Source organism: Nitrospirota bacterium (assembly GCA_040752355.1).
Lineage (GTDB): Bacteria > Nitrospirota > Thermodesulfovibrionia > Thermodesulfovibrionales > Dissulfurispiraceae > JBFMCP01.
The window spans coordinates 1-57,671 of the sequence record JBFMHE010000019.1; the positions used below are offsets into that span (position 1 = coordinate 1).

52 protein-coding genes, 1 tRNA gene and 1 rRNA gene (1 of these 54 running past the window's edge) are annotated in these 57,671 nt (G+C 58.4%); 27 read left to right on the forward strand and 27 right to left on the reverse strand.

Translation table 11 applies throughout. The features are described 5' to 3' along the window. Positions 1 to 91 (forward strand): 23S ribosomal RNA (locus AB1805_13075); the annotation flags it as partial. Positions 92 to 227: 136 nt separating this feature from the next. After that, on the forward strand, positions 228 to 1,649 hold the full coding sequence (locus AB1805_13080; protein MEW5746358.1) for a sigma-70 family RNA polymerase sigma factor: 1,422 nt from the start codon (positions 228 to 230) through the stop codon (positions 1,647 to 1,649). Between the two features lie 68 nt (positions 1,650 to 1,717). Here the strand turns inward: AB1805_13080 and AB1805_13085 are convergent, their stop codons facing one another. After that, positions 1,718 to 2,722 (reverse strand): LysM peptidoglycan-binding domain-containing protein, encoded by a 1,005-nt coding sequence (locus tag AB1805_13085; protein ID MEW5746359.1) that lies wholly within the window; start codon positions 2,720 to 2,722, stop codon positions 1,718 to 1,720. A 44-nt stretch (positions 2,723 to 2,766) separates the two neighbouring features. Continuing rightward, positions 2,767 to 4,152, reverse strand: a complete 1,386-nt coding sequence (gene bioA / locus AB1805_13090; GenBank protein MEW5746360.1) for an adenosylmethionine--8-amino-7-oxononanoate transaminase — start codon at positions 4,150 to 4,152, stop codon at positions 2,767 to 2,769. Positions 4,153 to 4,288: 136 nt separating this feature from the next. On the opposite strand from bioA, the gene AB1805_13095 reads away from it, so the two are divergent. Beyond that, on the forward strand, positions 4,289 to 4,969 hold the full coding sequence (locus AB1805_13095; GenBank protein ID MEW5746361.1) for a DUF554 domain-containing protein: 681 nt from the start codon (positions 4,289 to 4,291) through the stop codon (positions 4,967 to 4,969). Between the two features lie 13 nt (positions 4,970 to 4,982). Next, positions 4,983 to 5,666 (forward strand): hypothetical protein, encoded by a 684-nt coding sequence (locus AB1805_13100; GenBank protein ID MEW5746362.1) that lies wholly within the window; start codon positions 4,983 to 4,985, stop codon positions 5,664 to 5,666. 379 nt (positions 5,667 to 6,045) lie between these two features. Here the strand turns inward: AB1805_13100 and AB1805_13105 are convergent, their stop codons facing one another. Genes AB1805_13105 through AB1805_13115 form a run of 3 tightly spaced genes read right to left on the reverse strand, consistent with a single transcriptional unit; the run spans position 6,046 to position 9,447 of the window. Continuing rightward, the gene (locus AB1805_13105) at positions 6,046 to 7,353 is read right to left on the reverse strand and encodes a radical SAM protein (protein MEW5746363.1); all 1,308 of its coding nucleotides are present in this window, start codon (positions 7,351 to 7,353) and stop codon (positions 6,046 to 6,048) included. Beyond that, positions 7,353 to 8,927, reverse strand: a complete 1,575-nt coding sequence (locus tag AB1805_13110; protein ID MEW5746364.1) for a radical SAM protein — start codon at positions 8,925 to 8,927, stop codon at positions 7,353 to 7,355. The genes AB1805_13105 and AB1805_13110 overlap by 1 nt, the downstream gene beginning before the upstream one ends. A gap of 28 nt (positions 8,928 to 8,955) precedes the next feature. Further along, the gene (locus AB1805_13115; GenBank protein MEW5746365.1) at positions 8,956 to 9,447 is read right to left on the reverse strand and encodes a hypothetical protein; all 492 of its coding nucleotides are present in this window, start codon (positions 9,445 to 9,447) and stop codon (positions 8,956 to 8,958) included. Between the two features lie 459 nt (positions 9,448 to 9,906). Between AB1805_13115 and AB1805_13120 the strand changes: the two genes are divergently transcribed. The 4 genes from AB1805_13120 (at position 9,907) to AB1805_13135 (ending at position 11,199) form a co-directional block, all read left to right on the forward strand. Then, the gene (locus tag AB1805_13120; protein MEW5746366.1) at positions 9,907 to 10,308 is read left to right on the forward strand and encodes a hypothetical protein; all 402 of its coding nucleotides are present in this window, start codon (positions 9,907 to 9,909) and stop codon (positions 10,306 to 10,308) included. Positions 10,309 to 10,374: 66 nt separating this feature from the next. Then, positions 10,375 to 10,515 carry a hypothetical protein gene (locus AB1805_13125; GenBank protein MEW5746367.1) on the forward strand — a complete coding sequence of 47 codons (141 nt, stop codon included), beginning with the start codon at positions 10,375 to 10,377 and terminating at the stop codon, positions 10,513 to 10,515. Between the two features lie 89 nt (positions 10,516 to 10,604). Further along, entirely contained in the window at positions 10,605 to 10,799 is a 195-nt protein-coding gene (locus tag AB1805_13130) for a type II toxin-antitoxin system VapB family antitoxin (protein MEW5746368.1), read from the forward strand. After that, a complete protein-coding gene (locus AB1805_13135) occupies positions 10,789 to 11,199 on the forward strand; it encodes a type II toxin-antitoxin system VapC family toxin (protein MEW5746369.1) in 411 nt (136 codons plus the stop codon). The genes AB1805_13130 and AB1805_13135 overlap by 11 nt, the downstream gene beginning before the upstream one ends. 19 nt (positions 11,200 to 11,218) lie before the next feature. On the opposite strand, the gene AB1805_13140 is transcribed toward AB1805_13135, so the two are convergent. The 7 genes from AB1805_13140 to AB1805_13170 form a co-directional block, all read right to left on the reverse strand. Further along, entirely contained in the window at positions 11,219 to 12,958 is a 1,740-nt protein-coding gene (locus AB1805_13140; protein MEW5746370.1) for a hypothetical protein, read from the reverse strand. 45 nt (positions 12,959 to 13,003) lie between these two features. Beyond that, positions 13,004 to 14,794 (reverse strand): phosphoenolpyruvate carboxykinase (GTP), encoded by a 1,791-nt coding sequence (locus AB1805_13145; protein ID MEW5746371.1) that lies wholly within the window; start codon positions 14,792 to 14,794, stop codon positions 13,004 to 13,006. Then, positions 14,788 to 15,537, reverse strand: a complete 750-nt coding sequence (locus AB1805_13150; protein ID MEW5746372.1) for a HesA/MoeB/ThiF family protein — start codon at positions 15,535 to 15,537, stop codon at positions 14,788 to 14,790. The genes AB1805_13145 and AB1805_13150 overlap by 7 nt, the downstream gene beginning before the upstream one ends. A 12-nt stretch (positions 15,538 to 15,549) precedes the next feature. Beyond that, positions 15,550 to 16,539 carry a tryptophan--tRNA ligase gene (gene trpS, locus AB1805_13155; GenBank protein MEW5746373.1) on the reverse strand — a complete coding sequence of 330 codons (990 nt, stop codon included), beginning with the start codon at positions 16,537 to 16,539 and terminating at the stop codon, positions 15,550 to 15,552. 45 nt (positions 16,540 to 16,584) lie between these two features. Further along, on the reverse strand, positions 16,585 to 17,253 hold the full coding sequence (locus tag AB1805_13160) for a site-2 protease family protein (GenBank protein ID MEW5746374.1): 669 nt from the start codon (positions 17,251 to 17,253) through the stop codon (positions 16,585 to 16,587). Between the two features lie 212 nt (positions 17,254 to 17,465). Continuing rightward, positions 17,466 to 19,574 carry a cation-translocating P-type ATPase gene (locus AB1805_13165; GenBank protein ID MEW5746375.1) on the reverse strand — a complete coding sequence of 703 codons (2,109 nt, stop codon included), beginning with the start codon at positions 19,572 to 19,574 and terminating at the stop codon, positions 17,466 to 17,468. Between the two features lie 7 nt (positions 19,575 to 19,581). After that, positions 19,582 to 19,980: a metalloregulator ArsR/SmtB family transcription factor gene (locus AB1805_13170; GenBank protein ID MEW5746376.1), complete on the reverse strand. Its 399-nt coding sequence runs from the start codon at positions 19,978 to 19,980 to the stop codon at positions 19,582 to 19,584. Between the two features lie 141 nt (positions 19,981 to 20,121). Here AB1805_13170 and AB1805_13175 point away from each other — a divergent pair, with 141 nt between their 5' ends. The 4 genes from AB1805_13175 (at position 20,122) to AB1805_13190 (ending at position 23,374) form a co-directional block, all read left to right on the forward strand. Further along, on the forward strand, positions 20,122 to 20,703 hold the full coding sequence (locus AB1805_13175) for a flavin prenyltransferase UbiX (GenBank protein ID MEW5746377.1): 582 nt from the start codon (positions 20,122 to 20,124) through the stop codon (positions 20,701 to 20,703). Positions 20,704 to 20,757: 54 nt separating this feature from the next. After that, the gene (locus AB1805_13180) at positions 20,758 to 21,030 is read left to right on the forward strand and encodes a hypothetical protein (GenBank protein ID MEW5746378.1); all 273 of its coding nucleotides are present in this window, start codon (positions 20,758 to 20,760) and stop codon (positions 21,028 to 21,030) included. Between the two features lie 140 nt (positions 21,031 to 21,170). Next, the gene (gene hemH, locus AB1805_13185; protein ID MEW5746379.1) at positions 21,171 to 22,142 is read left to right on the forward strand and encodes a ferrochelatase; all 972 of its coding nucleotides are present in this window, start codon (positions 21,171 to 21,173) and stop codon (positions 22,140 to 22,142) included. Between the two features lie 29 nt (positions 22,143 to 22,171). Continuing rightward, complete coding sequence (locus AB1805_13190; GenBank protein MEW5746380.1) at positions 22,172 to 23,374, forward strand: FAD-dependent oxidoreductase; 1,203 nt, start codon at positions 22,172 to 22,174, stop codon at positions 23,372 to 23,374. Positions 23,375 to 23,495: 121 nt separating this feature from the next. On the opposite strand, the gene AB1805_13195 is transcribed toward AB1805_13190, so the two are convergent. Continuing rightward, a complete protein-coding gene (locus tag AB1805_13195; protein ID MEW5746381.1) occupies positions 23,496 to 24,014 on the reverse strand; it encodes a hypothetical protein in 519 nt (172 codons plus the stop codon). A gap of 147 nt (positions 24,015 to 24,161) precedes the next feature. Between AB1805_13195 and AB1805_13200 the strand changes: the two genes are divergently transcribed. Then, complete coding sequence (locus tag AB1805_13200; GenBank protein MEW5746382.1) at positions 24,162 to 25,010, forward strand: class I SAM-dependent methyltransferase; 849 nt, start codon at positions 24,162 to 24,164, stop codon at positions 25,008 to 25,010. A gap of 2 nt (positions 25,011 to 25,012) precedes the next feature. Here AB1805_13200 and AB1805_13205 read toward each other — a convergent pair whose 3' ends face one another. Next, positions 25,013 to 25,831: an inositol monophosphatase family protein gene (locus tag AB1805_13205; GenBank protein MEW5746383.1), complete on the reverse strand. Its 819-nt coding sequence runs from the start codon at positions 25,829 to 25,831 to the stop codon at positions 25,013 to 25,015. Between the two features lie 115 nt (positions 25,832 to 25,946). On the opposite strand from AB1805_13205, the gene AB1805_13210 reads away from it, so the two are divergent. Beyond that, positions 25,947 to 26,195 (forward strand): hypothetical protein, encoded by a 249-nt coding sequence (locus AB1805_13210; protein ID MEW5746384.1) that lies wholly within the window; start codon positions 25,947 to 25,949, stop codon positions 26,193 to 26,195. Between the two features lies 1 nt (position 26,196). On the opposite strand, the gene AB1805_13215 is transcribed toward AB1805_13210, so the two are convergent. Then, positions 26,197 to 27,438: a class I SAM-dependent RNA methyltransferase gene (locus tag AB1805_13215; protein ID MEW5746385.1), complete on the reverse strand. Its 1,242-nt coding sequence runs from the start codon at positions 27,436 to 27,438 to the stop codon at positions 26,197 to 26,199. A gap of 226 nt (positions 27,439 to 27,664) precedes the next feature. Between AB1805_13215 and dnaJ the strand changes: the two genes are divergently transcribed. From dnaJ to AB1805_13250, 7 genes are all read left to right on the forward strand, one after another. Beyond that, on the forward strand, positions 27,665 to 28,768 hold the full coding sequence (dnaJ, locus tag AB1805_13220; GenBank protein MEW5746386.1) for a molecular chaperone DnaJ: 1,104 nt from the start codon (positions 27,665 to 27,667) through the stop codon (positions 28,766 to 28,768). Further along, a complete protein-coding gene (locus AB1805_13225; protein ID MEW5746387.1) occupies positions 28,761 to 29,114 on the forward strand; it encodes a MerR family transcriptional regulator in 354 nt (117 codons plus the stop codon). Before dnaJ ends, AB1805_13225 begins: the two co-directional genes overlap by 8 nt. A 61-nt stretch (positions 29,115 to 29,175) precedes the next feature. Next, on the forward strand, positions 29,176 to 31,821 hold the full coding sequence (gene clpB, locus AB1805_13230; GenBank protein ID MEW5746388.1) for an ATP-dependent chaperone ClpB: 2,646 nt from the start codon (positions 29,176 to 29,178) through the stop codon (positions 31,819 to 31,821). Positions 31,822 to 31,901: 80 nt separating this feature from the next. After that, positions 31,902 to 32,360 carry an Hsp20/alpha crystallin family protein gene (locus AB1805_13235; protein MEW5746389.1) on the forward strand — a complete coding sequence of 153 codons (459 nt, stop codon included), beginning with the start codon at positions 31,902 to 31,904 and terminating at the stop codon, positions 32,358 to 32,360. A 201-nt stretch (positions 32,361 to 32,561) separates the two neighbouring features. Then, positions 32,562 to 32,637, forward strand: a tRNA-Asn gene (locus AB1805_13240). A gap of 27 nt (positions 32,638 to 32,664) precedes the next feature. Beyond that, positions 32,665 to 32,799 (forward strand): GIY-YIG nuclease family protein, encoded by a 135-nt coding sequence (locus AB1805_13245; GenBank protein MEW5746390.1) that lies wholly within the window; start codon positions 32,665 to 32,667, stop codon positions 32,797 to 32,799. A 170-nt stretch (positions 32,800 to 32,969) separates the two neighbouring features. Beyond that, entirely contained in the window at positions 32,970 to 37,556 is a 4,587-nt protein-coding gene (locus AB1805_13250; GenBank protein MEW5746391.1) for a PKD domain-containing protein, read from the forward strand. 190 nt (positions 37,557 to 37,746) lie between these two features. Here the strand turns inward: AB1805_13250 and AB1805_13255 are convergent, their stop codons facing one another. Continuing rightward, positions 37,747 to 38,772 (reverse strand): zinc-binding dehydrogenase, encoded by a 1,026-nt coding sequence (locus AB1805_13255; protein MEW5746392.1) that lies wholly within the window; start codon positions 38,770 to 38,772, stop codon positions 37,747 to 37,749. Between the two features lie 149 nt (positions 38,773 to 38,921). Next, a complete protein-coding gene (locus tag AB1805_13260; protein ID MEW5746393.1) occupies positions 38,922 to 39,389 on the reverse strand; it encodes a DUF2383 domain-containing protein in 468 nt (155 codons plus the stop codon). Between the two features lie 284 nt (positions 39,390 to 39,673). On the opposite strand from AB1805_13260, the gene AB1805_13265 reads away from it, so the two are divergent. The 5 genes from AB1805_13265 to AB1805_13285 all read left to right on the forward strand — a co-directional run bounded on the left by AB1805_13265 (position 39,674) and on the right by AB1805_13285 (position 47,756). Further along, positions 39,674 to 40,522, forward strand: a complete 849-nt coding sequence (locus AB1805_13265; protein ID MEW5746394.1) for a TIGR02587 family membrane protein — start codon at positions 39,674 to 39,676, stop codon at positions 40,520 to 40,522. 27 nt (positions 40,523 to 40,549) lie between these two features. After that, positions 40,550 to 40,954 (forward strand): hypothetical protein, encoded by a 405-nt coding sequence (locus AB1805_13270; GenBank protein MEW5746395.1) that lies wholly within the window; start codon positions 40,550 to 40,552, stop codon positions 40,952 to 40,954. Between the two features lie 21 nt (positions 40,955 to 40,975). Then, positions 40,976 to 42,649 (forward strand): alpha-amylase family glycosyl hydrolase, encoded by a 1,674-nt coding sequence (locus AB1805_13275; protein MEW5746396.1) that lies wholly within the window; start codon positions 40,976 to 40,978, stop codon positions 42,647 to 42,649. Between the two features lie 151 nt (positions 42,650 to 42,800). Then, a complete protein-coding gene (locus AB1805_13280) occupies positions 42,801 to 45,272 on the forward strand; it encodes a DUF3536 domain-containing protein (protein ID MEW5746397.1) in 2,472 nt (823 codons plus the stop codon). 33 nt (positions 45,273 to 45,305) lie between these two features. Then, positions 45,306 to 47,756, forward strand: a complete 2,451-nt coding sequence (locus AB1805_13285) for a DUF3536 domain-containing protein (protein MEW5746398.1) — start codon at positions 45,306 to 45,308, stop codon at positions 47,754 to 47,756. Positions 47,757 to 47,766: 10 nt separating this feature from the next. Here AB1805_13285 and AB1805_13290 read toward each other — a convergent pair whose 3' ends face one another. From AB1805_13290 to AB1805_13335, 10 genes are all read right to left on the reverse strand, one after another. Beyond that, the gene (locus AB1805_13290) at positions 47,767 to 49,917 is read right to left on the reverse strand and encodes an amylo-alpha-1,6-glucosidase (protein MEW5746399.1); all 2,151 of its coding nucleotides are present in this window, start codon (positions 49,915 to 49,917) and stop codon (positions 47,767 to 47,769) included. Positions 49,918 to 49,921: 4 nt separating this feature from the next. After that, positions 49,922 to 50,986, reverse strand: a complete 1,065-nt coding sequence (locus AB1805_13295) for a glycosyltransferase family 4 protein (GenBank protein MEW5746400.1) — start codon at positions 50,984 to 50,986, stop codon at positions 49,922 to 49,924. 488 nt (positions 50,987 to 51,474) lie between these two features. Next, entirely contained in the window at positions 51,475 to 52,020 is a 546-nt protein-coding gene (locus AB1805_13300; GenBank protein ID MEW5746401.1) for a nucleotidyl transferase AbiEii/AbiGii toxin family protein, read from the reverse strand. Then, the gene (locus tag AB1805_13305) at positions 52,020 to 52,853 is read right to left on the reverse strand and encodes a type IV toxin-antitoxin system AbiEi family antitoxin domain-containing protein (protein MEW5746402.1); all 834 of its coding nucleotides are present in this window, start codon (positions 52,851 to 52,853) and stop codon (positions 52,020 to 52,022) included. Before AB1805_13305 ends, AB1805_13300 begins: the two co-directional genes overlap by 1 nt. A gap of 157 nt (positions 52,854 to 53,010) precedes the next feature. Continuing rightward, positions 53,011 to 53,160: a DUF559 domain-containing protein gene (locus AB1805_13310; protein ID MEW5746403.1), complete on the reverse strand. Its 150-nt coding sequence runs from the start codon at positions 53,158 to 53,160 to the stop codon at positions 53,011 to 53,013. A 143-nt stretch (positions 53,161 to 53,303) separates the two neighbouring features. Continuing rightward, on the reverse strand, positions 53,304 to 54,029 hold the full coding sequence (locus AB1805_13315; GenBank protein MEW5746404.1) for a cupin domain-containing protein: 726 nt from the start codon (positions 54,027 to 54,029) through the stop codon (positions 53,304 to 53,306). A gap of 83 nt (positions 54,030 to 54,112) precedes the next feature. Beyond that, positions 54,113 to 54,508, reverse strand: a complete 396-nt coding sequence (locus AB1805_13320) for a RidA family protein (protein ID MEW5746405.1) — start codon at positions 54,506 to 54,508, stop codon at positions 54,113 to 54,115. Between the two features lie 194 nt (positions 54,509 to 54,702). Then, on the reverse strand, positions 54,703 to 55,062 hold the full coding sequence (locus tag AB1805_13325; protein MEW5746406.1) for a hypothetical protein: 360 nt from the start codon (positions 55,060 to 55,062) through the stop codon (positions 54,703 to 54,705). Positions 55,063 to 55,159: 97 nt separating this feature from the next. Beyond that, positions 55,160 to 56,062, reverse strand: coding sequence for a non-homologous end-joining DNA ligase (gene ligD, locus AB1805_13330; GenBank protein MEW5746407.1), 903 nt, complete (start codon positions 56,060 to 56,062; stop codon positions 55,160 to 55,162). A gap of 26 nt (positions 56,063 to 56,088) precedes the next feature. Beyond that, positions 56,089 to 56,661, reverse strand: a complete 573-nt coding sequence (locus AB1805_13335) for a uracil-DNA glycosylase (protein ID MEW5746408.1) — start codon at positions 56,659 to 56,661, stop codon at positions 56,089 to 56,091. A gap of 346 nt (positions 56,662 to 57,007) precedes the next feature. Between AB1805_13335 and AB1805_13340 the strand changes: the two genes are divergently transcribed. Continuing rightward, positions 57,008 to 57,671: the start of a glycoside hydrolase family 15 protein gene (locus AB1805_13340; GenBank protein ID MEW5746409.1), read on the forward strand. It continues 1,172 nt past the right edge of the window; the window shows 664 of its 1,836 coding nt (coding positions 1-664); its start codon is at positions 57,008 to 57,010; its stop codon lies beyond the right edge, outside the window.

The following is a 57,671-nucleotide window of genomic DNA, read 5'->3' on the forward strand; positions in this document are numbered from 1 at the left end:
CCGTGGTAGACCACCACGTCGATAGGCTGGAGGTGTAAGTCCGGTAACGGATTCAGCTTACCAGTACTAATAGACCGTGTGCCTTGACCACTACTGTCTCCCCTCACCCACCCCCCACATTGTCAATCTCTTATTTACCAGAAAAAAATGGTGTATGATTAAAGAAAGGGAAAAGCATGCCCTTTCTTTAATTTTTTTGTGTTTAAACATAAAGGGGTTCAAAAATAATGAAAGAAAGAGATATCTTTGAAGAGATCATCAACTTAGGAAAGCGGCGTGGCGTGCTTACCTATGATGAGATTAACGAAGCGCTCCCCTCCGAATTCTTCTCTCCCGATGAACTGGAAGACCTGATGGACGTCCTCAATGATATGGGCGTCAAGGTCGTCGACTATGAAGAGTCCATTCTCGGTGAAGAGGAAGTCGAAGAAGAAGTCGAAGAGTATGAGAGAGCCGAAGACCTTGTTCAGGCATACTTCAATTCCATGGGCGATATCTCCATCCTTACCAAGGATGAGGAGACGGACCTCGCAAAGAAGCTCGAACAGGGGAGAGAGATTATTCGCGGCACCATCACGGCTCTTCCCATCTTCGAGAATATAAAAAATACCATCGATATCGAGGATGAGGAAGGCATCTCGACCGAAGAGGAAAAGGCGGACGAAGCGCTCATAAAAGCCCTGGCACGGCTCGAAGAGCTCATGGACCACGTCGAAAAAGCGGATAGCAAGGTGAAGAAGTACGGCTATCTCAAGGGACTGAAGGCGTCGATCAATGAGAAGAAGAAGAAAGGGCAGAACACGAAGAAGCTCGAGGTCCTGCTGAAAGAGGTACAGGCCGACTACAAGCGCATCGAATCTGAGGTCGGGATCAAGGTCGATGCCTTAAAGGAACTCTGGAACCGGATATCGAAGGCGCGGTATCTTGTTATCGAAGCCAAGAACGAGCTCATCACGAGAAACCTGAGGCTCGTTGTCAATATTGCGAAGAATTACGTCGGCAGGGGCCTGCCGCTCCTGGACCTCATCCAGGAGGGCAATATCGGCCTCATGAAGGCTGTCGACAAGTTCAAGTACGAGAAGGGCTTTAAGTTCAGTACGTACGCCACGTGGTGGATACGGCAGGCGATCACGAGAGCGCTCATCGACCAGACCAAGACGATACGGGTGCCGGTCCACATGATGGAGTTCTACAACCGGGTGACGAAGGCGTCGAGAGAGCTCACCCAGCAGTTGGGAAGAGAACCCTCCAATGAGGAGATAGCGAAGAAACTCGTGGTCCCCGTCCGGAAGGTCGAGGAGGTCTTCAGGGCGATTCAGGACCCCATTGCGCTCCAGACGCCTATCGGCGACGAGGATACGGAGCTGGAAGATTTTATCGGCGACAAGACGAGTCCTTCGCCCTATTCTGATGCGGAGAGGATCGAGACCTCCGAACAGATACAGCGGGTGCTGCGGACCCTGACCCCGAAAGAAGAGACCGTAATCCGGATGAGGTTCGGCATCGGCGTCGACCGTGATCATACGCTCGAAGAAGTGGGCAGATATCTTTCCATAACCCGCGAGCGGGTCCGGCAGATCGAGGCAAAGGCGCTCAGGAAACTGAAGCATCCGAGCAGATTGCGGGCGCTCAAGATCCTGACCAGCTAAGGCACACCGTCCATAAAATAAAAAAGGGCTGCAGCTATGCAGCCCTTTTTTATTTTATCTTCCGTCTCTCAATTTTTAAAGATATCGCCCGCTCTGATTTCCCGTTCGGCGCTCCTTACTACTGCCGTCGAAGCCTTGGCGCTCACGTTAATCACCTGGAGGCGTCCGATGGTGATGTTCGGCTCGTCACTCGTGACTACCGTAAAGAGGTCTCCTGCGCGGAGGTCCTTGTTGCGGCCGCCCTCAAGAAAGACGATACCGCTCCTGCCCGTAACATTTCCGTCCAGTACTTTAACGATCTTCCCGCTCAGCAGAGGGTTCCTCTCCGTGGTCGGCTCCTCGGGCAGATCGATACCAAAAAAGTCGGCGAGACTGTCTTCACGAACGATCTCTTCGTACGACTCCACGATGCGCGCCATTTGATATCCGTTGTCCTCACCGGCAGTCTCGATGACTCCCTTGATCTTCGTAAAGTATCCCAGCACTGTCTTTGTGCTCTCATCCACGATCCTTTCTGGCGTACTGACAATATAAAGCTTCGTTCCCACCGCCACCGAACCCTTTGTCTCAATGAAAATGGTGTCGCCTCTCCCTGCTAGCGTTCTGCCGGGCATGAACCCGATAATACGGCCGGTCGCGGGGAGCAGGTCGCCTACCATGCCGGCACTCAGAAACACCTCCCGTGAAACCAGGTATCCCTTCGGCCGAACCGGTATCTTCTTCAGCGCCATCCTCTCGGGGGTAATGGTCCGTCTCTCGCTCTTGTCCTCAGCGACTTGGACGCTGCTGATCTGCTCCTCCTTCGGAGGCGGGGGCTCCTGCTTTGCGATCTCGGCGGGGATCGTCAATTGCTGTCCCGGGAAGATCCAGTGCGGGTCCTTTATATGCGGGTTTGCCTTCCAGAGCTTCGGCCACTGAAAGGGGTCCTTCAGTTTGGCGGTGGCGATATCCCAGAGCGTATCGCCTTCCTGTACTTTATAAATGCCGTCCGCCACGCCGTCTGCCCATAATACGGCAGGCAGAAGGCAGAGAATTCCTGCGATGAACAGTTTTCCCGTTTTCAGCAGTTGCATTTTGACCATACCTCCTTTGTGCCGTAGAGCCCGGCAGAGACCACTTACTGTTGTTCTGTTGCCGCTGCGATCGACGCCCTCATCTGATCGAGCAGATGAACGATATTCTCGACGCTTATGCTGAGCGGCGGCATGACTACCACCGTATTTCCCAGCGGCCGTATGAGAATACCCCTCTCCCGGGCCTTATAGGCGACCCTCCATCCCATCTTTTCGTCCCAGGGATAAGAATCTTTAGTCGCCTTGTCCCTGACGAGCTCGATTCCTGCCATGAGACCCCGGTGCCGGGCCTCGCCGACATGCGGTAGCGCGGCGATCTCGGCAAGTTTGTCTTTGAAAATATCTGCTTTTTCCTTTACCGCATCCAGCGTCTTCTCGCGCTCGAAGATGTCGAGGCACGCCGACGCAGCAGCACACGCCAGAGGATTGCCCGTATAGGAATGGCCGTGGAAAAAGGTCTTCAACTCCCTGAACTCCCCCAGGAACGTATTGTATACTTCATCAGTGGTCAAGGTCGCCGCCAGGGGCAGATAGCCGTTGGTGATCCCTTTCGAGAGGCACACAATGTCGGGGACAACGGCCTCATGCTCGCATGCGAACATAGCTCCCGTCCTGCCGAATCCCGTCGCCACCTCGTCGGCGATGAGGAGCACATTATAGCGGCTGCATAAGTCGCGCACGCCTTTGAGATATCCTTCGGGCCACATGATCATGCCGCCTGCCGCCTGTACGATCGGCTCGACGATAACCGCGGCAATTTCGGCGGCGTGCTCCTGCAGCAGTGTCTCCATAGCCTTGAGGCACTCCCTGCCGCACGATCGGCAGTCCTCATCGAGCTCACAGCGGTAGCAGTACGGCGAAGGCGCTTTATAGGTTTTGAAAAGGAGCGGACCGAAGGTGCTGTGGAAGATATCAACGCCGCCGACGCTGACCGCGCCGATGGTGTCGCCGTGGTAGGCATTCTTGAGAGAGAGAAAGGTATGCCTTCCGGTTACGCCCTTATGGAGCCAGTACTGAAAGGCCATCTTGAGCGCGACCTCGACGGCGGTCGAGCCGTTATCGGAATAGAATACTCTGGTCAGCCGGGGCTCGAGCCCTCTGAACGACCGGTCGGTAAGGCCGATGAGCTTTTCGGCGAGAAGAATAGAAGGGATGTTGCTCAATCCGAGGAGCGTGGAGTGGGAGACCCTGCCGAGCTGCTCCTTGATCGCTTCGTCTATCTCCTTTTTGCGATGGCCGTGAATGTTCACCCAGAGGGAAGACACTCCGTCGAGATACCACCGCCCCCTGGCGTCTTTCAGAAAGCAATCACGCCCTTCGGTGATGATGATCGGCTCCTCTTCCTGCCACTCCTTCATCTGGGTAAAGGGATGCCAGATATACCGCTTATCGGTGTCGGCGAGGTGTTCTATTTCATCGAGGTAGCTCATTGATGCTCTTCTACGGCCGCATGGAATTACTGATTCAGGTGCGTTTAGTATACCATAGCCTCTCTGCTCGCTTGACAGGGCAAAAGAGCTGCTGATAGGATGTCGGCATATACCGTTCATCACATCATCTATCCGCATGCCCATAGGAACCATAGTTAATGCTATCGCCGTCCTCATCGGGAGCGCCATAGGCCTGGTGCTCCACGACCGGCTTCCTGCACAGGTCAAGGCGATTGTTTTCCAGGGCCTCGGGCTCTCGACCATCGTTATCGGCGTGAAGATGGCGCTCAATTTCGAGAGCCTCATTCCCCTCGTCTTCAGCGTTCTGATCGGCGGCATCTCGGGCGAATGCATACGCCTGGAGGAGCGGCTCGAGGCAGCCGGCGCCTTCTGCAAGTCCAGGGTGCGGTCGAACAATCCCCGCTTCTCGGAGGGAATGATCACCGCCTTTATCATATTCTGTGTCGGCTCCATGACGATTGTCGGCACCATCGATGAAGGGCTTAGAGGAAATCCCTCGCTCCTCTACACGAAGTCCATACTGGACGGATTCGCTTCCATCGCCCTCGCCTCGACCTACGGCATCGGCGTCCTCTTCTCGGTAGTCCCCCTCGTCATCTTCCAGGGAGGACTGACGCTGCTCGCATCCCAGGCGCAGCACCTTTTTACTCCTTCTGTCATCAACCAGCTCACTGCTGTCGGCGGGGTGCTGCTGGTCGGGCTCGCCTTCAACCTGCTCGAGATAAGAAAGATCAACGTGACGAATATGCTTCCCGCACTGCCGGCAGTCGTCATACTCACGCTGCTCTTCCCTTAAGGATATCCCTTCCGTGCGCAGCGGAGCAGTGACCATCATCACAGGAACCGTCCTTCTTATGCTTTCCGGCTGTGCAACGGTAAGACCCGTCGATTGGACGACTGCAGACGAGTGCTTCGAGCAGATACAGGGCGGGCTCCAGGACAAAGTGCGGACCGATGCACGAGTACGCTTGAGAGAGGACCGGTGGAACGCCGACGCCTACGCATGCCTCGCCATGGCGCAGTATGCCGCCGGCAATCCGGAGTTCGCCCTGAAGAGCCTGAGGGAAGCGGAGGAGACCATTCCCGAAGAGGCGATCGACGGGATTCATGACAAGCTATGGATTCATCAGCCGGAGCTGCTGGCGGAGAAAGAGTATAAAGCGTTCTCCGCCCTTGCCGGCGGTGACTGCATCCTTCGCAATGTTACCGCTCTCGAAGGAGACGGCAGCCTCGTACTGGGGTATTTCTTCAATCCTGAAACAAACAAGCGCATACGGCATATCAGGGCGATGCAGTGCGGTTCATCAGCGGAACACTGTGCCGAGATCGACAAGGTCTGCCCGGCCTGCACCATCGAAGAGAAAGAAGCGATCATAACCATCAGAGGATACCGCATTACCTCGGTCGAGAGGCTCATGAGCGACAGGCCGATTGAACGAAACCTCCGCTACATAGAGAAGATCCTCGAGCTCGAGCGGGCTAAAATGCAATAGCCCCTTTGTGACCGCCGTCACATTTTCGCATACCTCAAGTTATTGATTGCATGGCAATTTTTCACAGATGAGGTGATTATCCCACACCTTTTCCCTGCTCTCGAAGGGCGGTCTCGTTGTAAATCATCGTCTTACCTTTCTGGTATCTCTCTTGCACTGTTTTCATTACAGGTTAAGCCCACAAACAGCAATGCCGAGGAGGTAGCAATGATAGACATCATGCCTTCCATCATCGTAACGCTCTTTACGGACTTCCATGCCGGAATGGTTCTCGGCCTCGCCTGGGCGACTACAGCGCTCATCGCTTACCGGATAAGCAGAACGGCGGTAGAGAATACCGCTCGCGGAAGAGCTCGTGGAGACCGCGATCCCCGGCAGCCTAGTTTTTCCATCTCCCCGATTCAGGCTCATAGCTGCAGAGCCAGTGGCGGCTGCTCAGAGAGCCCTTCCACTCAACGGTTCGCGCAAGACAGGCCCGGCATCCGAGCCTGAACTCACAGGCTGTGCATGAGGTGATACTGCTTCGTGCAGTCGCTGCGAAGCGGTCGAAGAAGCCCCCGCCGAGAACTGCAGCGAGATCCTTTTCGTTCAGGCTCGCGACAGCGGTCTTCCATCCCGGACAGGGCTTGACCGAGCCGTCGGCGGCGATGAACAGTGCGTTATGGAAGCAGTAATGCCGCTGGCTGTTGATCATGAACTGCCTGAGATCGACGGCCATGGCAGCGGGGTCCTGCGGAGCGACGACCTTTCCGATGCGCTCCGGGGAATGCTGACCGGGAAGACCGTAGACGAGAAAACTGATCCCTTCAGCCCCCTCCGACATGATGAAATCCGCTGCAGCAAGCGCCCGCTCTTCGCGACCGACCCCGGCAGGGATTTTCGCAGTGAAGGGGATGCCCCGCGAGACAAGACGGCTGATCGCGTTGAGCAGGGAGCCGTAGCTGGACGGGCGCCCTGCTGCACGATCGAAAGCCCGCGCATCCGGGGCTGCAAAAGGCAGGGTCAGGCGTACATCAAAGGAACACAGCCGTTCTATCGTTTCTGAATCGACGAGGCCGGTGGTGTGCAGCTCTGTCTTCATACCGAGGCGGGCGGCAAGCTCGAGGAGCTGCCAGAGCCTTTCGGCCTCTCTGAACGGTTCTCCGCCGGCGATGACCAGGCGGTCGAAGCCGAGCGACCGGAGCAGCTCGACGCCACGGACGACCCGCTCCATAGGGACCGGAGGGCTTTCCGTATCGCCCTCCGGCGACACGAAGCAGCCGCAAGCCTCGGCAGTAAGCGCACCTTTGGAGGAGCACCAGGCGCAGTCATAGAGGCACTCCCGGGCAAGCTCTACCGTGACAGTCCCTCCCTGGAAGTTGAACCCCTCTTTCTTGACCTGCAGATCGAGGGCCCATGGCCGGTAGCCCTCGGCAGCAAAGGGATGCGGCGCGTACTCTCCGACGCGCAGGCGGACCAATGCATCGAGGTATTGCCTGAGCTCATCGCAGGGGAGGCTGCTCCGCTCTGCCGCCTCTTCGATCGGACGCCCTTTAGCCACGAGCGCCAGGGCCCCGGCTACCTCCCGCCCGTTGAACCAGTAAAGCTTCCTGTCGAAGAGGTCGTGGATGACGGAACCGCACGCGCCGCGGACAAACTGCGCATGCGGCAGAAGCACGAAGTGGGTATCGTTGCCGGGAAAGACCATTACCCGGCATCCAGAAAGCGGTAGCGATCGACCAGGGGGTCGCCGAAGGAGAGCGCATCAGGCGTCTCTTCGAGAAGGGAATAGAGCGTAACCAGCTTGTCCAGGGCTACGGCGCGGGCAAAGCGGCACTGCTCCTCGGGAAAGTGAAACCCGCCGTCACGGCCTGCGTGGGCAAAGCAGAGGTGGCACATGCCGCGAGCCCAGCAGCGATCGCACGAGGGCAGGGATGCATGATAGCGCTGCATCACCTCGTTGCAGCGCTCCATATCGAGCCCTTCATGCACAGAGCCTATCGGGAACTCCTCGGATATCCGCTCGCAGATATGGAAGACCCCGTCGGTAGCCACCGTCAGTCTCCTGCCCGGCTGGCAGGTGCCGGTGAAATGGTCGTGACACCCTCCGCCGAATTTCATGATCCGGCCGTAGGCGCCGATGAGCGACTCCTCGACGTAGTGGTAGAGAAAGGAGCCCTGGAGCACGGGAACCTTATTGCGTTTACGCGAGAAGTACTCGTCGAGAACACGGTCGTGCTGCTGCCGATAGCGGCCCGGGTCAAAAGGATAGCGCTGGTGAAAATCGCCCGTCGCAAGGTCTCTCAAGACATTGACGAAGGCGATCTGCGGGGCCTTCTGGGCGGGGTCATCGAAGAAGCGGCAGATCGCTTCCAGGTCGGAGTTGCCGTTGATCGTCACCAATGCCCGCACCTGCTCGTTGAAGTATGCTTTGTCCATGGAGCGGAGCAGCTCCAGGTTGCGCCGGACTGCGTCAAAGGTCCCTTTTCCTGATGGAAAACGGCGATAGCGGTCATGCTCTGCCGCAGGCCCGTCGAGACTGCAGTTGAGGCCGATGCGATTGCTCACGAGGAAACGGGCCGCCTTCTTCGTCAGCGCGGTAAGATTGCTCGTCAGAGAGAAGTGCAGTCTGAAGCGGCCGCTGCTCCGCGAGCGAGCGTACCCGATGACCTCCTCGAGCATATCGCTGCAGAGCAGGGGCTCTCCTCCGTAAAAACTTATGTCGAGCTTGCGGTCCGGGATCGAACGGAAGTAGTCGGTATCATTAAGCGATAAAAAGATATCGACCGCCTTCAGGGCCGTCTCCCGCGACATGAACGATTTGCCGAGCGGCTCAAAGCCCCGGTAGAGGCCTGAGTAGATGCAGTAGTCGCAGCGCAGGTTGCAGTCTTTCGTGAGCACCAGGATGAGATTGCTCAACGTGCTCGGGGCAGGCGTCCACACACGAGATTGTACGGAGGAGCGGGCGAGATCATCCGTTATTCCGGCCGCGCGGCCCGGGCAGCAGCGGTGCGCTGCGCCGAAGGCGCGGGCAGTGCGCCGCCACGTGAGCATGTACGCGGACAGCGCCGAGACGCCGTTCTCTCCAGCGGCAGCAGCCCTCAGCGCATCATCCCCTGCCTCATAGAGCGCAGCGCACTGCTCCCCTGATACCGGCCGGCAGAGGGGATGGGCAGTGAGCGTAGCCGCATCGAAAAGGTACTGCGCGCCAGAACGGGTGGTAAAGATCAGGAACTGAGGATGCTCGAATACCGATGCATCTCCCGCAGCCGAAGAGCTCATCCCGTATGCCGGTCAGTCGCTGATACGGCTAAAACGCTTTTGCCGCATGCCCGGCCACAGCGCCGGTCGCTCCCAGCGCAGCGGTCATGGTCGCAGCGCAGGCGCTGCAGAGAGCGCATGCGGTACAGGCAGTGCACAGGTCGCACTCTGCCGTAGGTCCGAATTTATCGACGAGCTCGGACGGAAGCGCCGGCGTAAGGCCGGAGTCTTTTAGAATCTTGATATATATCCTGTAATAGTCGGCGGGCTGGGGCTCCTTTTTCGTCATCAGCGCCATGACCTCTTTCTTTACCTTCTCCTCATTTTTCCGGATTTCCTGGTAGATGGCGCGATCTATGCTGTTGGTGAACGCTCCTGTCTTCGAGAGCTTGACCAGCTTTCCGAGTGCTTCCTGCGCTGATTTTTTTGCCGCCTTAGCCTGTTCGGGCGTACTCTGCTTGCTCCTGAAGTCTTTTCCGAATTCCTCGACGACCTTAATGTTCTTTGCAGCAGCAGCCGGCAGCTTCTTGATCACTGGCATAAGCTCCCCCTTCTTCAGTAGTTGGTTATAAAAGGTTTACCATAGAAAGGGAATCAAGTCAAGCCCTTATCTTCTTTATAGAGGGATCGCTGTCATGAGCGGCTCGGGCGACGAGCTGCTCTACAATGAGATATGCCGATAGACATAAAACTGTCATTGCAAGGAGGCCGCCTGAGGCGGACGACGAAGCAATCTCCCAGTTCTCCGGAACGGGTCCCCCTTTATTTGACAAACTGCCGGAGAGGTATTAAGATAGTACATCTTTGATTTTGCTGTCATTTGAGGGGGGGACGATGGCAGTTATTCAAAAATCGAAAAGGATTTATCCCGAAGTCCACGCACGCTCCGCTTCCAGAGCTCATAGCTGCACGCTCATGTCCGTATCGCCAAGCGCTGCACAGGAGTGCGCGAGGACACCCTGCTTCTCAAGGGCGCCTCTGTCAACGAGAGGAGAGAGAGATGCCGATCAGATATAAGATCTTTGAGGATAGAAAGCTTGTGTACGCTGCTGGAGAGGGAAAAGTCACCATTGATGATTTATTGCGGCACATTGAAACGCTCGCCCGGGACTCAACGTATGTTCCTCCGATGAAAAAGCTGGTGGATTACAGCAATGCGGAAATTCTCGGCCTCACGATCGAAGAATTACAGAAGTTTACCGAGCTGAAAGCGCGACTTAAAGATGCATTCAAGGGCGAGATGTGCGCCATAGTGGTGAAGCACGACCTGGACTTCGGCATGGCGAGGATGCATGGCGTAAAGCTTGAACCCTCGAAAATTGAGACGAATGTCTTCAGAGACATCAAAAGCGCCCTGAAGTGGCTCGATGTAGGGTTATCGGAAGAGGAGATGAAATTTTGATGGCGAAGAGATACAACCAGCGGCACTGCTGAGCTTGCCGAAGACCTGGAGCTGAAGAAAGAGATCGTGCAGAAGCGGGAGTTTCTGAAGCCGTTTGTTGAGAAGGCGGGATACGAGTCTTTGGCTGTGTACCGGATGAAAAAGGGCGTGGCCACCGTCTGGACCTTCGCGACCAATCTCGCACCGAAAGAGTTTATAGAATTATAGTCACTGGTTCCAGACAGTCTCCTCGTACTTGACTTTATGTATATATAAAATATAGCATCTGTATATACAGATACAGGGAGAGGTGATACATGAAATCATCGGTTAAGATGACCTCGATACGGCTCGATACCAAGCTGGCTGATGAGGCAGTGAGAGCGCTTGGCGCCAAAAGCAGGAGCGAGGCAGTGCATACTGCGCTGCGTGAAATTGTTGCCCTCAATAAGTTTAAGGAATTGATGTCAAAGCACGGCGGGAAGTTACTTTTCGAGGCGCATGGGAAGTAAGATATACCTCTTTGACACTTCGATTTTTATAGATCACCTGAGGACAAACAAATACAGTTCTCATTTCCAGAACCTGCATGGCATCATCAGAAGTTCATCAGTTGTTCTTTCTGAATTAGCCAGGGGAGCGACAAAAGAAGCCGAACGGGATTTCGTACGTACCCTCGCAAAGAATCACCTTATCCTCACCCCAACTGAAAAAAATTGGTTGGAATCCGGAGAACTGTTATCAAAGATGTACAAGGATAACGGTTTTACGCCAGAAAAGCTCAGGGATTTGCATTTTGATGTTCTGATCGCCCTTACTGCACGAAATCACGGAGCAACGATTGTTACCTCAAATAGAGCTGACTTTGAATTAATAAAGGCATACAAGAGTTTTGATCTCGAAGTCTGGTGAAATCTTCCACACAAGGTACTTAGCGAGACGGAGGAGCGGCCCCATTCCCCTCTGCAATTTTCCAGATAATCTCGAAGTTGCAGATAATCACCAGCAGCTCTCCGTCTTTATCCCTGATGGTCCGGCCGCTGGCATCGATGGCGAGGAGCAGGTCATTAGGCTTCAGCAGCGATCCGTCGTAGCCGGCATTCCCGAGGTTCGCTTTCACCTTGTCCAGCAGCATGCGGCACTGGGCCTCGGTGATAAGCTCCCGATAGACCGCCTTCGTGAGGTCGACCGGCACGAGGAGCGGTCCCGCCTCATCGGCGACCCAGTGGTCGGGGCCGTTGTAGTAGCCGCGTATCGTAATGTAGTTGTGGTTCTCCTGGAGAATGGGATTGCCTTCGGGATCGAGAATATCCCTGTGCGACTCGTACCTCCTCAGGTCGGCAGATGCCTCGACCTTGTCGGTACCGGTCATGTAGATAGCCCGTATATAAACGCAGGGGATGCCGAGCCGGTTCAGGGTGTGCGCAATCGCGAATTCTTCGAAGGGGCTGTTGATGCCGAGCTCGCGGATCCTCGCAGGATGCTCCTCTTCGCTTTCCCCCGGCAGCTCGCCGACCCGCGAGGTCTCCCAGACGAGGTGGATGTTGTCCTTGGTAATGGTGTAGAAGACCTCTTTTGTTTCGGACAGCCTGATGGAGGGGGTTTTTCTCCACCGCTCGGGCAGGAAGTAGTCGAAGAGGCGCGCATTCTTCCCCACCACCCAGAGATGGCCGCCGGTGCTCTCTGCATGGCCGTAGATATAGGGCACGCTGAAGATTTCCGTAGCCGATAAATGGGGCGGCAGAGGAGTCGGGGTGAAGCGGTCGCGCTGGTCATCGAGATAGGAATGCCGCCTGCAGTTCTTCACCTCCTCCTCATGATCGGAGGTGCGCAGCAGCAGCTCGTAGTCGATCACCGAGTAGCTGCCGGCGTATATCAATTGATACAGGTATTCTATCTGGCCTTTTGAGGGGTCCAAGGCCTGCGTTTGTCCCAGCTCGATAATGCGCTGTGTGTCCTCTCCGCTGATGATGATATGCTCCGGCTTCATGTCCGCCACCAGGTAACCCTTCTTATCCAGGTCTGCCATGACGTAGTGGTTGATCCTGGTCAGGTGGTGAGCGCGCTCTTCATCATTGATATCGATATGGGCGAAGGCCTCCTTGATGTTATGGCCCTCGATCCATTCGTAGATCATTTTGTACTGCTTGAGGATATCCAGGTCGATGCCGGGATGCTTGGCCCGGATGCGGTTGATCCTCGCCTTTGACCGCCCGCTCTGCCAGGGCTGCATCGTCTCGGGCGGGACATAGATCGCGAGGGGGCGCTGGGTGCGTATCTTCAGCTCCTTCGGCCCGTACCGGCTCTCCCGCAGCTCCATGACGAGAGAGAACTCTTCCCAGGGGCTGTTGAACTCGGCATCGCAGAACTCCTGCAGCGTATGGGTGTTGAGCGGCACGTCCTCGCCGACGCGGCAATTCTTGACTACCAGGTCGAGGCTCGTGCCGCGGACCTCTCTGGTCGGCAGGCGGTAGACGGAACCGGTGCCTTCGAGCCGTACCTTGTGCCTGTTGAACCACCCTGCCTCATACCAGTTATGCGTATCCAGATGCTCCTGGTATCTCTCGGCGAACCGCGTCAGATAGAGGTCGCCTCCCTCGCCGGTCTTCACGTGGGCATAGACGACCCCCAGGACATTGACGAGTGTTTTCTTAGCGGGTTTAGGGTGCATAATAATTCATAGTAACTATTGAGTAGATTGAGCAGGCAGAAAGGATCAGCCCAGCCGCCGGGCAAATTCCTGGAGCTGTTTCTTCAAGCGCTCCGGCAGGCGGTCGCCGAAAAGAGCGAAATGTTTCTCGATATCCGGTATCTCGGCCTTCCAGGCAGCGGTGTCGATGCTCATGAGCTCCCGCATGTTTTCAGCAGACAGGGAGAGGCCGCTGAGATCGAGCTCGCCCTCCTTCGGCATCAAGCCGATGGGCGTCTCCACGGCTCCGACCTTGCCCTCGACACGCTCGCACATCCACTTCAGCACGCGGCTGTTGTCGCTGAAGCCGGGCCAGAGGAACTTGCCGTCCTCGCTCTTCCTGAACCAGTTGACATAGAAAACTCTCGGGGCCTTGTCGCCGAGACGGTCGCCCATGGCGAGCCAGTGCTCGAAATAGTCGCCCATGTTGTACCCGCAGAACGGCTTCATCGCAAAGGGATCGCGCCTGATATTGCCCACAGCCCCGATGTTGGCTGCCGTCGTCTCGGAAGCGGCCGTAGCGCCGAGGAAGACGCCGTGGTCCCAGTTGTACGCCTCATGGACAAGGGGCGCTACGCTCGCGCGGCGGCCGCCGAAGATGAAGATATCGATAGGAACGCCCTCGGGCTTCTCCCAGTCCTTGCACATCGCCGGGCATTGCGCAGCAGGGGCGGTAAAGCGCGCATTCGGGTGGGCGGCGTCACGGGTGCTCGCAGGGGTCCAGTCATTGCCTTTCCAGTCTATGGCATGCGCCGGCTCATCGCCGTCCATGCCCTCCCACCAGACATCGCCGCCATCGGTCAGCGCGCAGTTGGTGAAGATCACATTCTCCTTCAGGGTATCCATCGCCATGGGATTGGTGCCGTACGACGTTCCCGGCGCAACACCGAAGAAGCCGTTCTCGGGGTTGATGGCATACAGCCTTCCGTCAGCGCCCACCCTCATCCAGGCGATGTCGTCGCCGATGCATTCGCACTTCCAGCCGGGGATCGAGGGCCGCATCATGGCGAGATTCGTCTTGCCGCAGGCTGAGGGAAAAGCAGCCGCTATATGGAACTGCTTCCCTTCGGGATTCGTCAGGCGGAGGATCAGCATATGCTCCGCCATCCATCCCTCGCGCCGGGCCATGGCAGAGGCGATGCGGAGGGCGAGGCACTTCTTGCCGAGCAGGGCGTTGCCGCCGTAGCCCGAGCCGTAGGACCAGATCAGGTTCTCTTCAGGGAAGTGGCTGATATACTTCCGCTCGATCGGGGCGCAGGGCCACGCGGTATCTTTCTGTCCCGGAGCGAGAGGAGCGCCGACAGAGTGGAGGCAGGGGATGAAGTCGCCGTCGGCGCCGAGCAGGTCGAGAACGCGCGAGCTGACGCGGGTCATGATATGCATATTGACGACGACATAGGGACTGTCGCTTATCTCGATGCCGATCTTCGCCATGGGGGAGCCGACGGGCCCCATCGAGAAGGGGATGACATACATCGTGCGGCCTTTCATGCAGCCCTCGTAGAGACCGAGCATGATCTTCTTCAGCTCGCCGGGATCGATCCAGTTGTTCGTAGGGCCCGCCTCTGCCCTGGAGGAGGTGCTTATATACGTGCGGTCCTCGACGCGGGCCACATCGCTCGGGTCCGACCTGAAAAGAAAGCTGTTGGGGCGCTTCTTGAGCGGGATGGCGATGCCGCTCCCGAGCAGCGTTCGGATCATCCGGTCATATTCCTCTTTGGAGCCGTTGCAGATATAGATATCGTCGGGCCGGCAGAGCTCCGCCACCTCCTCGATCCATCGGCTGAGCTTCTCGTTCCTCAGAGTAACATTCACGATTCTCTCCTCACCCGCAGCGTGCTGCAGACCGGGCAGGCGGGGTCCTTGTACGCCCTGTATTTTCTGAACTCTACGTTCTTGCCGTCCCACACGAGGATCTTGCCCTTGAGGTTCTCGCCGACGCCGGTGAAGTATTTGATGACCTCGAGGGCTTGAAGCGAGCCGATGACGCCCGGCGTTGCGCCGACGACCGGGAAGACCTCGGAGGGCGGCGGTTCGGGGAACATGCATTTGAGGCACTGCGTCTCGGGCGGGGTAAGAAAGCTGAGCCGCCCCTCCATGCCCCAGATGCTGCCGTAGACGAGGGGGATATTCTTTCTGATAGCGCACTCGTTCAGAAGATAGCGCGTCGGGAAGTTGTCCATGCAGTCGACGACCAGGTCGGCGTTGCCGACGAGGGCATCGACGTTCTCGGCTACGATCTTATCGGTAAAGGCGATGACATTGACATGGGGGTTCAGCTCCTTGAGGGTCTGCTCTGCCGAGATCGCCTTGTTCGTACCGATCCTGCCGTGGTTGTGGAGGATCTGGCGGTTGAGGTTCGACCAGTCGGGGGAATCGAAGTCGCAGATCCGTATGTTCCCGATCCCGGCTACGGCGAGGTAGATCGAGACCGGCGAGCCGAGCCCGCCTGCCCCGGCGATAAAAATGGTGGAGCGCTTCAGCTTCTGCTGGATCTCCTCGCCCCACGTGTCCATCATCATCTGGCGTGTATACCTCTTCAGCTCCTCCTGCGACAGCATCTCCGTACCTCCTTACAGCAGTCCCATCGTCCGTCTGACGACCTGCATCGTGCTTTCCGCCTCGCGCCGCGCCTTTTCAGCGCCTTTCTTCGCGATATCGAAGAGCATATCGGGCTTGTCGATGAGCTCGTTCCGCCGCTTCCAGATCGGCTCGAGATAGGCGAAGACATTCTTTATGAGTATCTTCTTGCAGTCGATACACCCGATCTCCGCGGTCCTGCAGCCGCGATCGACAAATTCCTGCTCTTCCTTCGACGAGAATATCTTATGCAGGTCATGCACCGGCGACAGCTCGGGGTTTCCCTTATCCGTCCTCCGCTTCCGCGCAGGGTCGGTCATCATGGTCCGTATCTTCTGCTCAACCACCTCCGGCGTATCGCTCAGGTAGATTGCATTGTCATAGCTCTTCGACATCTTCCTCCCGTCCAGGCCCACGACCTTCGGGAACCGGGTGAGCAGCGCCTCGGGCTCGGGAAAGACCTCTTTCTCGTAGAGATGATTGAACCTCCGGGCGATCTCCCGCGAAATCTCGAGGTGCGGGACCTGATCGATGCCGACCGGCACATGCCTGGCGCGGTAGATGATGATATCGGCGGTCTGGAGCACCGGATAGCCGAGAAAGCCGTAGGTCGAGAGGTCCCGGTCCTGCAGCTGCTCCTGCTTCTCCTTGTAGGTCGGTACCCGCTCGAGCCAGCCCAGGGGCGTGATCATCGAGAGGAGGAGATGCAGCTCCGCATGCTGGGGCACCATCGACTGGATGAAGATGGTCGATTTGTCGGGATCGAGCCCCGCGGCGAGGAAGTTGATGAGGAGGTCCTTCGTACTCTCCTGGATAGAGGCCGGGTTCGTATAGCCCGTAGTCAGGGCGTGCCAGTCTGCCACGAAGTAGAAGCAGTCGTACTTGTCCTGAAGCTCGACCCAGTTCTTGAGGGCGCCGACCAGGTTGCCGAGATGCACCTTGCCGCTCGCCTGCATGCCGCTGAGCACACGCTCTCTATTCATAGGACCTCCTGTATATAAAGAACATAACTGCCGGAGACCACCCGCTCACACCAGGCCGATGATGCTGTAGAACAGGCTCGCCAGGGGCAAAACTATATACCGGGCGATCCCGGTGGCTACCAGTACGAGCACGATGATCATTCCGAACGGCTCGACCCTGCCCAGGGCCTCTGACTGCCGATGGGGCAAGAGCCCCATCAGCACCCTTCCGCCGTCGAGGGGCGGAATCGGTATCAGGTTGAAGGAGGCGAGGACGATGTTGATTCCCACGCTCGCCGTAAGCATCATCACGATCGGCTTGATAATGCTCCCTGCAACCGTTTCCGAAGCGAAGGCGGCTGCCGGTGCTGCCACATACTTGAGGAGCAGAACGCTTATCAGGGCGATCAGGATATTCGTTACCGGGCCGCCCGCCGCAGAAAGGGCCATATCCCGCTTCGGGTTCTTGAAATTATAGGGATTTATGGGGACAGGCTTGGCGTAGCCGAATACGAACTGGCCGTTGGTGAAGATGAAGAGCAGCAGCGGCATGAGGACCGTTCCGAAGGGGTCGATATGGGCGACAGGGTTCAGGGTGAGCCTGCCCAGCATCTTCGCCGTAGGGTCTCCGAGCTTGTTCGCTATGAAGCCGTGTGAGATCTCGTGCAGAATGATGGCGAGCATGATCGGCACGGCCGAAATAATGATCTGTCTGATGATGTAAGCGGGTTCCACGTCGCTCTGCTCCATTCTATGGCGAGCACGGCACTTCATGCTCACTCGCTAACACAAGGATTTACCATGCGGGGTACGCATATGTATAGACTGTTCCGCTATATACTACATAGTAATAGTAGTAGTCATGTATTATGTCAAAATAGCGGACAAAAAGCAAAACGCGCGGGTCATCGCGGCACAGGGAGGTAATCGGCGCCCGAGAGGGGATATTACCTCAGGAGCCTCGATGAGTTTACGAAGACGAGGACATCGGGCATGACATGCGCCACCGCAGCCATGGCCGGCGAGAGGATACCCATGGACGCAAGGCTGATGCCGACGACATTAAAGAGGATGCCGAGGGTGAGGTTCTGCTTGATCACTCTGTAGGTGTTCCTGCCGATCCTGACGGTCTCGGGGATCTGCTGCCACTCGTCGCGCATCAAGGCCACTGCTGACGCCTCGATGGCAGCGCCCGAGCCCACAGCGCCCATGGCGATGCCCACATGGGCCTGCGCCAGCGCCGGCGCATCGTTGATGCCGTCGCCGATCATGAGCACGCGCTTGCCCTGGGCAGCGAGCTCCTTTATTCTCGCGACCTTGTCTTCCGGGAGGAGCTGGGCCATGACGTTCCGTATTCCGAGCGACGAGGCGATGACCTGCGCGGTCCTGGGGTTGTCGCCGGTGAGCATCACGGGCTCGCTGAAGCCGAGGCGCTTCAGCTCGGCGATCGCCTCGACCGTGCCCTCCCGTACAATGTCAGCCACGCTCACTGCACCGCAGATGGCGCCGTTATGGGCCACGAGGAGCACGGTATTTCCTTCCTCTTCTTTGGCTCTGAGGTACGCTTCCACCTCTTCGGAGAGCGTGATGTCCTGGTTCCTGAGCAGCTCCCTGCTGCCGAGCAGGATCCGCTCTCCATCGACGACCGCCTCGATGCCCATGCCGGGGACAACCGTGTACTCCTCGGGATCGGGAGCGATGATACCCATTTCTGATGCCTTCTTGAGAATCGCCTTTGCGAGAGGATGCTCGGAGTAGCGTTCAGCGCCCGCAGTGTAGGACAGGATCCGTTCATTGCTGCATCCCGCAAACCCCCTCACTTCGGTAACCACGGGGTCGCCGAGAGTGAGCGTGCCGGTCTTGTCCATGACCAGCGTATCCACCGCAGCGAGGGATTCGAGATACCTGCCGCCCTTGATGATGATGCCCCGTCTCGCGGCCTTGCCCATACTGGCGACCATGGCGAGCGGCGTTGCGATAGCGACAGTGCAGGGACAGGCGACCACGAGCACGGCGATGGCGGTGGTGATGTTCCCGGTTACAACAAAGACGAGGATCGCGATGGCCAGGATCGCGGGGGTGAAGTACGCGGCGAACCGGTCGGCGACCCGCTGGACTTTGGCCTTCGACGACTCAGCCTCTTCAACGAGCCTGATGATCCGTGCATAGGTCGTATCTTCTCCGGTGTGGGTCACCTTGACGAAGAGGATGCCGAGCTGGTTGATCGTGGCTGCATAGACCTGGTCGCCTTCCTTTTTCTCGACCGGGATCGACTCTCCGGTGATAGGCGCCTGGTTCACCGAGCCCCGTCCCGAAACGATGATGCCTTCGACAGGTATCTTCTCCCCGGCCTTGACCACAACGATATCGCCCCGGCCGACCTCCCTTATGGGCACCTCGACCTCATAGGCATCGCGTTTTACTCTCGCGGTCTTCGGCGCCATCTCGATGAGATCGCGGATCGCCCTGCGCGACCGGTCCATGGTGAACGAATCGAGGAGCCCGGCGATGAGCATGAAGAAGGCGATGATCGCTGCGGAGCGGAATTCACCGATAGCCGTCGATGCGGTAACGCCGAGGGCCATGAACACGTCGGCGGTGATGGCCCGCTCTTTCAGATCGATCACGGCGTGCTTCACGAGCGGGTAGCCGCCGATCAGCACCGCAAGTATCGAGAAGAGATCGAAAGGAAACCCGAAAACCGTTACCGCAGACCACTTTGTATAGCTCAGGCCGATGAGCAGGAGCACCAGTCCGAGCCGCGAGAGATCGAAGGCATGAGCGGAGCGGCCGAAGAGACGGGAGAGGAGGTTTCCCTCTGCCCGGGGCGCCTCTCGTTCCGCAATCGTGAACCCGAGCCCTTGAATCGTATCGACAAGGGTCTTCTCCCTGACAAGCGCAGGATCGAAATGGATATCTATCTTCTGCGTGCTCAGGTAGATCGTGACCCCTTCTACACCCTTGTGTCTCATGAGCCCCCGCTCGGCCTTTTCCGCGCAGGTAGCGCAATCCAGCCCGCCCACTTCAAGGCTGAGAACCCGTATATTTTCTTTCACAGCAGCCTTATTCATCTTCCTTTACATGCCTCAGACATTCGTTGAAAAGATTGTTGATATGTTCGTCATCGAGGGAATAGAAGACCATCTTTCCCTCCTTCCGGTACGTAACGAGCCGCATGGTCCTCAGAATTCTCAATTGGTGGGATACCGCGGAGCGTGTCGTGTTGAGCAGGGTGGCGATATCGCAGACGCAGAGCTCGGCGATCGAGAGGGCATGGACTATCTTGGTCCGCGTCGGGTCTCCCAGCACCCTGAAGGTCTCGGCGATGCGCTGCACCACCTCCTCGGGGTTCATCGCCCGTGCCACGGAGGAGACTTTATCGTGGTCCACGCAGGAGGTCTCGCATATCTCCGCCCTGCCCTCGGCCTTCCTGCCGCTCTTCCCCTGCTGTGCTCTGCGCATCCGGTCTCTTCCCTCCTGAACGCCGGCTGAGCTGCCGGGCAACGATTGAACAGTTGTTCAACTGTTATTATAAAGAGGATGCCCGCCGTAAGTAAAGCGGGAGCAGCATCCGCCATCTGCCGCATTTTGTATAATATTCTCATGAAACGGTTCGTCCTTGCCATCACCGGCGCGAGCGGCTCGATCTTCGGGGTACGGATCCTCGAAGAGCTCCTGAAGAGCGCCGAGGTGCATCTCGTCATATCGTCGAACACCTTCCCGATAATCAAGGACGAGACCGGCATCGCCTGGTCCGGCGAGACCCAGGCCATTGTACGGAAGCAGTTCGCCACCGACAGGCTCCACTTTCATGAAGACAGGCATATGTATGCTCCGGTGGCGAGCGGCTCGTTCAAGACGGACGGTATGCTGGTCGTCCCCTGCTCGATGAAGACCCTCGCCGGCATCGCCAACGGCTATGCAAACAACCTGATCGAGCGCGCCGCGGATGTCACCATCAAGGAGGGACGGCCGCTCCTCCTCGCTCCCCGCGAAATGCCCTTCAGCCCCCTCCACCTCGAAAATATGCTGAAACTGGCCCGGCTCGGCATAACCATCGCGCCGCCTGTACCCGCCTTCTACCAGCAGCCCCGGAGCCTGGACGATATGGTGGATTTCATCGTCGGCAAGATGCTCGACCGCTTCGGAGTCGAGCATGAATTGTTCAAGCGATGGGGAAGTTAAGCCCTTTTGACTTACGTCAATGCCGGCGCGCCTTCCATTTGCTATACTGTAATCATGAAAGAGAGTTGCCCTGGCAGCAAAGAGATAACCAGCCCAACCCCGGAAGAGATCATCTGCGCCTTCTGCACCCATAAGAACGAGATATGGTCGGATGAGCCGGACATGACCTGCAAGGGATGCGGCAAGACCATCACGCGAGACATGATCCCCTCATGCATCGAATGGTGCCCTGCGGCCAGGGAGTGCGTCGGCGCCGAAAAGTACGAACGGTTGATAAAAAAGCTGAGAGAGCAGTCCCCCTCGCGGCCCGGCGCTCCGGCATCGTAACCGTCAGATAGACAGAATTCTCTTCCCCCTGCGGGAAGACGATAGGGGAGAGGCGCTCTTCCCCCAGCAGCCTCTCCCCTCCTTGTTTATCCTGTAGCGCTGCTTGAATCACTCCCTCTCTATCCTGTATGCTTTAATTTGTGATCGGTATACTCCTTCTCAACATGGGCGGACCGGACTCGCCGGGAGCGGTAAAACCCTTCCTTTATAACCTCTTTTCCGACAGGGATATCATCAGGCTCGGCCCCGCGTTCCTCCAGAAGCCGATCGCTTCGATCATCATAGCCCTGCGGCTGAAAAAAGCGATCGGGACCTATGGCCTGATCGGCGGCAAGTCACCTCTGATCGAGATTACGGCAGCGCAGGCGAAGGCGCTCGAGGCGGTCCTGAGCTCGTCAACCGTCGCGGACCGCCCGTCGCCAGGCTTTACGGTCGGCGTCGGCATGAGATACTGGCATCCCTTCGTGAAAGAGACCCTCGAAGAGATGGTGCGGAAAGGGATAACGAAGATCATCGGCCTGAGCCTCTATCCTCACTACTCGGTCGCCACGACCGGCTCGTCGGTAAAGGAGTTCGAGGCGGTCGCCTCCCGGTACCCCGTGGAATACACCAGCATCACCTCGTGGTTCGATCACCCCCTTTATATCGATGCGCTGGCAGAGAAGATCCGGGAGGGGATGGCACGATTTGAAAAGAAGCCCGCGGTGCTCTTCAGCGCCCATAGCCTTCCGCAGAAATTCGTCGATGCCGGCGACCCTTACGTACAGGAGATTCAGGGAACCGTCACCGCCCTCGCCAGGAAGATCGATATGGAGTGGTATCTCTCCTACCAGAGCAAGACCGGGCCGGTGAAGTGGCTCGAGCCGACCACCGAGCATATGCTCCATGAGCTGGCAAACAAGGGGGTCCGGGATCTCCTCGTCGTCCCGATCAGCTTCGTCTCGGACCATATCGAGACACTCTACGAAATAGATATCCTCTACAGGGAGATGGCGGAGGGATTCGGCGTAGAGAACTTCAGGCGCACAGAGTCCCTGAACACGTCTCCCCGATTCATCGAGGCGCTCGCAGCTATCGCGCTGCAGAAGGCGAAGGAGGCGGGATGGGCTTAATCATGCTGCATCTATGAGGAGAGGTGGCCATGTCTAACTACGATGCCGTTGTGATCGGGGCGGGTATCAGCGGACTGAGCTTTGCCCATTATTGCGGGAGGGAGGGGCTGAAGACGGTCGTGATCGAAAAGAGCGACCGGGTCGGCGGTACGCTGCATTCCCACCGCTTCGAGGATGCGGGCGGGTTCTGGCTCGAGCTCGGCGCACACACCTGCTACAACTCTTATCGCCACCTTATCGGCGTGCTCGAAGACTGCAAAGCCCTGAACAGGCTGCTTCCCCGCGAAAAAGTTCCTTTCAAAATGCTCGCAGACAGCAGGGCAGTCTCCATCCCTTCGAAGCTCAATTTCCTGGAGCTCATGCTCTCGGGCTACCGCCTGTTCACCCTCAAGCAGGAAGGCAGGAGCGTCGAAGACTACTACGCGAAGATCGTGGGCCGCGCGAACTTCGACCACGTCATAGGCCCTGCCATGAACGCCGTCATATCGCAGAAGGCGAATGACTTCCCGGCTGACCTGCTCTTCAAGAAACGGCTCCGCAGAAAGGATATCCTGAAAAAGTTCACCCTCACCGGCGGGGTCCAGACGATCGCCGATTCGATCGCGGCTGAGCAGAGCTTCGATATCGTCACCGGGAGAGAGGTGCTCTCGGTCAAGTCGACCGGCAGCCTCTTCAAGGTGAACGTCGACGGTGCCCATTACGAAGCCGAGACGCTCGTCCTCGCCACCCCTGCATCGGTCGCAGCGCGCCTTCTCCGGGAGGTCTTCCCCAAAGTAGCGGAAGAGCTCGCGCGGATCAAGGTCGAGCCGGTCGAGTCGGTAGGCGTAGCAGTAAAAAGAGAGGCGGTTTCGATCCCCCCTGTCGCCGGACTGATTCCCTCTACCGACAGCTTCTATTCGGTGGTGAGCAGAGATACGGTACAGGACGCCGCTTACCGGGGCTTCACCTTCCATTTCAAACCGGGAATCTTGAACCGGGAGGCCAAGCTCAGGCGGATCGCCGAAGTGCTCGGCGTAGAGCAGCGGCTGATCGGGAATGCGGTGGAGAAGGAGAATTTCGTACCCGCCCTCAAGGTCGGACATCTCGAGGCGGTCGGCAGGGTCGATCAAGCTCTCGCCGGAAACCGCGTGTTTCTTACCGGGAACTACTTCGACGGCATGGCGATAGAGGACTGTGTCACGAGGTCGCTCAAAGAATTCCAAAGATTAAAGGCCGTAATGCGCAATGTGTGATGCGTGACGGGAGATATAAGGCCGCAGTTGCGAGAGCAAGCCAATCTTTCTCTTTTACTCATTACGCGTTACGCATCACGCATTACGGTCTTTTCGCCTCGCCCGGAGGCTAGCAGCTCCTTCAGAGGCTGCTCGCCACGATCCGCTTGGTGTCGTCGGCGATCAGGTGGCTGTCGACGCGGATGGAGTGGCTCTTGAGATGTCCTTCGAGCTGCCGCTTGGCAGCATGGCACACCTTTCGCAGCACATCGAAGCGCTTTCCATAATAGAGCCAGGGAAACATATCGTTGATGTCCGCGGTCTTGAAGGGCTGGAGCTCCTGGGAGCTGACTCCTGCATTCTTGAGGACCAGGAACGCATCGCCGGGAGCGGGCTTCGCTGCTTTCCACGCAGAGATCTTCAGAATATTCTCCCAGCCGAGGACGAGATGGATCCTCGACAGGCAGGCCTCCTCCGCGCTGTTGCACGTGGTGGCGATGTTCACAACAGCATCGAAGACACCCGATTCATTGTGGGCGATGATGTAGACATCATCCTTGAAATGAAAGAGCTCCTTGTGGGCCTGGCGCGAAAGCTCGCTGTCGCAGATAACCACCTCGTGGTTGTTTTTCAGATTATCGAGAGGAGACAACAGCGGCATAAAACAATTGTAGCACAGATGCGGCCGCTCGGCTTTACACGACTTCCTCGCGCCCTCTTTGCAGAGCTCCTTGACAGGCGATAACCGGTACCCGTACAATCTTGCACGGCAAAAAATTACCCCAACGAGGAACATACCATCATACCCATGCAGAAGAATCCCTATTTAAGCCGATGCCCCATAGGCTGCGACTCCACACTTGCTGCTACAGATATAGTAATGGAGGAAGGGCCCTTGCTGCGATGCAGCCACTGCGGCCAGCTCGTCAGCCAATGCACAGAGGCAGACTACATAGAGCGCCACAAGCAGTTCGATACCGAAGCGGGCACGGCTCCTGCGGGCACAGCCGCGGAGAGGAGCGTTAGACAGCATTCGAAGCGGCTCAAGAGAATTGAAACGTTCTGCGGGAAGCCCGCTCGAGAGATGCGGCTTTTGGATGTCGGCTGTTCCAGCGGCGATTTTTTACAGTCAGCCAAACGGAGGGGTTTTTCAGTAACGGGAGTAGAGCCTGCCGCTAAACCGGTGGAGACAGCACGTGCTCAGGGCCTTGATGTAAGACAGGGTTTTTTGCACGATGCAGCCTTTCCTGCTGGTTTCTTTGATGTGGCAACCCTCTTCGAGGTTGTTGAGCACTTGAGAGACCCCGTTGCACTGCTCGCAGAGTGCCATCGTATTCTCAAAAAGGATGGGCTGCTGGTTATCGGTACGGGGAATACGAACAGCTGGTCGGTCGGACTTATGAAAGAGAAATGGGACTATTTTGAGCTACATCACGGCCATGTCAGTTTCTTCAACCCCGGGTCGATGCGGGAGCTGGCGAGGAGAACAGGATTCACCCTCAGCGCCGTCGAGACGAAACGGGTAAGCCTCTACCAGGAAAAACATGTTTCGAAGCTCCGTTTCAGGCTTTCCAAAATTATCACCGACTCGCTTAATGAGCCTGCAAAGCTGTTGAACAAGGGGCATGCCGGACTTTTCTTCCTCAGAAAGAAGTAAGGTCACCTCCGGATCGATCCCCCGAAGACGCCCCGCACCTCTTCCAGTATCACCGGATGAATGCCCGGATTCCCTGCAACGATATTGCCGGTCGATAAATAGTCCGGGCCCCCTCCGAAGTCGGTGACGACGCCTCCGGCCTCGGCGACGAGCAGGCTTCCTGCAGCGACATCCCAGGCGCTCAGGCCGATCTCGTAGAAGGCCTCGCACCTGCCTGCAGCGAGATAGGCGAGGTCGAGGGCCGCTGAGCCGGCCCTCCGCAGGTCGCTCACCTTGAGGAGGATATTCTTGAACAAGATCAGATAGGGATCGATGAGATCCCGCCGCTTGAAGGGGAAGCCGGTAGCGATGAGGCTGTAGTGCGGATCGGCGGTCGCCGAGACCGCTATCCTCTTTCCGTTCAGGTACGCGCCTTTCCCTTTTTCTGCAGTGTAGAGGTCCCCGCGAAGCGGCTCGAAGACGGCGCCGGTTATGGTTTCCTGTTTGTACTCGAGCGCTATCGATACGGCAAAGACCGGGAACTGGTGGATGAAGTTAGTCGTCCCATCGAGCGGGTCGACGATCCAGCGATATCCCCCGGATGCCGCCTCATGGGTCGACTCCTCTGCGAGAATATGGTGATCGGGAAACCGCTCCTTGATCGTCCCGATAATGAGCCGCTCCGACTCTTTATCGACAGAGGTGACGAAATCGGAAGCCTGCTTCTGTCCGATGTCATCCTTCGAGACCCTGCCGAGATTGCGGAGAATAACCTCTCCGGCCCGGCGGGCGGCCTGTATGGCGGTCTCGAGAAATGCTCCTGTATCGTACAGTGTGCTCATCGATGCTCCCGGGGATGCTATTTTACTTCGTATACAGAAAGTTTAACAGAAATAAGGTTTGCTGCTTGTTAAAGTTCACCGGTTTAGAATATAGTAAATACGAAGGCTCATTCGTATGGCTGACAACGGCTCAAAAGTGGAAGAGATCATAGACGGCTTGACCTGCCCCAAAGCATTAAGCTGCTATAACTCGAAATTCAATAATCTCTGCAAAGCCCTGGACATAGGACTGGAATCATTTCTCATCTGCCTGGAAGAGAAGAAGAACGGCCCCCGGAGCTGCAAATTCTCGGTCCCCTTCGGCGATACCTTCTTCTGCCAATGCCCGCTCCGTGTCTACATCGCCAAATCACTCAAGAAATAGCTTACCGTAACCGCAGAATCGCGAGCGACTCTATATGATAGGTCTGCGGAAAGAAGTCGATCATGCGGACCGATTCCACGTCGTACCTGGCAGCTAACTTTTTCAGATCCCGTGCGAGTGTCGCCGGATTGCAGGAAATATAGACGATGCAGCCGGGCATGAGGGCGAGGACCCTTTCGACCGCCCGGTTCGAGAGCCCCAGCCGCGGAGGGTCGGTGATCAGGATATCGATACGTTCCTTTACCGCAAGCTGTTCTGCCGGCGACGTTACGAATCGGTAGTTCCTGATACGGTTGCGCTCCTTGTTACGCTCGCCGTCCTGAACGGCGGAGGGATTCTCTTCCAGGGCGATCACCGCTTCGGCCTCTCCGGCAAGGGGGAGGGAGAAGTTGCCGGCGCCTGAATAGAGGTCGAGAATCCTCTTGCCGCGAAGCGGCGAAAGACGCTCCCTGATGTACCTGACCACCTCGCGGTTGAGCTCCCAATGGCTCTGGAAAAAGCTCTGCGGCGAGATCGCGTACCCCAAACCGAGGAGGTCGAGCGTGATGCGGGGTTCCCCGACACAGAGCGTCCTCTTCTTGCCGATCTCGATACACGCCCCGGACAGGCCCGCGCCGAGCAGCGCGGCTCCGGCCTGTCCAGCGTCTCTCGGGGAACCGCTCATGCCTTTAAGCAGGGCGGTGACCCCGCTGTCCCCGCCTCCTGACGAGAGGTGAATCTCCTTGAAATCGAAGCTGCCGAGGAGCCTTCGCGCTGTTCCGAGCTGCGCATTGATCGTCTCGTGCATCAAGGGGCAGGACTCGATATCGACGACTTCCCGCGTCCGCTCCTTGTAAAATCCGAGTTTGCCCCCGGCTGCCTTGAACTGCCCCCTCAGCCGGTAATGCCAGGGGGGCTCGTGGATGAGAGGAGGAGCGAAGAGGGGATCCATTCCGGCGATGCGCCGCAGCGTACCCCGGAGGACCTCTTCCTTTATAAGCACCTGACGCTTATAGGATATATGTTGAAGCTGACACCCGCCGCATACGCCGAAATAGGGGCAGGATGGCGCCACCCGGTCAGGGGAGGGCTCGACGATGGTCACGGCCGCGGCCTTGCAGTAGTCGCTCTTCTCTTCCTCGATCCTGGCTTCGACACGCTCTCCGGGAATAGTCCCTTTGATCATGACGACTTTTCCTTCGAGAGTACCTATGGTAAGCCCGCCGTAGGCAGGATGCTCAGCGCTGATGGTTACTAACGGCATATACTCAAGTTTACCATACCGCTCGCATACCATTCCCCGCCCCCAACGCTCACCATTCTCACTAACTGCTATGAATTATCATTATTTCAGGAAATTCATGGCCCTCTGTATTTTTTGTTGCAACTCCACCGGGAAAGACTGATAATTATTTTACAGCATCTTGCGTAATATATATTGACACGATTCGACTAAAGAGGTATCATATGGAAAGAAAGAGGTGAAGACCATGGCGACGACCGTGAAGGACTACTACAAGGTACTCGGCATTTCCAAGGAAGCCTCGCAGGATGATATTAAAAAGGCGTTCAGGAAGCTTGCGCGCAAATATCATCCGGACCTGAACCCCGGCGACAAGGCTGCTGAGGAGAAGTTCAAGGAGGTCAACGAGGCCTACGCGATTCTCGGCGACCCTGAAAAGCGCAAACAGTACGACAGCGGCGGGATGAACTTCGAACAGTTCGGCGGAGCAGAGGGATTCAGGGGCTTTGGCGGCTTCGGCGGGTTCGAAGGCGGCGAGGGCTTCGATTTCAGCGATATCTTCGGCGATATCTTCGGCGGCGCACGGCCGGGAAGGACCGCGCATCATGCCCGGGGAGAGGATCTTGTGATGGGCATCGAGCTCACTCTGGAAGATGCATTCAAGGGGGTGACGAGGCCGATTACGATAACGAGAAACGCTGCCTGTCACGCCTGCGGCGGCAGCGGCGCCGAATCCTTCCAGACCTGCCCTACCTGCAAAGGAACAGGGCAGGCACAGGCGTCGCGCGGCTTCTTCCGGATGGCCCAGGTCTGCCCCGAGTGCGGCGGCACCGGCAAGAAGGTGACGGCGGTCTGCAAGAAGTGCGGCGGCAGGGGGACGACCGCGCAGACCGAGACCATGAAAGTAAAGATCCCTGCCGGCGTCGACAACGGCTCGGTGGTCCGGTTGAAGGGAAAGGGCAATAACGGCATCGGCGGCGGGCCTGCCGGCGACCTGCTCATCGAGATCTCGATCAGGCCCCACCCGATCTTCACCCGGAAAGGCGACAACATCCATGTGCAGCTCCCGGTGACCTTCGGAGAGGCTGCGCTCGGCGCAAAGGTCGAGGTGCCGACCATCGACGGCACGGCGGTGATGAAGCTGCCGCCGGGAACGCAGGGCGGCCAGCGATTCAAGCTCGCCGGCAAGGGCTTCCATCACCCCCGGACAAAGGCCCGCGGCGACGAGTTTGTGGAGATAAAGATCATCGTTCCCAAAAACATCCCCGAGAGCGCGAAAGAGGCGATCAAGGAGATCGAGTCCCTGTACAAGGAGGACCCGAGGAAGAGGATGGTGAGCGAGCATGTTTAGAAAGAGACAGGATAAGAGGAGCCCCGTCTACATGATAAGCGCGGTGTCGAGGATCCTCGACGTGCATCCCCAGACCTTGAGGATGTACGAGCGCGAGGGCTTTGTCTGCCCCCACCGCATCAACCGGCAGCGGCTCTATTCGGACGAGGATATCGAGCGGCTCGACCTCGTTATCAGGCTTACCAAGGAGCTGGGGGTCAACAAGGCGGGCGTGGATATCATACTCAGGATGAGAGAGCGGCTGAGCTCGCTGCATGAGGAGATGAACGATCTGCTGCGGTTTCTGGACGACGATATGCGGCGGGAGTTCGAGCAGCGGCTGCAGAAGATTTTCAGCGAGAAGTGACAAGGCTTTATTGCAGGGACATTATTTTTCGGATAGAGTGTTGCAAGAAGGAGGAATTACGATGAGACTGGATAAGTTGACTATCAAGAGCCAGGAGGCGCTGCAGGAGGCCCAGGCGACAGCCGAACGCAAGGGGAACCAGCAGCTCGATGTGGAGCACCTGCTTGCGGCCCTCCTCGAAGATGAAGAAGGAATCGTTTACCAGATACTCCAGCGGCTTGGGGTAAGCATCGACCAGCTGAAGGGAGATATCGGCAAGGAAATAGAAAAATTTCCCAAGGTGTCGGGCGCGGCGCCGATGGGGCAGCTCTACCTCTCGCCGCGGCTGAAGGCGGTGCTCGAAAAGGCGTTCGAGGAAGCGACCCATCTTACCGATGAATACATCAGCGTCGAGCACCTGCTGCTCGCGATCGCGAACGCCTACGGCCCTGCTGCCGAGATTCTCAAGAAGAACGGGGCAGCGCCCGATGCGATACTGAACGCCATGCAGGAGATCCGCGGCGTCCACCGCGTGACCGACCCGAATCCCGAAGAAAAGTACCAGGCGCTGAAAAAGTACGGCAAAGACCTTACCGAGCTGGCGAAGAAGGGAAAGCTCGATCCTGTCATCGGCAGGGATGAAGAGATAAGAAGGGTCATTCAGGTGCTTTCGCGGAGGACGAAGAACAACCCTGTCCTCATCGGCGACCCCGGCGTCGGAAAGACCGCCATCGCCGAAGGCCTCGCCCAGAGGATCGTTGCCGGCGACGTGCCCGAGACGCTCAAGGACAAGCGGCTGGTCACCCTCGATATCGGCGCCCTCGTCGCGGGGTCCAAGTTCAGGGGCGAGTTCGAGGAGCGGCTGAAGGCGGTGCTGAAGGAGATCGAGCAGTCCGAAGGCAAGATCATCACCTTCATCGACGAGCTCCATACGCTCGTCGGCGCGGGCTCAGCCGAAGGCTCGGTGGATGCCTCGAACATGCTCAAGCCCGCCCTGGCGCGGGGTGAATTGCGCTGCGTCGGCGCGACGACGATCAACGAATACCGCAAGTATATCGAGAAGGACCCGGCCCTGGAGCGGCGGTTCCAGCCCGTCCTCGTCAAGGAGCCTTCGGTCGAAGACACCATCTCGATCCTGCGGGGGCTCAAGGAGCGGTACGAAGTGCACCACGGCGTGAAGATAAAAGATTCGGCGCTCGTCGCCGCTGCGGTGCTGTCGCACCGGTATATAACGGACCGGTTTCTCCCGGACAAGGCCATCGACCTCATCGACGAGTCGGCGGCACGGCTGAGGATGGAGATCGACAGCATGCCCATCGAGCTCGACGAGATCGAGCGCAGGCTGCGCCAGCTCGAGATCGAGCGGCAGGCGGTGATGCGCGACGACGGCTCCGGGGACGCGCGGGAGAAGCTCGACAAGCTGGGCCGCGAAGCAGCCGAGCTCCAGTCGAGGAGGGATGCACTCAGGGCTCAGTGGATGGGTGAGAAGGAGGTCATTCAAAAGATCAGGGACATCAAGGAGCAGATCGAGAAGGCGAAGATCGAGTCCGATATGGCCGAGCGTGAGGGCAACCTCGCCAGGGCCGCTGAGCTGCGCTATGGAAAGCTCCTCGAGCTGCAGAAACAGCTCGACGAGTGGAGCAAGAAGCTCGCGGAGAACCAGGCGCGGCGGAGAATGCTCAAGGAAGAGGTGGACGAAGAGGACATCGCCGAGGTCGTCTCGAAGTGGACCGGGATCCCGGTCTCGAGAATGCTCGAGAGCGAGGTCCAGAAGCTGATCAAGATGGAGGACAACCTGAAGCGGCGGGTCATCGGCCAGCACGAGGCGATCGTGGCGGTATCGAATGCGATCAGGAGGGCCCGCGCCGGAATCCAGGACCCCAACAGGCCCATCGGCTCGTTCCTCTTCCTGGGGCCCACCGGCGTCGGCAAGACGGAGCTCGCAAAGGCCCTTGCCGAGTTCCTCTTCGACGATGAAACGGCGGTGGTGCGTATCGATATGTCGGAGTACCAGGAGCGGCATACGGTCTCGCGGCTGATCGGCGCGCCTCCGGGCTATGTGGGCTACGAGGAGGGCGGCCAGCTCACCGAAGCGGTGCGCAGGAAACCCTATTCGGTCGTCCTCTTCGACGAGGTCGAGAAGGCGCACCCCGAGGTCTTCAACGTCCTGCTCCAGCTCCTCGACGACGGGCGGCTGACGGACGGCCACGGCAGGACGGTCGATTTCAGGAATACCGTGGTCATCATGACCTCGAACATAGGCAGCACCCACATCCAGGAGCTGCTCGAGGAGCGGGCCCAGAGACCGGCCGCCTACTGGGTGGGCGAGGACAACAGCCTGCGCTCCAGGGTAATGGAGGATCTCAAGGCCTTCTTCAGGCCCGAATTCCTGAACAGGGTCGACGATATCCTCATCTTCAATCCGCTGAGCGAGGAGCTGCTGAAGAGCATCGTCGAGATCCAGGTGAACAGGATGAAGAAGTATCTCCAGGAGAAGAAGATCGATATAGCCCTGACCGATGCGGCAAAGGAGCACATCGCGAAGATCGGCTACGATCCGGTCTACGGCGCCCGGCCCCTGAAGCGGGCGATACAGAAGGAGATACTCAACCCCCTGGCGATGAAGCTCCTCGACGGCACCTTCAAGGAGGGCGACGTGGTCGAAGTGGACTACGCAGACGGCCATCTCGTATTCAACACGCTCGCAGTGGGAGAAGTGGTCGGATAATAAACAATCGGGAGCGGTTAACGCTGAGGGGGTCTCCTGCCTCGCCTTGACCGCTCCCGCAATCACATAAGGAGGCGGCTATGTCGGTTATGAAGTGGGGCCCGTTGAAGGAGCTCGAAGAGATGCGAAGGGATATGGACAGGCTGTTCGAGGAGTTCCTTTCCCCGGCGCGGAGGAAAAGGAGCTGGACACCGAAAACAGAGACGGGAGTCGTGGTTCCGAACATCGATATGTACGACCGGGGCACGGAAATCGTGATACGGGCCGAGCTCCCCGGCGTCGCGAAAGAGGACCTCGACCTCTCGATAACCAAGGAGGCCCTGGTTATCAGGGGCGAAGTAAGGCGGGAGGAAGAGGCGGGAGACGAGACCGTTTACCTGAGCGAGCGCAGCTTCGGCGCCTTCTCCCGGACCATCCCGTTGCCCGTCGAGGTCGAGAGCGAACGGGCGAAGGCGTCTTTCAAGAACGGAATACTCGAGCTGGTCATTCCAAAAAAAGAGGAGTCGAAGCCTAAAGAGATCAAGATAGAGGTTTCGTAGCGACCGTCAGCCTGTGGGATTGCAGTGCATTATTGTTACGGGCTCTCATTTGACAAGGTATTACTGTTTCTGATATAAAAACCTGATGCACTGAAAATTCCCGGGTAGCTCAGCCGGCAGAGTCCGCCTCAGGCGGATTAACCGCCCTACGGAGGGCCTGCCCGGAGATTGATAGTAGTGCAAAACAGGTGAAGTGAGATTTCCCGGGTAGCTCAGCCGGCAGAGCAGGTGGCTGTTAACCACCCTGTCGGGGGTTCGAATCCCTCCCCGGGAGCCACTCTCTCCGGCCTCGTAATCGGTTATCTTGCCCTATTTCGTTTACATAGTGAAGAGCGCCTCATCATCACAGTTTTATATAGGCCATACCGATAATCTCTCTCGCAGACTCGCCCAGCATAACGATCCTCGTTACCACGGCACGAAACACACTAAATGTTAAGTTTTCCGACATCATGTCGGAAAACTTAACATTTTTCTCCCACCCTGAACTGAAAAATCTTAGAAATCAGCAGAATAATCTTGTCAGGCAATGGCACATTGCTTGCAGTCAATTAACTGCAGGTTTTGCGTCTATTTTATCGCTTGTTCATATTAAGGAAGGGAGTAATCATGCGAAAAGAAAATGCGATATTCTTCTTTGCCATACTGTTTTTGATCCTCGGGTTGGCGCTGTTTTCTGACGGCGCTCCGGCCTGGGCCGCGCCGGAGGTCATCACTGTCCCCGCGAACTCCGCAGACCCGGCGATCCCCCATCTTGCCTATAACGGACACAAGACCACGCTCAAGGCGATTGCCCGGGGCTTTGCGAGCGTTGCCGAGGCCCAGTCTGCCCGCTTCCGCTGGGACATCGACGGCGACGGTTCCTTCGACGATGAACCTGACGAGGTGCTGAGGCAGTGCGTCGACGGCACACCCGAGGGGACGACGTGCTACGACCTCGGCAAGACAATCACGATCCCTACACAGGCGACGAACAGGTTCTTCCATTTCACCGTGCGCCTCTCGATACCGGGCCAGCCCGATGTCTTCGCCACCTACCCGATCTTTGTCCGGGCCGACGTTCCCGCCCAGACGGACCCGAGCAACAACGGCACGGCGCTGCCCCAGAACGCCACCGACGAGCAGCTCGAAGTGATGCGCGCCGTGGCCGTGGACGAGGCGCTCTGGTACCAGCACCTCAATATTGCCAATCGCGCCGGAACAGGCGCCGCCATCACGGGCAACATTCCCACAACCACCGGGGCCCCGCGCGCGACGGCCGCAGCGGCGCTCCTGCTTTATGAGAAGACAGGCCATCCGCCCGCCTATCCGGCCGGGACCTACAGCGGCGCCTCCCCCGCGGGCTTTGCCGACGCAAATGACTTCCGTTGGAACAACGACCCCTATGCCGAAGATGGGATTCGCCTGTTCAACTACCTGCTCTCGGGCCTGAACGCCATCGCTATCGACACCGTCGACGAGGCCGACGACGGCACCACCCCCATACCCGGCACGAACGACGGCATAGGGCTGTCGAGTCACTTCGGCTTCGCCTCTTTCTCAGTGTGGGCGGACGGCACGCTGCCCCTCGCCGCGATTTCCTATTCGGGCCTGGCGGGAACGGTGGCCCAGGTAGGCCACGCGACCTATGTCCAGGGCCGCAGCATCGAATTCATCGTGCAGCAGATGGCGGATTATATTGTTTACGCCCAGATCGATACCCCCGGCCTCCATTACGGCGGCTGGTACTACTTTCCCAACGGTCCCGAAGCCAATAACCACGAGGACTTCGTCCGGGGCATCTTCATGGGCCTTTCGGCGGCGCACGACGGCATGCGCGGCGACGGCGTCTACGTGAACAACCGCGTGCGCAACCGTGCAATGAGCTATTTCAAGTACAATCAGGATTCCACGTCGAAACTCGCCCTCTATGTGTCCGGCAGTAGATGGCTCGGCACGGGCAACTTCTCCGAGACCGGCGATACCCTCATCGCCCTCGGCTTCCTCGGCTGGAGCCAATACAATACTTCCGATGCAACGGTGCTCACCAACGATTACGCCGGGAACCCCATCACCAGGGGCCAGGCGAGGCAGATCTTCAATGATTATGTGACCGGCGTGGGCAGCAAGTGGCTCTCCTTCCAGGTCGACGGCGATAACTGGGTGTCGGGTCTCTTCTATAACGACAACGGCACCAACTCAACGCCCTACCTTCGGACCGATCGCATGGGCAACCTGCAGTCCATGTTCGGCTTCGCCGAGGCATTCGGGACACTGCCGAACGCGTCCGACTTCAGCGTGGTGGCCAACCACAACTGGAAGCGGGAGTTCTCAACCTATCTCATCCGCAACCAGTTCGGCGACGGCCACTGGCTCGACGCTCTCTGGCCGATCGGCAGCGTGCTCTACAGCCCCCGTTTCTACGGCCCCGTCCTGAGCACCTCCTATGCGGGCCTGACCCTGACGCCCAACTGGCTCATCCTGCGCCCCGTCGCCATGGGCAGCGCTTCGCCGCTTACGGTGATGGAAGGCTGCTACGGGGAAGGCAACGGCACTGTCACCTTCGGCCATGCGAACTCTTTCCATCTCGACCCTTCCGGGCAGATCGCCGAGTATCAGTGGGTATTCGATATGCCACCCGGGTTTGACTGGAACTCCGTCAACTGGAGCGCCATCCCGGACGGCAGCTACAGCGCCGACGGGAAGGCCTGGCGCGGCACCGACCCCAACGCAACGCCGACATACCAGTATTCCTTACTCGGCACCTATACGGCTGCCCTCAGAGTGGTGGACAACAATAATCCGGCGAAGACCGATGTGTTCAAGACCGCCATTACCGCTCTTGCGTCGCAGAACCTTGCTCCCACTGTGAGCGCCGGAGGCCCCTATGTCATCAATCTGGGCGACGGCCTCACCCTGAACGGAAGCGCTTCTGATCCGAACGAGGTATGCGGGGACACGCTCCGCTACGAGTGGGACCTGAATGGGGACAACGTAACCGACGCCACCACCCTCTCTCCCTCGTTTACGGCGGCGCAGCTGCAGGCATTGAACCCCCCGCTGGCAGGCGGCAGAATCTATACTATCAAGCTGACCGCCATCGATTCGTTCGGGGTCAGACAAATGGGCATAGGGGCTTCCACCACGGCGACAACGACGCTCACCATCTTAGATAACGTGCCCTTCGCAATAGCCGCCGCCACACCCCTCACCGCCACCTGCGGTCAAGCGGTGACCTTCGACGGCAGCGGTTCCTTCCACGGCAGCCCCTCACACAGCATCGTGAACTATGAATGGGACTTCGACTTCGACGGCGTCTTTGCCGCCGATGCTTCCGGCATTCAGACTACACATGGCTTTATATCGAACGGAACGCATAATGTCCTCCTGCGGGTGACGGATGATAATGTTCCGCCCAAGACGGCCTTCGCAAGGGTCTACGTTACGGTCAACGCGGGGAACATGCCCCCTGTGGCAAACGCGGGAGGACCGTATAATGTGGAACTCGGCCAGACGGCAGCGCTCACCGGCAGCGCCTCCGCTGACCCCAACGCCCCCTGCGGCGACAGCATCGTCAGTTACTATTGGAAGATCGATAACGGGGCGATTATCCTCACCGGCGCTGCACCGCCGCTCTCGGGGGCGCAGATAGCCGCCCTTGGTGTGGGGACGCATTCCGTCCAGCTCACCGTAACGGACACCTTCGGCGCAACGGGCACGGCCTCGACGACGCTGACGATCACCAACAGCGCCCCGGTGGCGAGCTTCACCGCACAGCCTAATCCCGCAGCCTGCGGCCAGACTGTGCAGTTCGACGGCACCGGATCGAGCGGACAGGGCATCAGCTATGCCTGGAGCTTCGGCGACGGCGCAACAGCAACCGGGGCAGCGGTAACCCATGCCTACACAGCTTATGGAACATATACGGCTACCTTGACCGTAACCGATAGCAGTAATCCACCAAAGACGGCGACAAGTACGGGAGTAATCAATGTCAATCAAGGGAATGTTGCACCGATAGCTAACGCGGGCGGTCCGTACACAGCTGACCTCGGGAGTACAGTCGTCCTCAACGGCAGCGGGTCAACCGATCCGAACACCTCCTGCGGGGACAGTATCGTGATCTATCAATGGAGCATCGGCAAAGGAGCGATTAATTTGACCGGAGCGACACCGTCGCTGAGCGCAGCGCAGGTGAACGCGCTCGGGGTGGGAACTCATGCCATCATGCTGAGGGTTACCGATTCCTTCGGGTCTATCGCCCTATCGTCGACGACCTTGTCGATCTATGACAACACTCCCGTTGCCAGCTTCACGGTCAGTCCGAACCCGGCAGCCTGCGGCAAGGCAGTGGCGTTTGACGCCAGCGGCTCGCATCACAACCATCCTGACCGGGGCCTCGTGAGCTACGCCTGGAGCTTCGGCGACGGGACAAAGGACAGCGGCGTTACAGTTTCGCATGCTTACAGTGCCTATGGGTCGTATAAGGCGACGCTCACAGTGACCGATAATAACAATCCCGCGAGGACGGACACGTCCGCGATAGAGGTCAATATCAATCAGGGAAACCTGGCGCCGGTGGCGAACGCGGGCGGACCGTACTCTATTGATCTGGGCAGCGGCTTGGCACTGAACGGGAGCGCGTCATCCGACCCTAATACCTCCTGCGACGACAGCATCGTGAGCTATCACTGGAATATCGGCAACGGCACATACATCCTGACGGGCGCAACGCCGGCACTCTCGGCAGCGCAGGTGAACACACTGGGCGTCGGAACCCATTCGGTGCAGCTCACGGTGACGGACACCTTCGGCGCTACCGGCACGGCCTCGACGACGCTGACGGTAGCCTCTCTCGTCTACCGGGTATCGGGCACTGTCTTCATCTACCCCGAGACCACGGCCTACCGCGCGACCTTCTCGATTGATACCGTGACCGGCCCCACGCCGACAGGCTCGCTCAGGTACTACTACGCTAAAACGAGGATGAACTTCGTGAGCACCGGGATCACCTCAGCAGCGGTGTCAGGCAACACAGCTGTTATCAATGGAACCGGCACCGCCAACGGCGCCGGTGGCTACACCTTCACCGCCGTCGTGACCGATGGGGCGCCCGACAGCTTCGGCATCACCATCCGGAAGCCCGACGGCAGCGCGTACTATGCGGCAGGCCCGATGAGCATCGGCGGCGGCGACCTGCTGATACAGATGCAATAAAGGAGGCAAGGGAGTCCGTTGACATCATGCATTCTGAATAGCTCTTGTTGCTTGGAGGTACTGTATCGCGTCGAGAAGTGTGCGGGGGGATGCGCAGCCGCATCCCCTACTTCCTGATGCTCAACTAAGGGTTATTCGTTAAAAGTCTTACAGAGCGTCGCGCCCGAAGAGCTTTCTTTCCTCTCTTCTCCTAAATCGTGACGATTATCTTCCCGAAGAACTGCCTGCTCAGCAGTTTTTCGTACGCCTTCTGCGCATCGTCCATCGCATACACCGAATCGACCACCGTCCGCAGGTGGCCGGGGAAGAGCTTCAGGCAATTAACGAAGGCTGCCTTCGGCCCCATGTAGACGCCGTGAATCGTTATGTTCTTTCCGAAGATATAGCGCAGGCTCACCGCTGCCTCGTCCCCGCTCGTCGAGCCGAAGGTGACGACCTTGCCGCCCCGCTTGACGCTCGAAAGGGACTTGTTGAAGGTTGCAGCGCCGACATGATCGACGGCGATATCGGCCAGTCCGCCGCCGGTGATCCGTTGCACCGCCTCCGCAAAATCTTCCTTCTTATAATTGATGACGTGTTCAGCTCCCAGGCTTTTTGCTTTTTCACCTTTCCAGTCATCACCCACCGTGGTTATCACCCGTGCGTTGAAGAGCCGGGCGACCTGAATGAGCGCTGTGCCGGCGCCGCTTCCTGCGGCATGTACCAGCACGGTATCGCCCTGCCCGATACCTGCCCGCAGCACGAGGGAGTTCCATGACGTGGTGTAGGTAATGCCGATGCCCGCAGCCTCCTCGAAGGTGAGCCCCTCGGGCTTTTTAAAGATGTTCGCTGCGGGAACCTTTGCATACTCAGCCGCTACACCATTCTGTATGACCCCGAGAATTGAGAAATCATCACATTCATTATCTCTTCCGCTGAGACAACGTTCGCAGAAGCCGCAGGAGAGCCCGGGATAAACGATCACCTCTTCGCCGGGAACGATACCGGTCACCGTGCTCCCGACCTCCTCGACGATTCCCGAAGCATCGGAGCCGAAGATATGGGGCAGGGAGATGTGGGCCGGGTACTTGCCTTCCATCACCCAGATATCGAGGTGATTCAGGGCAAAGGCCTTGATCCTGACCAGCACCTCATCATCCCCGACCTCCGGCATCGGCATATCGCCGGCTTTGATCCCCCGGTATCCCTCGAGCGTATCATAGTAGAGAGCCTTCATGGAAATCCCTCCTCAGTACTAATCTTTCCGACAACTCTGCAGTAATCCTATCATTTCTTGGCGGGCCTTGGCAGGCCTTACCTCCATTAGAAAGCCCCGAAGAGCGGGCTGCTTTTCGGGGCCTCTTTGGCTGCGACCTCTGAGAAGAGCTACTTCGGCGAGACTCCCGCAGCCTCCCAGACGCGGTTGTCTATGGACTGCTCTACGTAATGGAGATGGCGCTGCTCATCCTCGAAGTTGCTCTGGATAAGGGAGATGATGTCCAGGGGCATATCCCACGAACGGGCGTCCCCATACCGCTTGTTGGTCATCTCCTCGGCGCTCTTCAGCGACTTCATCGCGCCCTCAGTACCGGTCATGCTGCGCAGGGCGGTAAAGCCCTCAAGGAGAAATCCCTTGAAGTCCCGCGAGAACTCCGGCGGTTTGCCGCCGAGCCGACTGATGAGGGCCGAGAGATCGGTAACATGCCGCTCGTGGTCGCTCTGGAACTTCGCGATCTGGTCCCGCAGCATCGCGGCCTCGATATGCTCGAGGGCCCTTCCGTACGCATGGAATGCATCGATGTCGAGCTGGCAGAGACTGCTCAACTTCTCGATAATCTCCTTGTCATCCATCATCAAAGCACCTCCTCTTTTTCTCGTTGTTCTCGTTATGATCCCCGATATCGCCTCTCTTTCTATTTAAATTGTAGACCTTTGTTCGAGGGAGTCAAGTTGCTGCCGCGCTGCATGATAACGGCGGCTTTCGTGCTTGACAGGATACCGCCCGGCTTTTATGCTTTACATAGAGAGGCCTCCCTCCCCGGCGTCTACCGTCCTCCGCTGATCGCAATCTCTTCATATACCGCTCCCTCCTGCCGGGATAGCTGCCTGCGCCGGTGTTGAGCGGAGAGTGCAAGCACATGAGCACGAATGAGAGTCCCCAAAAGCAGGACCGGAGCGCCGACAGCCGCTTCCTGATCGACCTCGCCCGCGCTTTCGGCGGAGCGCTCTTCTTCTCCCTGCCGATGCTGATGACCATGGAGATGTGGTGGCTCGGCTTCTATATGGACCGCCTCCGGCTCGCCCTCTTGCTCTTCCTTGCCGTGCCCGTCCTCACCATTCTCTCCTACCACGCCGGCTTCGAGGAGACCTTCCGGTGGCAGGAGGACCTGCAGGACGCCTTCGTAGCTCTTGCCGTGGGATTTGCCTCGGCTGCGGGAATACTCTTCCTCCTGGACATCGTAACGGCCGATACGAGTCTCGACGACGCGATAGGAAAAGTCGGCATCCAGGCTATCCCCGGCAGCATCGGGGCCATGCTGGCGAGAACCCAGCTGGGTGGAGGAAAAGCGCAACCACGGGAGAGGAGGGAGAGCCACCGGTACCTGGGGGAGCTCTTCCTCATGGGTGTCGGAGCCGTGTATCTCGCCCTCAATGTGGCGCCGACGGAGGAGATGCTGCTGCTCTCCTACAAAATGTCCGGCTGGCACACGGTCGCCCTTGCACTGGTATCGATGCTCCTGCTCCATGCCTTTGTCTATGCCGTCGAGTTCCGCGGCCATGCAACGGTCCCGGAGGGCACGCCGCTCTGGAGCGTCTTCCTCCGCTTCACCGTGGTCGGCTATGCCGTGGCCCTCCTGATCAGCCTCTACCTGCTCTGGACCTTCGGGAGGCTGGAGGGCACAGCGGTGTTCGAAACCATCGAAGCAGTGTTCGTGCTCGGCTTTCCCGCAGCACTCGGCGCTGCTGTTGCGCGGCTCGTGCTCTGAGGGAAAGACCGCGAAAAGGGGGGCGTCATGGCGAGTGACAAGGGTCAGCACCAGAGGGAGAGTACACCGTTTTGGGAATGGGTGGTGACCGGTATCGGCATCGTGCTGGTGCTCGGCTCCCTGAGCTTCCTGCTCTACAGAGAGCTCACCGGGGGCGAATCACCGCCGGATATCAGCGTGCAGGCGGGTGCAGTTCACAACGCCTCTACCACCTTTCTCGTTACGTTCCGCGCAATCAACAAGGGAGGCTCGACCGCCTCGAAGCTCAGGATCGAAGGGAGGCTCACTCTGAACGGAAAAACGGTAGAGACGAGCGAGGCGCTCCTCGACTATCTTCCCGCACATTCGGAACGCAAGGGCGGGCTCTTCTTTTCGCACGATCCGCGCCGCTTCGATATCGAGCTGCGGCCCACAGGATACGAAAAACCTTAAAAGAGAGAAGGGAGCTCAAGCGTGGCGGACAAAGCACCAACAGCAGTAACCCGGCCGCTCCCGCAGGGCGCTGTCGACCACGGCGGCGGAACGGTAACGTTCGTCCTCTATGCTCCGGGCAAGAGCTCGGTCCGCCTCGTCGGGAGTTTCAACGGATGGGACCGCGAGGCTGATCCGATGGAAGAGGCTGAAGAGGGCCTCTGGTGGACCGAAAAGCAGCTCTCTTCCGGAACCTACCAGTACCGGTATCTCGTTGACAGCGGCCTGGCGATTTGCGATCCCTATGCCCGCGCCGCGGGTCGGGACCCGGAGAGCGGCGAGCCCTGCTCCGTCCTCATTGCAGGGCAGAGGCCTTACCGGTGGCAGCACGCAACCTGGGACCGCCCGGCATTCAAAGACCTCATCATCTATGAGCTGAACATCAGGGACTTCAGTCCGGAGGGGAACTTCAAGGGAGTGGTCGAACGCTTCGACTATCTGGAAGACCTCGGCATCACTGCTATCGAGCTGATGCCTGTCCTCACTGCAGAAGGCGGCGAGGGATGGGGGTATGACCCTACGGACTTCTTCGCGGTCAACAGCGCCTTCGGCACCGCCGACGAGCTCCGCTCGCTCATCGATACGGCCCACAGCCGCGGCATCGGCGTGGTCCTCGATATCGTCCTCGCCCATACGAGCAGAGGACATCCTTTCGCAAAGCTCTATCCCCTTGAGGAGAGTCCGTGGTACGGTCCCGGCCTCGGCGAGCCGAACCATTTCGGCTTTCCCTCGCTCGACTACACCAAGAGAGCAACTCAGGAATTCGCCCGCGATGTCATCACCTACTGGCTGCAGGAGTTCCGCTTCGACGGGCTGCGGTTCGACTATCTTTACGGAATAGGAGCGAAAGACGGCTGCGGTATCCCCTTCCTGGCGCGCTGCGGGAGGGAGGCAGATCCGGAGGCATGGCTCATTGCGGAGCACAGCCCCGAGAGGCCGAGGCTCATCGTCGAGAGCGGGTTCGACGGTTCCTGGCATGTCATCGCCCGCTATGCCCTCGTGGCGCTCCTCAGGCAGGGGCAGCTCGACGAGCACAACTGGAACGAATTCGAAAAGGTGACCAGTTACTTCGATCCCCGGAGCACCGGTTACGATACCGTCTGGCGGGCCGTAAACTTCCTCGAGAGCCACGATGAAGAACGGATCATCCACGATACGCGCGTGGTCGGCCTTACCGAAGAGGAAGCATACCGCAAGGCGGCGCTCGGGGCGACGGTAATCATGACGCTGCCCGGCGAGCCCATGCTCCTCAACGGGCAGGAGTGGGGAGAGGATACCCAGAAGACGCTCGAACGGAACCCCCTCCACTGGGATAAGCTCGAAACCGATGCGGGCCGGCAGCTCTATGAGCATGTTCGCGCACTCTGCCGCCTGCGAAAGGAATCTCCGGCGCTCCGCTCAGCGAACTACTCGGTGGCGGCGCGGTACAGCGGCCAGAAGACGCTCGTCTACCGCCGCTGGGATGACCGGGGCAACGACGCCCTCGTTGCGGTCAACTTCTCTCCCCGCGAGCAGCCGGTCTTCATTCCCTTTCCCCGTCCCGGAACCTGGCGGGAGGCGCTCACGGGTACGGGCATCACCACGACCGGCGACGTCACCACCTCCCTCGCCCCCTCGAGCGCACGGGTATTCATTTGGGAGAGGCAAGGCGCTTGATCTTCTCTCCTTTTCTGCTACAATTTAAACAGGTGTTATATCTTTTTGTCTGCTATCCGCGGCTTCCAGCTCAGCAATAACCAGGCGACTGTTCCCTGCTGTATGGTCGTACACTCTTTCCTTATTCACTCGATGCGCAGAAGAGGAGGGTATGATGGAGCGCTACATCTGTATTCACGGTCATTTCTACCAGCCGCCGCGCGAAAACCCCTGGCTCGAGACGGTCGAGGTGCAGGATTCGGCGTACCCCTATCATGACTGGAACGAGCGCATCACCGCCGAATGCTATGCCCCGAACGCCGCCTCCCGGCTCCTCGACGGCGAGGGAAGAATCCTCGGCATCGTCAACAACTACTCGAGCATAAGCTATAACTTCGGGCCGACGCTCCTGTCGTGGATGGAAAAGAGCCAGCCCGAGGCGTACCAGAGCATCATCGAATCGGACAGGCTCAGCCGGGAGCGCTTCTCGGGCCACGGCTCGGCCCTCGCGCAGTGCTACAACCATATGATCATGCCCCTCGCCAATACGCGCGACAAACGGACCCAGGTGATATGGGGAATACGGGACTTCAAGAGGCGCTTCGGAAGAGACCCCGAAGGCATGTGGCTGCCCGAGACCGCGGTGGATACCGAGACCCTCGACACTCTCGCCGAGCAGGGCATCGCCTTCACCATCCTCGCCCCGCGCCAGGCGAAGGAGGTGAGGAGACTGGAGAAGAATGCCGAGTGGCAGAGCGTAGAGGGGGGGCGCATCGACCCCACCACCGTCTATCTCTGCAACCTTCCCTCGGGAAGAACGATACACCTCTTTTTCTATGACGGCCCTATATCGCAGGGCATTGCTTTCGAAGGCATGCTGACGAGCGGCGAGGTCTTTGCCGGACGGCTGCTGAGCGCCTTCACCGACGACGGCGCGAGAGACTGGCCCCAACTCGTCCATATCGCGACCGACGGCGAGACCTACGGTCACCACCACCGTTTCGGCGACATGGCGCTGGCGTTCTGCATTCACCATATCGAGTCGAATGACCTCGCCACGATCACTACCTACGGCGAATTCCTGGCGAGCCACCCGCCGACCCACGAGGTCCGCATCTTCGACAACTCCTCCTGGAGCTGCATCCATGGGGTCGAACGGTGGCGGAGCGACTGCGGCTGCAACTCGGGCATGCATGGCGGCTGGCACCAGAAGTGGCGCAGGCCGCTGCGCGAAGCGCTCGACACGGTGCGCGATCAGCTCATTCCCGCCTACCAGCACGAGGCCGCAAAGTATCTCAAGGACCCCTGGGCAGCCCGGGACGACTACATCGATGTCGTCCTCGACCGTTCCGTCGACAACGTCGAGCGGTTCCTGAAAGCGCATGCATCCAAAGAGCTTTCAGCCGAAGAGAAGCGGCGTGTCCTGAAGCTCCTCGAAGCACAGCGCCATGCGATGCTCATGTATACGAGCTGCGGCTGGTTCTTCGACGAGATCTCGGGCATCGAGACGGTCCAGGTCCTGGCCTACGCGGCAAAGGCGATCCAACGTTCCGAGGAGGTCTTCAGTCTCTCCCTCGAGCAGCAGTTCGTCGACGCCCTGAAGCTGGCGCCGAGCAATGTCCTCCCGAGCGGCGCCGAGGTTTACGAACGGTACGTCAAGCCCGCAAAGATCGACCTCTTCAGGATCGCCGCCCACTACGCGATATCGTCGCTCTTCGAGGAGTATCCCGAGTCGATGTGCATCTTCAACCACACGGTGGATACGGGAAATTACGAGAAAGTGAAGACAGGAAAATTCACCCTCGCCGCCGGCAAGGCGCATATCCGGTCGGATTATACCTGGGACGAGGATACGGTCACCTTTGCGGTGCTCCACCTCGGCGACCACAACGTCAACGGAGGGGTGAGGAGCTTCAGGGGTCCCGATGCCTTTGCCGCCATGCAGCAGGAGGTACGTGCCGCGTTCGAGCGGGGCGATGCGACAGAGGTGATCCAGCTCATGGACTCCCACTTCGGGGTCAATAACTTTTCGCTCTGGCATCTCTTCAGGGATGAGCAGAGGAAAGTTATCGATAATATCCTCGAAGCGACCCACTCGGGCATCGAGGCGTCCTACCGCCAAATATACGAGCTCAACAGCCCGGTCATGAACTTCCTCAGCGCCACCAATATCCCGCTCCCCGCACCGATCGTCCTCGCTTCCGGGTATATCGTCAATCTCGATATGAAGCGCCTCTTCAAGACCGGAGAGATCGACCTCGAAAAGCTCGACCGCCTGATCCAGGAGTCGCAGCGGTGGTCGCTCACCCTCGACAAGCCCGGAATCGCCTATACGGTATCCGCCTGGGCGAACACGCTTATGGATACGGTCTCACAGGATGCGGAGAACCTCGATCATTTCGATAAAGCCATAAAAGCACTCAGGGCGATCGAACCTCTCGATCTGGACCTCACGCTCTGGAAGGCGCAGAATACCTTTTACGGGCTCAAGGAGGCGCTGCTCGGCGCCATGCAGGAGAGGGCGAAGGGCGGCGACGAGGCTGCAGAGCGCTGGATCGAGCGCTTCTGCGAACTGAGCAGTCACCTGCGCGTCATGTGCACGCTCGAAAAGGCAGAGCCGTCACCGACGCCGGCTATTGCATAAGCCCGGCATAACGATTTCCGGAAGAGGTGTTCGATGGAGCGCTACCTCTGCATTCACGGTCATTTCTACCAGCCGCCGCGCGAGAACCCCTGGCTCGAGACGGTCGAGGTGCAGGACTCGGCCTATCCCTACCACGACTGGAACGAGCGCATCACCGCCGAATGCTACCGGCCCAATGCCGCTGCCCGGCTCATGAACAAGGCGGGAAAGATCGCCGGCATCTTCAATAACTACGCGCATATGAGCTTCAACTTCGGGCCGACGCTCCTGTCGTGGATGGAGGAGAACGAGCCCGGGACGTACGAGCTTATCATAGCGGCGGACAAGCTCAGCCGGGAGCGCTTCTCGGGCCACGGCTCAGCCCTTGCGCAGATCTACAACCACGTCATCATGCCCCTCGCCGCGCCCCGCGATAAGCGCACCCAGGTGGTGTGGGGCGTCGAAGACTTCCGGAAGCGCTTCGGCCGCGATCCCGAGGGAATGTGGCTCCCCGAGTGCGCCGCCGATTCCGAGACCCTCGATATCCTCGCCGAGCACGGCATCGCCTTCACCATCCTCGCGCCCTGGCAGGGCACCCATATCAGGAGGATAGGCGGCGCCGCGGAGTGGCAGGAGGTCGAGTGGGGAGCGATCGATACCACCATTCCCTACCGCTGCACCCTCCCGTCGGGCAGATCGATAACGCTCTTCTTCTACGAGGGCTCGACCGCCTATGCGATCGCCGGGGCCGGGCTCCTCAAGAGAAGCGATGCGGGCGACGCCTTTGTCGAGCGCCTGACCGGAATATTCAAGCCCGGCAGCGCGCCGGTCCAGCTCGCCCATATCGCAAATGACGGCGAATCCTACGGCCACCACCACAAATTCGGCGACATGGCGCTCGCCTACTGCCTGCACACCATAGAGTCGAAGGGTCTTGCGAAGCTCACCAACTACGCCGAGTTCCTCGAGAAGCACCCGCCGACCCACGAGGTGCGGCTCCGCGAAAATTCCTCCTGGAGCTGTGTCCATGGCGTCGAACGGTGGCGGAGCGACTGCGGCTGCAACTCGGGACAGTTCCCCCGCTGGCACCAGAAGTGGCGGAGACCCCTCCGCGATGCCCTGGACGAGCTGCGCGACGAGCTGATCCCCGCCTACGAGCACGATATGCGGGATTATGTGCGAGACCCCTGGGCGATGCGGGATGCTTACATCGGCTGCATCCTCGACCGCTCGCGGGAAAACGTCGACCGATTCATCAGCCGGCACGCCCTTTGGGCACTCTCCGCCGAAGAAACGACGAGGGTCCTCAAGCTGCTCGAGCTCCAGCGGCATGCGATGGCGATGTATACGAGCTGCGGCTGGTTTTATGATGAGGTTTCGGGGCTCGAGACCGTTCAGGTGATGAAGTATGCCGCGCGGGCGATGCAGCGGGCAGCCGAGCTCTTCGGCTACTCTCTCGAACCGAATTTTATCACCGACCTCGAGAAAGCGCCGAGCAACTACGACGCCCATGCAGCGGAGAGCTACGAGCGCCTGGTCGTCCCTTCGAAAGTGGACCTCTCCCGCGTTACCGCGCACTATGCCATCGCCTCGCTCTTCAAAGAGGCCCCGGAACATATGAAGATTTATAACTTCACCCTCGAGAGCGCCCCCTACCGGAGAATGAAGAGCGGCAAGTTCACCCTCGCCACCGGGATCGTCCATACCGCCGCGGACTTTACCCGGGAGAGGGCGACGAAGTGCTTTGCCGTACTTCACTTCGGCGACCACAGCTTCAAGACCGGCATCCGGGACTTCTCGGCGGGTGACGGCTTCGCCGCTATCAGCGGCAGCATCATTGCTGCCTTCGAGAGGGGCGCGGCGACAGAGGTCATGCGCATCATCGAAAAGCACTTCGGGGCGACGAACTACTCGCTCGCGCACCTCTTCAGGGATGAGCAGAGGAAGATCATCGACCATATCCTCGAGTCGACCCATACCGGCATCGAAGCGGAGTTCAGGGAGATTTACGAGCGGAGCAGCCCGGTGATGAACTTCCTCAGCGCCCTCGAGATCGCCCTGCCCCCGGTAATGCGCGTCGCAGCAGAGCATATCATCAATGTCGATATGAAGAGAGGCCTCTCGGCCGAAGCGGTCGATACCGAACGGCTCGACCGCCTCATAAAAGAGAGCCGGAGATGGGGGATCCCCCTCGATACGGAAGCCCTCTCCTATCTCGTGCCCCGATGGCTGCATGCCGCGATGGAGCGTATCGTTCGTGACTGCGGCCGGAATGGAGACGGACGGGAGGGAGCGATCCTGGAGAACGCCAGTGCCGTGGCCGGCCTCGTGGCGCCGCTCGACCTTGCGATGAACCTCTGGCTGCCCCAGAACAGTTACTTTCTTCTCAGGGAGACCTTCTATCCCGGGATACGGAAGAAAGCGGCAGAAGGAGATCCTGCTGCCCGGCGGAGCGCAGAGGCGTTCGGCAGGCTGGGAAGCTACCTGAATATAGACGTTTCATAAAGGGGCGCGCCTACTTGATGACCAGGACCTCGACATCGCCCGTCTTGCGCACGATCTCGACGCTCACATTGAAGCGGTGCCTCCTGAGCACAACGTCGAGGCTGCCGCTGTTGATCGAGAGCCCTGTCAGCCGGACCTCCTGCAGGAACTCCGGGAGGGTCGGATGCCTGAAGATCACGCGATCGGGCTGCTCGAGAGAGAGCCCGAGGCAGGCCTGGAGCAGCATGAAGACCGTGCCCGCTGCCCAGGCCTGCGGCATGCAGGCGACGGGATAGAGCGTCGGGCCGTCTTCGGGCCGGCGGTGAAACCCGCAGAAGAGCTCCGGCAGCCGGCGCTGGTCGAAATACTTCGAGGCGTCGAAGAGGCTGTTGAATATCTTGAGCAGTGCATCCATCAGGCCGTACCGGGCAAATCCCATCGCGATAAGTGCGTTATCATGCGGCCAGATAGAGCCGTTATGATATGACATGGGATTGTACTTTGCCTCGGTCGATGCCGCCGTCCGGATCCCCCATCCTGAAAAGAAGTCGTCGGAGAGGAGGATATCCGCGAGCCGGTATACCCGCTCGTCCGAAGCGATGCCGGTGAAGATGCAGTGGCCGGCGTTCGAGGTCCGCACCCTGCAGGGCTGCTTCCTGCCGTCGAGCGCGATCGCATAAATGCCGAGATCGTCGAGCCAGAAGGCGCGCTCGAACCGTTCTCTCAGTATCTCGGCATCGGTGGCGAGCGCCCGGGAGAGCCCTTCATCGCCGAGCAGCGTCGCCAGCATCGAGGCCTCGTTCTTTGCGGCATAGACATACCCCTGTACCTCGCAGAGGGCGATCGGTCCCTCAGCCAGTCTGCCGTCGGCATGGAAAACGGAGTCGCTCGAGTCTTTCCACCCCTGGTTGGCGAGGCCCCGCTCGGTGCGCCGGCCGTATTCAACGAATCCGTCGCCGTCAACATCCCCGTGCTCGTTGATCCACCGGAGGGCGTTCTTGATATGCGGCCAGATCTTCCTCACCAGCTCCAGGTCGCCCGTACGGCGGTAGTACGCACCGGCGAGCATTACGAAGAGGGGCGTCGAATCGACGCTGCCGTAGTACCTGCCGAAGGGGATCTCGCCGAGGGCCGCCATTTCGCCGAAGCGCACCTCGTGAATGATCTTGCCCGGCTCGGCATCGTTCTCGGGTTCGAAGGTCTCGGCCTGGTTCGACGCGAGATAGAGGAGCACGTCGCGCGCGACCTGCGGCTCGAACCAGAGGGTCTGGAGGGCGGTGATGATGCCGTCCCTGCCGAAGGCTGCATTGAACCACGGGACCCCGGCATAAGGGTAAATGCCCTGCTGCGTATCGGTCAGCATCATATGGATATCGTCAAGGGAGGTCGAGAACCATGCATTGAACTGCTCGTTGGCAGTGCATACCCTGCAGGCCCTCTCATTCAGCATCTTGTAGCGCTCGTCCGTCAAGGTGAGTGCATGCTTCCAGTAGAGCTCTTCGGTGCGGTCGAACTGGTGGGTGACCTGGAGCAGCTCCCGGCACTTCGGGATCAGGCGGAGCTCGAAGGTCGCTGTGGTGCTGTCTATGGCGACGGGCGGGACCGAAAAGGCGATCCTCGTGGTGCGCGTCCGGTCGTCGAGCCCGCGATAGGAGAGCGTGATATCCTGCCTGCCCATCCGGGGCGGAAGGAGCTCTCCCCGCTGCAGCCGTTTGATGCCCCGCACCTCGAAGATGTCCTCGAAGTCCGCCTCGAAGACGAGGTTCACCCGTACGGTCATGGGGTCGAGCCCGAAATTGATGAAATAGATATTCTCGAAGCAGTTCCCGTCCCAGAGGAATTTCGAGCGGTGCAGGTGGATGGTGTCGCGGGGAATCATCAAGGAGTCGAGCACGATGTCGGGATTGGTGAGGTCTGCCGACAGGATATGGTTATCTTTGCGGATGCCGGAGCTCAGGAAGAGCGGCCGGCGGCCTTCGAGCAGGAGCTCCCACCTGCTCAGGTAGCGGGTCCCTTTATGATAGAGCCCCTGCTCTTCCATGCCGAGCTTGAGAATATCGCCCACCCGGGCGAAGACCCCGAAGGTCTCGTTGTGCTTGAGCGTCAGGGTCTTGAAATCGACGCGGCCCGAGGTGGCGCGGATGTAGTACTCATCGATAACAGTGGTCGTCGTCTCGTTCATGGTATCATGCGATATACGCTATACGGGATGATCCGGTTTCCTGGTGCGTTTCCATCAATCTTTCATAGGCGGCGAGATAATCCAGGGCCATTCGCCGTGCCGAGAACCGCCTCTTGAACTCGCTGCGTACTCTGATCCTGTTCAGGGAGCCGGCCTTCCGCACCGCCTGCACCGCCCCCCGGATATCGTCGAAGATGAACCCGGTGAGCCCGTCCTCGACGATTTCGGGTATGCTCCCGCGCCTGCGCGCGATAACGGGAGTGCCGCATGCCAGCGCCTCGATCACGGCAAGGCCGAAGGGCTCGGGCCAGTCTATGGGGAAGAGGAAGGCGAGGGCATTGCCGAGGAGCTCCTGCTTCTCGCGCTCGCCGACCTCACCCAGGAACTCGATCAGGGGATGGTTCAGGAGGGGACGGATCGCCTCCTTGTAGTACGCTTCATCGGCCTTCCCCACCTTTGCCGCTATCTTCAGGGGAATATCGGCCTGCTTCGCAACTTCTACCGCGAGCTCCAGGCCCTTTTCCGGGGATATGCGTCCTATGAAGACGAGATAGGACCCGGGGCTCTCATTGAGCCGGTAGAGCCCGTTCGGCAGCCCGTGATAAACCGTAGCCTGCCAGTTTGCCCATGAGAGCGGCTTCCGCTGCGCATCGGAGATCGAGATGAGCGGAATATCGCTGAACTCCCGGTAGAGGGGAGCAAGATCGGGGATGTCGAGACGGCCGTGAAGCGTGGTGATAAAGGGAACGCCGATCCTCCGCGCAAGCGAAAAATGGAGATAGTCGGTATGGAAGTGGATGATATCGAAGGTCTCCGCTGCCTTGGCAACCTGTTCGAGCATGAGCATATGGTGGGATATCGGATCGATGCACCGCTGGTCTGTGCGCAGCGACGAGGAACAGATCGGGACCAGCTTCGCCCTTGTCCTCGAATCGCCGCTCGCAAACAGGGTTACTTTATGTCCGAGATCGACGAGCTCTTCGGTAAGATACGATACCACCCGCTCGGTCCCCCCGTAGCCCGAGGGCGGAACCGATTCGTAAAGAGGTGAAACCTGTGCAATCTTCATGGTTTTTTCCTCATTATGCAGTGACTGTTAGAGAGAGTTTATAGACGGTGGGGTGCTTACTAGAGATATAACACAGAAGGTACTTACAGTCAATTTACCGGGACCTGCGGGGTGTAATTAAAAGTGGTGGCAAGTAGCTGTATTCAAGTGTAAAAGGTTAGACTTATAGGAGAAAAAGTCCGCGACCGATAGTGTTATATTTTCGTTTATACTTCTCCGCTACTCGTAAAATATTCCCGCGACCATTTCCAGAAATATATTATAGTGATTATTCCAGTTTAAAAGCGTTATCACCGATCAATAGATCGGTTATTAGAGCCATCACCTGCCCACTTCCATTTCCCGCATGACCATTCAAAGATAGTTTTCGTCCTGACCCTGCTGCATCCTTTGCAGGCCGCCTCCCCTGCATGCATACACGCCCCTCTACACACCTGCCCTGACTGCCGGAAACGGAGCACGGTCCGAGGGCACCGTGTTCCACACCTCTATACTAAAGGGAGTCTTGAAGATAACCAACCGACTTTCAGGCGAAAGGAGAACCGCATGCCAGTAATCGGCTTCATCTGCCCAGACGGCCATCGCGTCACCTTTAAGGAGTGCTTCAACGAATGCCGGCTCTTCATAAGTCTCCCTGCCGGCCGGTGCAAGGCTCTCCCTTTATTGAGGAAAGCCTCCTGTCCACCCGGATGAGGCTCTCGTTCAGTATAGCGCTCGCAAACAATTTCCACCGGCGCATACTCCTCCAGGAGTTTGACGGCATTTGTACAAGCTTCTTGGATGGCCTTTTCCATACTCTCCCCGGTGGGGACATTGCCCACAGCGGAAAAATCGAGGTCTTCGGAGAAGCGGTAATCGCCGAAATAGCATTTCTTGAGAGCAGTGCCGCCCTTGAATATCAAAGTGTCTCGAAGTGCATCAACCCTGCTGATGCCGGCCAGTACCCAGGAAAGAATATAATCCTTTTCGAGGATATCCCAGGAAAGTCCTGTGCGCTTGCGGACCTCCTCAAGTCTGATCCGGAGTGGCTTCACTACGCGACCTTTCCGGGGAGGTTCTCCTGAACCATCCAGCGGTGATTGTAAGGACCCTTCCTCGGGCCGGAGGCGTCGAGCGTGCGGTACCCCTTGGTCCTGAGGGCAGCAAGAGGCTCGAGCTTCGAAGGCTCGATTCCCCGCTGCTCAAGCACCCATCCCAACCGCTTTGCGACAGCCGCGTCGAGCCTGAGGGCATACTTGATAATCCGGTCAAGGTCGAGAGCCGCACCCCTTATTTCAAATGCATGAAGAACTTCGGCGAAGTCTCCGCAGTATCTGGGCATGCTAAGGCCGTCGAGGAGCGTCCTTTCGGGATCGGTTACCATAACTCTGGCCTCATTAACCCAGACCTTCTCCGCACCGAAGAAACGTTCGGGCTTGACCCTGATGAACTGATAGGTGATCCCTGCAACAGGGTACCCGTTTTGAACTTCCTTTGCCTTCTCACCCCTGACACGCGGTATCGAGGTCTCTGTAGTCGTGAGCACAAATACTCGGCGCGGCACTTGCTCTGTCAGGCCGTGGTGATGCAATGCCGACCAGTGGCTGATAGCAGCCGGTTCGACAAGCGCCATGGCGATCTCGAACTCATGGGCAGGGACAACTCCGGGTACTGCAGATGAGAGCGCATAAAGACCCTTGTGCAACCGGACAATCCATCCGGCCCTGGCCATGTAGTGGAGGGACTGGCGTACATAGTCCGCAGACATTCCCACTGCAGGCGCAAATTCCCTGGCTTGCCGGGAAGTGAAAATCCGGTATCCTTCGGCAGCAAGTCTCCGGATAAGCTCAAGGCCGATTCCGGTATGTATGATCTTTTCTGTGCCCATTGTTCGTAATAATCGAACTTTCGCCCAAATTTATAATAGTTATTATAGGGCAATTGTTCGTTTAAGTCAAATAATTGCCCTAAACTTTATAAACTACTGTGGTGGGATGGCGGGGTATTCCATTATTTTTACGCTCACGGCAAAAAGCAAAGCTGGATTATCCTAATGCTGATATTATGCGGTGAACAACAGCATCTAAATTGGTGTGAATATCTGATTCCCAAACGCGAAGCACAATCCATCCTGCTGCGTGCAGTTCGCGGGTACGCTCCCGATCGCGTGCGATATTCCGTTCGATTTTTCTTATCCAGTATTACGATAGGACACCGGATGAGGTTTACTGGACTACACTGTCGCATATGCAGGTAGCAGTATGAACCAGGGCAGCTTATCACTTAAAACTGCTTCCGGCTGTCTAAACAAACCCGGCCACCTCTGTCTACACCTGTATTACTTCTCGGGCTGCATGTGCCCGCCTCGTCTCGATTGCTCCGCGATTGCTTTTGCCTCGGGAGTTGCGAAAGGGAAATAGTCCAGAACGTCATACTCCCATACGTTTGCAGGAAAGATCACGACAAGTTCGGCTACTTCATCTCTCAGGTTTTGAAACGAGTGAGGGACCATCGGGGGGATATTGACGATATAGGGGCCCTCTACGGCAAAGATATTATCTCCCAGGGCATAGAGAATATTGCCTTCGAGCAGTACATGTGCCTCTTCACCCACATGGGTGTGCATTGGCGGGGCGCCTCCCGGAGCAGTGTAGGTGATCCCCACGGTCAGGTTGCGATAGCCGTGTCTCTGCCCCTCCATAACGTGGACGTACTCACCGGGCCCGGGATTAATCACTGTCAGGTCTTTTTTGGGGAGAACAAAATCCTTGATTGACGTCATGGCCGGTGGCTCGAAACGCCCCGGTATCTTTCGCGTTTCCACTGCCCTGTGGGGATGATGTTGAGCATGCAGTGCCTGCCGCTCAGCATCGACGTCTACGATCAATTCGCCGTGCTCAATTCGCTGCCCGGGCTCTGCATCGGATGCGGAATAGGTGACCACCGGTTCAGGCGGCATAGCCGGAGCGTCCTCGGCGCCTCTCATGGCGTGAGTTGGCGCGCAAGCTGCGACTGCCAGCGCAATCCCGATAATGCATACAATGCTTACTACGACTTTGTTCATGGGCTATATCCTCCTCTTTAGGTTATTCATCTCAGGTTTTCTTTTCGAGATCGCTTCCCCTCTTTGCATGGTGCAAAAAGGGTCTACACTTTGGCGATACACTTAATCTCAACCATCAACTCAGGGAATGCCAGACGCTGAATTTGCACGATAGTGCTTGCCACAAGCGGGGTGCCGGAAAAGACCGCCTGCCGGCACTTCACCGCCGCAGCGAAGGCCGCCTCCATATCAGTGACAAAGAGCACCTCATCGACGATGTTGGCCATCGTAGCGCCATACTGTGCGAGCACCTTCTGGACGTTGGCATAGGCTTGGCGCATCTGCATTTCTATATCCCCGGGCCCGACGATAGTGCCTGTGTCGTCATGGCTCACCTGTCCAGAGAGATAGATGGTGTCTCCGACCTTCACTGACTGTGAGTACCCGTACTCTTGCTCCCAAGGCATAGTAAGGCTTTTTGCTTCCTTACTGATCGTCATAAAACACCTCCTACGGGGTTAACCGTGACATAGCTGAACTCACCGGCATCAGCTGGGGCGCGTGGCGCTGTCAGCTCGATGCCGTTGTTAGGCAGCGACGGTATCTCTGCATAGCTTACGCAGGGCGTCCCATGTCGAAGACAGTCTCCCGGAAGGATTTTCCCGTCTCGCATCTCACATTACCTAACCAGTTATTAAACAGCCATCTTATAAGTGCAATTCCGGCTCATGTCATTCCGACTTCCGCACCAAAAGGCCTTCGGCCTTCCGGGTGTTTCTCCCTGTTGCTGCTCGTCCGATTTCCTCTGCTGCTGTCGTTCTGCCCATGCATGCAGAAGTTCACTGCCCAGCTTCCGTAACTCCTCAATTGCACGCTGCTCGGCGTCATCTGCTTTCTCAATGCTCCCATCCTCATTCTCTGCTATCTCTATAATAGACTCTATCCTCGCCCTCAAAATCGGATTGTCCTTAAGCCGCTCATCTATGCTTACGCCTTTCCTCTTACCCCTATCCCTGCCCTCTATTTCATCCATTGTCTTGCCTTTATGTCTCATAACCTTTACCTCCTTACCTAACACTACCACATCCTGCCGCTTCCTTCTTCTCTGTCCTTCTTCTTGCCACCACTTTTAATTACACCCGGACCTGCGCTCAGATCGTCTTGAGGCGGCGGCGCGCCTTTTCGAGCGAACAGGCTTCGGCGAGCAGCGCCTCCCAGGGATTCTTTCGCTCGATCAGGCGGTCAAGGTCGCGGAGGGTATAGGCTCGCGCCGTGAGTCTCGGGTCTCTCAGCTCGTTCCACGCCAGCGGCGCTGCAACGGGAGCGCCTGCCAAGGCGCGGACTGCGTAAGGAGCGACCGCGGTCTGGCCGAACGCATTGCGCTGCACATCGATATAGACGCGGCCCTCGCGCCTCTCGATACGCTGTTCGGCGGTAACCATGTCGGGCTCCATCCGGATGAGCACCCCCACCATTCCCTGGGCAAAGCCCCGCACCTCGTCGAACCCGGCCCGGCCGTCGAGCGGAACCACCACATGAAGGCCTCGCGAGCCGGTGGTCATCACGAAGGAGCCGAGCCCCGCCTCCCGTAAAAACTCTCTCAGCATCAGTGCCGTCGAGCGCACGGGGCCGAAGCGGTCTTCAGACGGATCGATGTCGAAAATCATACGGTCGGGATTGTCCGGGGTATCGGCCCTGCTGAGCCAGATGTGGGGGACGCTGACCTGGTTGGCGAGGTAGAGGAGGGTCTCCCTGTTCTCGGCGGTGATGTGGGTGATGCTGCCCCCTCCCTTGAGCGGTACCGCAGCGCGCGCTATCCATTCCGGGAAATAGTCGGGCGCCTGCTGCTGTACGAACGTATCGCCGTAAATGCCGTCCGGAAATCGCTCCAGCATCAAAGGCCTGCCCTGCACAAAAGGGAGCATGACCGCGGCTGCCCGGTCATAATAGTCGATGAGATCGGCCTTGGTGATACCGTCTTCGGGAAAAAGCACTTTCTCGAGATTGGAGAGCTCGATGGTACGGGAATCGAAACCGACTCTCTCTCTCGACATGCTGCACCTCCTGCTGTTTCGCGGCGTCAGCTCTCGTGCCGCTGCGCTTCTGCCCTGATCAGGGCCTTGAGCTTCTTGAAGTCCTCCTCGAACAGCTCTTTTGTTCCGGGAAAGCGGAGCGCTGCCGAGGGATGGAAGGAGATGAAATAGGTCCTCCCTTCATGATGAACGAAGCTGCCGTGCTGTTTGGTGATCGCTACCGGACTGCCGAGCGCTGCAAGGCCGGCAACGCTGCCCAGGAGCACAACGATCTCCGGGTCGACCGCTCCAAGCTGCTTCATGAAGTGTGCGCGTGAGTGCCTGATACTCTCCCGTGAGGGCGTGCCCCGCTTCGGGAGATAGTAGACCGGGTTGGTGATGAAGACTTCATCCTCGGTCAGCCCGATCTCGCGTATCAGCGAGCGGAGCAGCCTGCCCGATCTCCCCACAAAGGGCCGGCCCGTCTTCGCCTCCTCCTTGCCGGGCGCCTCGCCGACGAACATGACCGCCGCATCGGGATTCCCCTCCCCGGTCACCGCCCTGCCGCTCCCCTGCTCCCGGCATTCATCACATGCCTCGATCTCCCGGGCGATCTTCGAAAGCTCCTCGCGCTTGTTCATCGTATGACTCTCTGCCTGCGTCGCCGCATTTCCTACTTAAACGGTACCCCATTACCTTCCCCATGTCAAAACGGTTCACTCCGGAGATAAAGAATCACAAGAGGAGAGGGGCGGAGGCGGGGCATTTGGAGCGGCTTGGGCAGCCCGGGCGGAGCCAGGATGGCGGAGCGGGGTGCCCCGCCTCGGAGACGGGCTGGATGCCCGTCGAGAATGAGCGCAAATGCCCCGCCTCCGCCCCTCTCCGGACCTGTGACATATTCGATTCGTTTATTCTGGGTTTACTCAGGGGAGAGGGCGGGCTACAATTTGAAGAGAGAGTGACCTTTCGACAAGGAGAGATCAAGCCATGCGCTCCTATAAGCGCCTTGAGGATTATGGAATTATCGGGGACCTCGACACCTGCGCGCTGGTGGGCAACGATGGTTCCATAGATTGGTGCTGCCTCCCTCATGTCGAATCACCGAGCGTCTTTGCCGCGCTCCTCGACCGGGAGAGAGGAGGCCGCTTCTCGATCACGCCCGTTCACCTCGCTTCATCAGAGCAGCGCTATGTAGACCGGACCACTGTGCTGAAGACTACTTTCCGCAGCAACGGCGGCGAGGCAGAGGTCGTAGACTTCATGCTCCCGAAGGAGATCGCCGGAAACGAAGCCCCGGTGGAGAAAAACATCTACCGGAAAGTATCGGGACGACGTGGCGTAGTATCCTTTGCCGTGGAGCTCAGCCCGCGCTTCGATTACGGCCGCGCCCCGACCGTCTTCGAACAAACGGAAGGGGGCATCCTTGCCGCCAGTGGAGAGGCGCGTCTGTATCTCGAATCACCAGTACCCCTGCGCATTACGGACGAGGGCGGCCGGGGGACCTTCACGATAAAGGACGGTGAGACCCTCTGGTTCGTCCTCGGCTACGGAAGCGCCCCGTTGTCGATGCCGGTCCTCTGCGATGAGGTGCTGCACGAGACGGTGCGCTACTGGGAAGGCTGGATGCATAAGTGCACGAGCGGCCGGTGTC

Coding starts and splice junctions, on each gene's coding strand:
- ligD (MEW5746407.1), bottom strand. CDS start 56,062: ATGTCGAGAGAGAGAGTCGGTTTCGATTCCCGTACCATCGAGCTCTCC.
- AB1805_13280 (MEW5746397.1), top strand. CDS start 42,801: ATGATGGAGCGCTACATCTGTATTCACGGTCATTTCTACCAGCCGCCG.
- AB1805_13320 (MEW5746405.1), bottom strand. CDS start 54,508: ATGACGATCAGTAAGGAAGCAAAAAGCCTTACTATGCCTTGGGAGCAA.
- AB1805_13305 (MEW5746402.1), bottom strand. CDS start 52,853: ATGGGCACAGAAAAGATCATACATACCGGAATCGGCCTTGAGCTTATC.
- AB1805_13150 (MEW5746372.1), bottom strand. CDS start 15,537: ATGCTGTCGCAGGAGGAGCTGAAGAGGTATACACGCCAGATGATGATG.
- AB1805_13085 (MEW5746359.1), bottom strand. CDS start 2,722: ATGCAACTGCTGAAAACGGGAAAACTGTTCATCGCAGGAATTCTCTGC.
- bioA (MEW5746360.1), bottom strand. CDS start 4,152: ATGAGCTACCTCGATGAAATAGAACACCTCGCCGACACCGATAAGCGG.
- AB1805_13215 (MEW5746385.1), bottom strand. CDS start 27,438: ATGCCGTTAGTAACCATCAGCGCTGAGCATCCTGCCTACGGCGGGCTT.
- AB1805_13205 (MEW5746383.1), bottom strand. CDS start 25,831: ATGAGCACACTGTACGATACAGGAGCATTTCTCGAGACCGCCATACAG.
- AB1805_13140 (MEW5746370.1), bottom strand. CDS start 12,958: ATGCACCCTAAACCCGCTAAGAAAACACTCGTCAATGTCCTGGGGGTC.
- AB1805_13265 (MEW5746394.1), top strand. CDS start 39,674: ATGAGCACGAATGAGAGTCCCCAAAAGCAGGACCGGAGCGCCGACAGC.
- AB1805_13295 (MEW5746400.1), bottom strand. CDS start 50,986: ATGAAGATTGCACAGGTTTCACCTCTTTACGAATCGGTTCCGCCCTCG.
- AB1805_13080 (MEW5746358.1), top strand. CDS start 228: ATGAAAGAAAGAGATATCTTTGAAGAGATCATCAACTTAGGAAAGCGG.
- AB1805_13130 (MEW5746368.1), top strand. CDS start 10,605: ATGAAATCATCGGTTAAGATGACCTCGATACGGCTCGATACCAAGCTG.
- AB1805_13115 (MEW5746365.1), bottom strand. CDS start 9,447: ATGCCAGTGATCAAGAAGCTGCCGGCTGCTGCTGCAAAGAACATTAAG.
- AB1805_13170 (MEW5746376.1), bottom strand. CDS start 19,980: ATGCGCAGAGCACAGCAGGGGAAGAGCGGCAGGAAGGCCGAGGGCAGG.
- AB1805_13285 (MEW5746398.1), top strand. CDS start 45,306: ATGGAGCGCTACCTCTGCATTCACGGTCATTTCTACCAGCCGCCGCGC.
- AB1805_13255 (MEW5746392.1), bottom strand. CDS start 38,772: ATGAAGGCTCTCTACTATGATACGCTCGAGGGATACCGGGGGATCAAA.
- AB1805_13225 (MEW5746387.1), top strand. CDS start 28,761: ATGTTTAGAAAGAGACAGGATAAGAGGAGCCCCGTCTACATGATAAGC.
- AB1805_13210 (MEW5746384.1), top strand. CDS start 25,947: ATGGCTGACAACGGCTCAAAAGTGGAAGAGATCATAGACGGCTTGACC.
- AB1805_13110 (MEW5746364.1), bottom strand. CDS start 8,927: ATGAGCTCTTCGGCTGCGGGAGATGCATCGGTATTCGAGCATCCTCAG.
- AB1805_13325 (MEW5746406.1), bottom strand. CDS start 55,062: ATGAGACATAAAGGCAAGACAATGGATGAAATAGAGGGCAGGGATAGG.
- AB1805_13195 (MEW5746381.1), bottom strand. CDS start 24,014: ATGCCGCTGTTGTCTCCTCTCGATAATCTGAAAAACAACCACGAGGTG.
- AB1805_13250 (MEW5746391.1), top strand. CDS start 32,970: ATGCGAAAAGAAAATGCGATATTCTTCTTTGCCATACTGTTTTTGATC.
- AB1805_13290 (MEW5746399.1), bottom strand. CDS start 49,917: ATGAACGAGACGACGACCACTGTTATCGATGAGTACTACATCCGCGCC.
- AB1805_13175 (MEW5746377.1), top strand. CDS start 20,122: ATGAAACGGTTCGTCCTTGCCATCACCGGCGCGAGCGGCTCGATCTTC.
- AB1805_13200 (MEW5746382.1), top strand. CDS start 24,162: ATGCAGAAGAATCCCTATTTAAGCCGATGCCCCATAGGCTGCGACTCC.
- AB1805_13120 (MEW5746366.1), top strand. CDS start 9,907: ATGCCGATCAGATATAAGATCTTTGAGGATAGAAAGCTTGTGTACGCT.
- clpB (MEW5746388.1), top strand. CDS start 29,176: ATGAGACTGGATAAGTTGACTATCAAGAGCCAGGAGGCGCTGCAGGAG.
- AB1805_13315 (MEW5746404.1), bottom strand. CDS start 54,029: ATGAACAAAGTCGTAGTAAGCATTGTATGCATTATCGGGATTGCGCTG.
- AB1805_13105 (MEW5746363.1), bottom strand. CDS start 7,353: ATGGTCTTTCCCGGCAACGATACCCACTTCGTGCTTCTGCCGCATGCG.
- AB1805_13270 (MEW5746395.1), top strand. CDS start 40,550: ATGGCGAGTGACAAGGGTCAGCACCAGAGGGAGAGTACACCGTTTTGG.
- trpS (MEW5746373.1), bottom strand. CDS start 16,539: ATGAATAGAGAGCGTGTGCTCAGCGGCATGCAGGCGAGCGGCAAGGTG.
- AB1805_13190 (MEW5746380.1), top strand. CDS start 22,172: ATGTCTAACTACGATGCCGTTGTGATCGGGGCGGGTATCAGCGGACTG.
- AB1805_13180 (MEW5746378.1), top strand. CDS start 20,758: ATGAAAGAGAGTTGCCCTGGCAGCAAAGAGATAACCAGCCCAACCCCG.
- AB1805_13335 (MEW5746408.1), bottom strand. CDS start 56,661: ATGAACAAGCGCGAGGAGCTTTCGAAGATCGCCCGGGAGATCGAGGCA.
- AB1805_13135 (MEW5746369.1), top strand. CDS start 10,789: ATGGGAAGTAAGATATACCTCTTTGACACTTCGATTTTTATAGATCAC.
- AB1805_13235 (MEW5746389.1), top strand. CDS start 31,902: ATGTCGGTTATGAAGTGGGGCCCGTTGAAGGAGCTCGAAGAGATGCGA.
- AB1805_13260 (MEW5746393.1), bottom strand. CDS start 39,389: ATGATGGATGACAAGGAGATTATCGAGAAGTTGAGCAGTCTCTGCCAG.
- dnaJ (MEW5746386.1), top strand. CDS start 27,665: ATGGCGACGACCGTGAAGGACTACTACAAGGTACTCGGCATTTCCAAG.
- AB1805_13095 (MEW5746361.1), top strand. CDS start 4,289: ATGCCCATAGGAACCATAGTTAATGCTATCGCCGTCCTCATCGGGAGC.